Annotated in this window: 53 protein-coding genes (1 of these 53 running past the window's edge); 15 read left to right on the forward strand and 38 right to left on the reverse strand. The window is 33.1% G+C overall.

Annotated features, from left to right (window positions below):
* Window positions 1-364 precede the first annotated feature (364 nt).
* Together ACHRVX_RS21820 and ACHRVX_RS21825 are read right to left on the reverse strand one after the other, a co-directional pair.
* The gene (locus ACHRVX_RS21820; protein ID WP_395336260.1) at window positions 365-1600 is read right to left on the reverse strand and encodes an ABC transporter permease; all 1236 of its coding nucleotides are present in this window, start codon (window positions 1598-1600) and stop codon (window positions 365-367) included.
* A 110-nt stretch (window positions 1601-1710) separates the two neighbouring features.
* A complete protein-coding gene (locus ACHRVX_RS21825) occupies window positions 1711-2205 on the reverse strand; it encodes a YkgJ family cysteine cluster protein (RefSeq protein ID WP_395336262.1) in 495 nt (164 codons plus the stop codon).
* Between the two features lie 74 nt (window positions 2206-2279).
* On the opposite strand from ACHRVX_RS21825, the gene ACHRVX_RS21830 reads away from it, so the two are divergent.
* Entirely contained in the window at window positions 2280-2987 is a 708-nt protein-coding gene (locus ACHRVX_RS21830; RefSeq protein WP_395336264.1) for a class I SAM-dependent methyltransferase, read from the forward strand.
* Window positions 2988-3082: 95 nt separating this feature from the next.
* On the opposite strand, the gene ACHRVX_RS21835 is transcribed toward ACHRVX_RS21830, so the two are convergent.
* The 8 genes from ACHRVX_RS21835 to ACHRVX_RS21870 form a co-directional block, all read right to left on the reverse strand.
* The gene (locus ACHRVX_RS21835) at window positions 3083-3715 is read right to left on the reverse strand and encodes a 7-carboxy-7-deazaguanine synthase QueE (protein ID WP_395336266.1); all 633 of its coding nucleotides are present in this window, start codon (window positions 3713-3715) and stop codon (window positions 3083-3085) included.
* Between the two features lie 100 nt (window positions 3716-3815).
* Window positions 3816-5483 (reverse strand): tetratricopeptide repeat protein, encoded by a 1668-nt coding sequence (locus ACHRVX_RS21840; protein WP_395336268.1) that lies wholly within the window; start codon window positions 5481-5483, stop codon window positions 3816-3818.
* Window positions 5484-5499: 16 nt separating this feature from the next.
* Window positions 5500-6423 (reverse strand): PstS family phosphate ABC transporter substrate-binding protein, encoded by a 924-nt coding sequence (locus ACHRVX_RS21845; protein WP_395336270.1) that lies wholly within the window; start codon window positions 6421-6423, stop codon window positions 5500-5502.
* A gap of 2 nt (window positions 6424-6425) precedes the next feature.
* On the reverse strand, window positions 6426-6656 hold the full coding sequence (locus tag ACHRVX_RS21850; RefSeq protein ID WP_194617802.1) for a hypothetical protein: 231 nt from the start codon (window positions 6654-6656) through the stop codon (window positions 6426-6428).
* The gene (locus ACHRVX_RS21855; RefSeq protein ID WP_395336272.1) at window positions 6656-7456 is read right to left on the reverse strand and encodes an energy transducer TonB; all 801 of its coding nucleotides are present in this window, start codon (window positions 7454-7456) and stop codon (window positions 6656-6658) included. Before ACHRVX_RS21855 ends, ACHRVX_RS21850 begins: the two co-directional genes overlap by 1 nt.
* 40 nt (window positions 7457-7496) lie before the next feature.
* On the reverse strand, window positions 7497-8054 hold the full coding sequence (locus tag ACHRVX_RS21860) for an ExbD/TolR family protein (protein WP_395336274.1): 558 nt from the start codon (window positions 8052-8054) through the stop codon (window positions 7497-7499).
* Window positions 8055-8072: 18 nt separating this feature from the next.
* The gene (locus ACHRVX_RS21865) at window positions 8073-8699 is read right to left on the reverse strand and encodes an ExbD/TolR family protein (protein ID WP_395336276.1); all 627 of its coding nucleotides are present in this window, start codon (window positions 8697-8699) and stop codon (window positions 8073-8075) included.
* 56 nt (window positions 8700-8755) lie between these two features.
* On the reverse strand, window positions 8756-9580 hold the full coding sequence (locus ACHRVX_RS21870; protein WP_395336278.1) for a MotA/TolQ/ExbB proton channel family protein: 825 nt from the start codon (window positions 9578-9580) through the stop codon (window positions 8756-8758).
* A gap of 379 nt (window positions 9581-9959) precedes the next feature.
* Here ACHRVX_RS21870 and ACHRVX_RS21875 point away from each other — a divergent pair, with 379 nt between their 5' ends.
* Window positions 9960-11468, forward strand: a complete 1509-nt coding sequence (locus ACHRVX_RS21875; RefSeq protein ID WP_395336280.1) for a helicase HerA-like domain-containing protein — start codon at window positions 9960-9962, stop codon at window positions 11466-11468.
* Window positions 11469-11581: 113 nt separating this feature from the next.
* Here the strand turns inward: ACHRVX_RS21875 and ACHRVX_RS21880 are convergent, their stop codons facing one another.
* On the reverse strand, window positions 11582-12922 hold the full coding sequence (locus ACHRVX_RS21880; RefSeq protein ID WP_395336283.1) for an FAD-dependent oxidoreductase: 1341 nt from the start codon (window positions 12920-12922) through the stop codon (window positions 11582-11584).
* A 413-nt stretch (window positions 12923-13335) separates the two neighbouring features.
* Here ACHRVX_RS21880 and ACHRVX_RS21885 point away from each other — a divergent pair, with 413 nt between their 5' ends.
* From ACHRVX_RS21885 to ACHRVX_RS21905, 5 genes are all read left to right on the forward strand, one after another.
* Window positions 13336-13929, forward strand: coding sequence for a GNAT family N-acetyltransferase (locus ACHRVX_RS21885; protein ID WP_395336285.1), 594 nt, complete (start codon window positions 13336-13338; stop codon window positions 13927-13929).
* 83 nt (window positions 13930-14012) lie between these two features.
* A complete protein-coding gene (locus ACHRVX_RS21890; RefSeq protein WP_395336288.1) occupies window positions 14013-14819 on the forward strand; it encodes a helix-turn-helix domain-containing protein in 807 nt (268 codons plus the stop codon).
* Window positions 14820-14897: 78 nt separating this feature from the next.
* Window positions 14898-16406 carry a serine hydrolase gene (locus tag ACHRVX_RS21895; protein ID WP_395336290.1) on the forward strand — a complete coding sequence of 503 codons (1509 nt, stop codon included), beginning with the start codon at window positions 14898-14900 and terminating at the stop codon, window positions 16404-16406.
* 1 nt (window position 16407) lies between these two features.
* Complete coding sequence (locus tag ACHRVX_RS21900) at window positions 16408-16908, forward strand: nuclear transport factor 2 family protein (protein WP_395336292.1); 501 nt, start codon at window positions 16408-16410, stop codon at window positions 16906-16908.
* Between the two features lie 353 nt (window positions 16909-17261).
* Window positions 17262-17717 (forward strand): hypothetical protein, encoded by a 456-nt coding sequence (locus tag ACHRVX_RS21905; protein ID WP_395336295.1) that lies wholly within the window; start codon window positions 17262-17264, stop codon window positions 17715-17717.
* 319 nt (window positions 17718-18036) lie between these two features.
* Here the strand turns inward: ACHRVX_RS21905 and ACHRVX_RS21910 are convergent, their stop codons facing one another.
* The gene (locus tag ACHRVX_RS21910) at window positions 18037-20427 is read right to left on the reverse strand and encodes a penicillin acylase family protein (protein ID WP_395336297.1); all 2391 of its coding nucleotides are present in this window, start codon (window positions 20425-20427) and stop codon (window positions 18037-18039) included.
* 116 nt (window positions 20428-20543) lie between these two features.
* Between ACHRVX_RS21910 and ACHRVX_RS21915 the strand changes: the two genes are divergently transcribed.
* Together ACHRVX_RS21915 and ACHRVX_RS21920 are read left to right on the forward strand one after the other, a co-directional pair.
* Window positions 20544-22100 (forward strand): hypothetical protein, encoded by a 1557-nt coding sequence (locus tag ACHRVX_RS21915; protein ID WP_395336299.1) that lies wholly within the window; start codon window positions 20544-20546, stop codon window positions 22098-22100.
* Between the two features lie 361 nt (window positions 22101-22461).
* A complete protein-coding gene (locus ACHRVX_RS21920; RefSeq protein ID WP_395336301.1) occupies window positions 22462-24273 on the forward strand; it encodes a hypothetical protein in 1812 nt (603 codons plus the stop codon).
* Between the two features lie 54 nt (window positions 24274-24327).
* Here the strand turns inward: ACHRVX_RS21920 and ACHRVX_RS21925 are convergent, their stop codons facing one another.
* The 20 genes from ACHRVX_RS21925 to ACHRVX_RS22020 form a co-directional block, all read right to left on the reverse strand.
* A complete protein-coding gene (locus ACHRVX_RS21925; RefSeq protein WP_395336303.1) occupies window positions 24328-24780 on the reverse strand; it encodes a YMGG-like glycine zipper-containing protein in 453 nt (150 codons plus the stop codon).
* A 220-nt stretch (window positions 24781-25000) separates the two neighbouring features.
* On the reverse strand, window positions 25001-26278 hold the full coding sequence (gene kynU / locus ACHRVX_RS21930; RefSeq protein WP_395336305.1) for a kynureninase: 1278 nt from the start codon (window positions 26276-26278) through the stop codon (window positions 25001-25003).
* Window positions 26279-26442: 164 nt separating this feature from the next.
* Entirely contained in the window at window positions 26443-27492 is a 1050-nt protein-coding gene (queA, locus tag ACHRVX_RS21935) for a tRNA preQ1(34) S-adenosylmethionine ribosyltransferase-isomerase QueA (protein WP_213300092.1), read from the reverse strand.
* 342 nt (window positions 27493-27834) lie between these two features.
* Window positions 27835-29058 carry a 3-phosphoshikimate 1-carboxyvinyltransferase gene (aroA, locus tag ACHRVX_RS21940; RefSeq protein WP_395336307.1) on the reverse strand — a complete coding sequence of 408 codons (1224 nt, stop codon included), beginning with the start codon at window positions 29056-29058 and terminating at the stop codon, window positions 27835-27837.
* 134 nt (window positions 29059-29192) lie between these two features.
* Window positions 29193-29519, reverse strand: coding sequence for a nucleotide pyrophosphohydrolase (locus ACHRVX_RS21945; protein ID WP_012022600.1), 327 nt, complete (start codon window positions 29517-29519; stop codon window positions 29193-29195).
* 43 nt (window positions 29520-29562) lie between these two features.
* Window positions 29563-31581, reverse strand: a complete 2019-nt coding sequence (locus tag ACHRVX_RS21950) for a transglutaminase domain-containing protein (protein ID WP_395336309.1) — start codon at window positions 31579-31581, stop codon at window positions 29563-29565.
* A 14-nt stretch (window positions 31582-31595) separates the two neighbouring features.
* Window positions 31596-33503 (reverse strand): DUF3857 domain-containing protein, encoded by a 1908-nt coding sequence (locus ACHRVX_RS21955; RefSeq protein WP_395336311.1) that lies wholly within the window; start codon window positions 33501-33503, stop codon window positions 31596-31598.
* Window positions 33504-33567: 64 nt separating this feature from the next.
* Window positions 33568-34020 (reverse strand): D-aminoacyl-tRNA deacylase, encoded by a 453-nt coding sequence (gene dtd / locus ACHRVX_RS21960; RefSeq protein ID WP_395336313.1) that lies wholly within the window; start codon window positions 34018-34020, stop codon window positions 33568-33570.
* Between the two features lie 135 nt (window positions 34021-34155).
* Window positions 34156-35133 (reverse strand): ribosome small subunit-dependent GTPase A, encoded by a 978-nt coding sequence (rsgA, locus tag ACHRVX_RS21965; protein WP_395336315.1) that lies wholly within the window; start codon window positions 35131-35133, stop codon window positions 34156-34158.
* Between the two features lie 279 nt (window positions 35134-35412).
* Window positions 35413-36495 (reverse strand): chorismate mutase, encoded by a 1083-nt coding sequence (locus tag ACHRVX_RS21970; protein ID WP_394776890.1) that lies wholly within the window; start codon window positions 36493-36495, stop codon window positions 35413-35415.
* 13 nt (window positions 36496-36508) lie between these two features.
* Window positions 36509-37366: a prephenate dehydrogenase gene (locus ACHRVX_RS21975; RefSeq protein WP_395336318.1), complete on the reverse strand. Its 858-nt coding sequence runs from the start codon at window positions 37364-37366 to the stop codon at window positions 36509-36511.
* 189 nt (window positions 37367-37555) lie between these two features.
* Window positions 37556-38701, reverse strand: coding sequence for a pyridoxal phosphate-dependent aminotransferase (locus ACHRVX_RS21980; RefSeq protein WP_395336320.1), 1146 nt, complete (start codon window positions 38699-38701; stop codon window positions 37556-37558).
* Between the two features lie 112 nt (window positions 38702-38813).
* Window positions 38814-39653, reverse strand: a complete 840-nt coding sequence (locus tag ACHRVX_RS21985) for a prephenate dehydratase (RefSeq protein ID WP_395336323.1) — start codon at window positions 39651-39653, stop codon at window positions 38814-38816.
* A 362-nt stretch (window positions 39654-40015) separates the two neighbouring features.
* Entirely contained in the window at window positions 40016-40315 is a 300-nt protein-coding gene (locus ACHRVX_RS21990) for a type II toxin-antitoxin system RelE/ParE family toxin (RefSeq protein WP_395336325.1), read from the reverse strand.
* Window positions 40315-40521 (reverse strand): addiction module protein, encoded by a 207-nt coding sequence (locus ACHRVX_RS21995; RefSeq protein WP_230715475.1) that lies wholly within the window; start codon window positions 40519-40521, stop codon window positions 40315-40317. The genes ACHRVX_RS21990 and ACHRVX_RS21995 overlap by 1 nt, the downstream gene beginning before the upstream one ends.
* 200 nt (window positions 40522-40721) lie before the next feature.
* Window positions 40722-41894 carry a DUF1501 domain-containing protein gene (locus ACHRVX_RS22000; RefSeq protein WP_395336328.1) on the reverse strand — a complete coding sequence of 391 codons (1173 nt, stop codon included), beginning with the start codon at window positions 41892-41894 and terminating at the stop codon, window positions 40722-40724.
* Window positions 41895-41906: 12 nt separating this feature from the next.
* Window positions 41907-43304 (reverse strand): DUF1800 domain-containing protein, encoded by a 1398-nt coding sequence (locus ACHRVX_RS22005; RefSeq protein ID WP_395336331.1) that lies wholly within the window; start codon window positions 43302-43304, stop codon window positions 41907-41909.
* Window positions 43305-43731: 427 nt separating this feature from the next.
* On the reverse strand, window positions 43732-46131 hold the full coding sequence (locus ACHRVX_RS22010; protein WP_395336334.1) for a ribonucleoside-diphosphate reductase subunit alpha: 2400 nt from the start codon (window positions 46129-46131) through the stop codon (window positions 43732-43734).
* Between the two features lie 262 nt (window positions 46132-46393).
* Window positions 46394-47371 carry a ribonucleotide-diphosphate reductase subunit beta gene (locus ACHRVX_RS22015; RefSeq protein ID WP_395336336.1) on the reverse strand — a complete coding sequence of 326 codons (978 nt, stop codon included), beginning with the start codon at window positions 47369-47371 and terminating at the stop codon, window positions 46394-46396.
* A 328-nt stretch (window positions 47372-47699) separates the two neighbouring features.
* On the reverse strand, window positions 47700-48275 hold the full coding sequence (locus ACHRVX_RS22020; protein ID WP_395336338.1) for a DUF3109 family protein: 576 nt from the start codon (window positions 48273-48275) through the stop codon (window positions 47700-47702).
* 440 nt (window positions 48276-48715) lie between these two features.
* Between ACHRVX_RS22020 and ACHRVX_RS22025 the strand changes: the two genes are divergently transcribed.
* The 3 genes from ACHRVX_RS22025 (at window position 48716) to ACHRVX_RS22035 (ending at window position 50207) form a co-directional block, all read left to right on the forward strand.
* Window positions 48716-49294, forward strand: a complete 579-nt coding sequence (locus ACHRVX_RS22025) for a MarC family protein (RefSeq protein ID WP_395336340.1) — start codon at window positions 48716-48718, stop codon at window positions 49292-49294.
* A gap of 105 nt (window positions 49295-49399) precedes the next feature.
* Window positions 49400-49600: a hypothetical protein gene (locus ACHRVX_RS22030; RefSeq protein ID WP_017496183.1), complete on the forward strand. Its 201-nt coding sequence runs from the start codon at window positions 49400-49402 to the stop codon at window positions 49598-49600.
* Window position 49601: 1 nt separating this feature from the next.
* The gene (locus ACHRVX_RS22035) at window positions 49602-50207 is read left to right on the forward strand and encodes an FAD-dependent oxidoreductase (RefSeq protein ID WP_395336342.1); all 606 of its coding nucleotides are present in this window, start codon (window positions 49602-49604) and stop codon (window positions 50205-50207) included.
* A gap of 198 nt (window positions 50208-50405) precedes the next feature.
* Here the strand turns inward: ACHRVX_RS22035 and ACHRVX_RS22040 are convergent, their stop codons facing one another.
* The 5 genes from ACHRVX_RS22040 to ACHRVX_RS22060 form a co-directional block, all read right to left on the reverse strand.
* The gene (locus tag ACHRVX_RS22040) at window positions 50406-50717 is read right to left on the reverse strand and encodes a hypothetical protein (RefSeq protein WP_395336344.1); all 312 of its coding nucleotides are present in this window, start codon (window positions 50715-50717) and stop codon (window positions 50406-50408) included.
* 76 nt (window positions 50718-50793) lie between these two features.
* Window positions 50794-51159: a nuclear transport factor 2 family protein gene (locus tag ACHRVX_RS22045; protein WP_395336346.1), complete on the reverse strand. Its 366-nt coding sequence runs from the start codon at window positions 51157-51159 to the stop codon at window positions 50794-50796.
* A 19-nt stretch (window positions 51160-51178) separates the two neighbouring features.
* On the reverse strand, window positions 51179-52756 hold the full coding sequence (locus ACHRVX_RS22050) for a S41 family peptidase (protein WP_395336349.1): 1578 nt from the start codon (window positions 52754-52756) through the stop codon (window positions 51179-51181).
* Window positions 52757-53188, reverse strand: coding sequence for a deoxycytidylate deaminase (locus ACHRVX_RS22055; protein ID WP_395336351.1), 432 nt, complete (start codon window positions 53186-53188; stop codon window positions 52757-52759).
* A gap of 5 nt (window positions 53189-53193) precedes the next feature.
* Window positions 53194-53787: a HupE/UreJ family protein gene (locus tag ACHRVX_RS22060; RefSeq protein WP_395336353.1), complete on the reverse strand. Its 594-nt coding sequence runs from the start codon at window positions 53785-53787 to the stop codon at window positions 53194-53196.
* 160 nt (window positions 53788-53947) lie between these two features.
* Here ACHRVX_RS22060 and ACHRVX_RS22065 point away from each other — a divergent pair, with 160 nt between their 5' ends.
* Window positions 53948-54379: a TerB family tellurite resistance protein gene (locus ACHRVX_RS22065; RefSeq protein ID WP_394776909.1), complete on the forward strand. Its 432-nt coding sequence runs from the start codon at window positions 53948-53950 to the stop codon at window positions 54377-54379.
* Window positions 54380-54562: 183 nt separating this feature from the next.
* Here the strand turns inward: ACHRVX_RS22065 and fbp are convergent, their stop codons facing one another.
* Window positions 54563-55567, reverse strand: a complete 1005-nt coding sequence (fbp, locus tag ACHRVX_RS22070) for a class 1 fructose-bisphosphatase (protein WP_395336355.1) — start codon at window positions 55565-55567, stop codon at window positions 54563-54565.
* A 259-nt stretch (window positions 55568-55826) separates the two neighbouring features.
* Here fbp and ACHRVX_RS22075 point away from each other — a divergent pair, with 259 nt between their 5' ends.
* Window positions 55827-56300 carry a GNAT family N-acetyltransferase gene (locus ACHRVX_RS22075; RefSeq protein WP_395336358.1) on the forward strand — a complete coding sequence of 158 codons (474 nt, stop codon included), beginning with the start codon at window positions 55827-55829 and terminating at the stop codon, window positions 56298-56300.
* A gap of 228 nt (window positions 56301-56528) precedes the next feature.
* Window positions 56529-57671, forward strand: partial view of an aspartate kinase gene (locus ACHRVX_RS22080; protein ID WP_395336360.1) — the 5' portion only. It continues 117 nt past the right edge of the window; 1143 of the gene's 1260 nt are visible here — the first part of the coding sequence; it begins with the start codon at window positions 56529-56531; its stop codon lies off the right edge, out of view.

Here is a 57671-nt window from a genome sequence, read left to right on the forward strand (position 1 = left end):
CTTTTCATAGGAATTTTCAGCATAGCAATCTGCTTTTCGCAATCTTATCCTTCTAAGATGTATCTGTTTTATGGACTTCGCAGATTTAAGTACTGTTATATGCTGACTCATAAAATTGATTTGACGACTTTATTGGATGCTTGCACGCTTTCTAAATAAAAGAGTGGTTTGTCTATTTCGCGCAAAGACGCAAAAGACGCAAAGTTTTGCTTATACAAATGTAGTTCTTATAAAAGCTAGTGGCATAGACCTCAAATTCCAATTTTTCAAAATTCCAACAATAAAAATGCATTTCGATTATCTTTATATATGTTAGAATAAAAACCAGTCAATTGAACAGACAGGTTTATGAATTGATGAATTACTATTCGAAACGAATGGCTTTGACCGGGGAAATTTTTGTTATTATATAGGAAGGAATTAACAACACTACAAAACACACGGTAACAGTAAGTAAATTTAGCAAGAGAATGTAGCCCCAATTTAAATAAACCGGCGCCTGATTAACGTAGTAATTTTCAGGATTTAAATGAACGACTCCAAATTGTTGCTGAACGAGCAATATTGCAATACCAATTAAATTACCCCAAAACAATCCTCGTATGATAAGATAGAAAGCGTTGTACAAAAATATTTTGCGAACTGTCCAGTTATTTGCTCCTAATGCTTTTAGAATTCCTATCATTTGCGTACGTTCTAAAATAAGAACCAATAATGCTACTACCATATTTATTGTAGCTACTAAAATCATAACTGCAAGAATCACGACGATGTTAAAATCAAACAACTGTAGCCAATCAAAAATATAACTGTATTTTTCGACAATAGTTTTGGTATCTAAACTTGATGATGTTTGATCATAGATCTGACTACCTGTAATTTTGATATTGTCAAATTCTTTTACAAAAACCTCAAAAGCACCAACCTGATCCTGACTCCATTTATTGATTCTCTGAATATGACGAATATCTCCTATTATATATGTTGCATCGAATTCCTGAAAACCTGAATTGAAAATACCTGAAATTATGAATCGGCGGCTATTTGGCATTTTACCTTGTTCTTCTTTAATGAAAAAGGTATTAAAATTATCTCCTACTTTTAAATTTAGTCGATCAGCAAGAAGTCTTGAAATTAAAACTTCTTCATTTAATCCTTTAGAAAAATCAGGCACTTTACCTTCAACAATATATTCCTTTATATTATTCCAGTCATAATCTCCCCCAACTCCTTTGAAAACAATTCCTTCAAAAGCATTTTCGGTTCTAATAATTCCTGCTTTACTTGCGATTGCCTGAATATGACTTACCTCCGGAACTGATTTGAAATTTGGGTAAAAATCCTGTTTCTTTGAAATTGGAACTAAAGTTACTTCAGAATTGTTATTATCGAAATTTGAAATAATGATCTGACCGTTAAAAGCTGAAACCTTATCTCGGATTTTTTGTTGTAATCCAATTCCCGTAGCAACGGAAACTATCATCATAACAATACCAATGGCTATGGCCGAAATGGCAATTTTTATTATTGGCGCTGATATACTGCTTTTATAATCTTTGGCAGTAATAAGTCTTCTGGCTATGAAATATTCTAAACTCAAATTTCAGTTGTCTTTATTAATTATTCTAATGGAATTTATCTGAATCAAAAATACATTTAAAAAAATAAAAATGAATTGCTTCTAAAAGCAATTGAATAAAATTTTAAGTTCTAAAGAGGCAATTTCTTTTTCATTTCTTCTACTATATTATAAGCAGCAGGACAAATGGCAACATTTTTTAAGGTGAGATCCGTAATTTGATTGAATTTTTTACGATCAGTATGCGGAAATTCCCTGCAAGCTTTTGGGCGAACGTCATAAATCATGCAATAATTCTCATTATCTAAAAAAGTACATGGAACACTTTTAAGAACATAATCCTTGTCTTCATCAATTTTAAGATATTGTTCGATGAATTGCTGTGGTTTTTGCCTGAAAGATTTTGAAATTCTTTCGATATCTGCCAATGTAAATAACGGCCCGGTTGTTTTACAGCAATTGGCACATTTTAAACAATCTGTTTTTTTAAATTCTGCATTATGCAGATCCTGCATCACATAATCTAAATTCTTAGGTTGTTTCTTTTTCAGCTTATCAAAATACTTTTTGTTTTCGATATGCTTATCTTTGGCTAACTTATTTAAGTTATTTAAAATTTGTTTCAAGTTTACTTTTTAAAGTTGATCTGCAAAATTAAACAACTTTAAACTTGAAACCTTAAACTTTGAAATAAAATACGATGAAAGATCTATTTGGAAAAGCGATGTTCGATTTTCAAACCAATAATTCGCCAGAAGATATCATTACAGAAACCACAATTTCTGAAGAAGACGAAATGAGTGTTGATTATTTATTTCGTTCTTATAATGAAATGCCTTTACTTGAGCAAAAAGCATTACAATTAGCCACGGGAAAAACACTGGACGTTGGTTGCGGAGCCGGAAGTCATAGCTTATCATTACAAAATGATCGTAATTTAGATGTTACCTCAATTGATATTTCAGAAAAAGCTATTAAAACTTGTCAACTTCGTGGTGTGAAAAATGCTAAAGTTGAAAATATTCTGGATTTTGAAGGCGAAAAATTCGACACTATTATTTTATTAATGAATGGTGTTGGTATTTTTGGCAAATTAGATAACTGTAATAAATTTTTATCTAAGCTAAAATCACTTTTAAATCCTGGTGGTCAAATATTATTAGACAGTTCTGATATTATTTATATGTTTGACGAGGATGAAGATGGCGGAAAATGGATTCCGTCGAACAATGACTATTATGGCGAACTAGTTTTTAACATCTCTTATAAAGGAGAAAAAGAAGAACCATTTGATTGGTTGTATTTAGACTATAACACACTCCATAACGCTGCTACTGCAAACGGATTAAAATGTGAACTAATTTTAGAAGGTGAACATTACGATTATTTAGCAAAACTTTCAATTTAAATAAACCAGAAGCAATAAGTTTCGTTTCTTTTTTACACAATTGTATATTTAGTAAACAAAAATCTCTTCAACTGAAGAGATTTTTTGTTTACTACTTAAGGAATATTCAAGTATTTATGAGTCTGTAGCGAAACTCTCCACTTTGGATTATTCATTACGTACTCTACAATCAAAGGAGTCATCTCTTCCTTTTTACTCCATTCCGGTTGAAGAAATAAAATTGCATTATCATTTACTAACTCAGCCTGTTCTTCTGCAAAAATAAAATCGTGCTTATTGTAAATAATCACTTTTAGCTCATGAGCATTATCATACACGGTTTGTGTTGGTAATTTGTTTTTTTTCGGCGAAAGACAAATCCAATCCCAAGTACCTGATAATGGATATGCACCTGAAGTTTCTATGTGAACTTTTAAATTTCTGTTTTTCAACTCTTGTGTGAGCAAAGTCATATCCCACGTTAATGGTTCTCCTCCAGTTATCACGACGGTATCTGCAGAACTTGCGGCATTATTTACAATTAAATCAACACTTGTTGGCGGATGCAGTTCTGCATTCCAACTTTCCTTCACATCGCACCAGTGACAACCTACGTCACAACCGCCAATTCTTATAAAGTAAGCAGCTGTTCCCGTATGAAAACCTTCTCCTTGGATGGTATAAAATTCCTCCATCAAAGGCAACATTGCTCCTTTATTTACTTCTAATTGTATTTCTTTTGATAACATTATTTTATTTTAAAGTGCAAAGATAGTCAATTAAATACGGAACAAAAAAAACCGATAGTTCAAAGAACAATCGGTTTTATATTTAATATGAAATCTTAAATTATTTTAAAGCTTTCACAGATTGAGCTGCGTAACTATTCGCAGGATCTAAAGCTAACGTTTTATTAAAATATTCAATTGCTTTTGCTTTATCAGTATTTGCATAAGCAGCACCAATTGCATTGTACGATTCAATAACTTTTTTAACAGTCGCAGGTTTTGCTAATTCTTCAGCACCTTTAGCTGTAGTTTTAGTCAAATACTCATTATAGTTTTTTATAATCAAATCATCTTTGTCCAATAAACTGTTGACTCTTCCTTTGTATAAATACGCTTCATCATAAGTAGGAGAAGCCGTTAAAACTTTATCAAAAGTAGCATCTGCTTTTTGCAACGCAGCTGCATCACGAGTTTCTGCCGTTTTACTTGCATTACCATAATAAACTGAAATACCATAATAAACTAAATCATCAAGGTAATTTTTAGATTCTGCATTACCAGCACCAAGCTCAAAGATGGAAGCTGCCTGAATATATTGTTTTTTTCCAAACAATGCTTTTCCAAAATCAGCAAGTTCTTCAACTACTAAAGGCTCTAGTTCAATTGCTTTTTTGATATCAGCAACACCTGCATCAAAGGCAGCCTGATCTACAACTCCTTCTGCATTAGTTCCTTTTTTTATTTTAGATAAACCTAAATATAAGTAATCTCTTCCAATTACTTTATTTGAAGGCACTTTCATGAAATCTTCGATAGATTTAATTGCTACATCAACATTTCCGTTTTCGTAAGCAGCATATCCCAAATATCTGAAAATTCTTGGATTTACTTTATCTTCAGCAATCATTTTGTTTGCTACAGTTTCAAGAGTTTTATAATCTTTTACTAAGATTAAGAAATCTGCATGACGCATTTTAGAATCTAAAGAGTAATCTGTAAGACTTAAATATTTTTCGTAGTTTGTAATTGCATTTTGCATATTAACTTTAGCAGTAGAAGTTTTATTTCTTCCCCATTTGTAATATGTTTCGGCTAATTCTCTGTAAACAGGACCATAATTAGCATTTAAAGCAATAACCTCATTAAAAGCTTTAATAGCTTCCTCATATGATTTAGCTCCTTTTAATAAAACTCCTAATTGCATTTTAGCTCTTAAAAGTGTAGGATCAGCAGTAAATGCATCACGATAAGCTTTGTAAGCATCATTTTGATTGTTTGCTCCGTAATATGCGTCACCAATTGTTAATAAAGCTGTCGCATTTTGAGGCTCTATTAATAAAGCACGTTTTAAAGTAGCAATTGCGTTTGTATAATCAGGGCTAGTTGAGTTGATATAAGCTCTACCAATATAAATGAATTCCTCAACATCTTTACGTTTCATGTCCTTAGTAGCTAAACCAAAGTTAGCCTGAGCTGCTGCTGCATTTTTAGCATCAAGATCTAATTGACCTAATCCAATATAGTTTAAGTTTTTCTTGTCTGATGCTTGTAATCCATTTGCGTAATAAATTTTAGCAGAGTCAACAATAGCCTGATTTAAATATACATTTCCTAAAACAAAATTAGCCTCTCCGTCAGATGGTTTTGCTTTGATGATTGATTTAAGCAAAGATTTTGCTTTTTGAAATTGTTCAGCATCAATTGCTTTTTTTGCTTCTTTGATATCTTGCGCTTTTGCAACAGAAGCTGTAGCAACTAAGGCAAGACTAAAAATTTTAAATTTATTCATCTTTATTGTAATTAATTTATTCTTTATCGTTTATAATTTGACTTCTAATTTTAAGCTTTCGTCCTGGTGTCCTAACAGGCAGTAATCCCGACTTTAAAACTATACGTTGTCCGATGTCTCCTGAAATGAATGAAGCAAACCCCATTCCTAAACCGGTATAACCCTGACAATTTATAATAAACAAATCACGTGCCAAAGGATATTTCTTCTCACCAAGATCATTTTGTGTTGGACTGTAATATCCGTCACCACTTAGACCTTTTACACTCATAACGTTTATTTTCTTAACAACGTCAAGCATATTTGGAGATGGCTGATATAACCAATTTACTCCAACTACACCAATCATACCCTCATTCTCTGACACGAATTTAATAACTTCGTCGTTCGTTTTAAAAGAAAAAACATTTTTTGATGGAATATTTTTCACTTTAGCCAATTCTTTCATGTATCGCACGGTACTTGAATTTGGATTATCAAAAACAAGTCCTTTAATTCCAGAATCTGACTTACCTTGCAGAAAATCAATTACGGATTTCAACGCAATTAATGTATCATTATTGCTTTTATTAGTAACAAAAGCAATTGCATCTGAAGCAAAAGGTGTAACTCTAGGATTAATCTTGCTTTTTTCGAATCTGGTTTTCTCTTCCTGCGTTAAATCTCTGGTGGTAACAACAACTTTTGCTTTTTGATTTAACAAATCGTTTATAAGTTCAGCTTCAGATTTTGGTTTTAGCGAGATCTTAGCATCATAGTAAGTTCCTTCAAAAACAGCCACCATATCCTCTACAATAGGCTTTATTGTTTCATCAACAGTAACATCGATTGATCCTTTTAAAATTGTTTCATTCTCAGCTTCATTTTTACTTTTTTGGTTACACATGGCAAACAAAAAAACAAAAACTACCAAACCTACAATTTTACCATATTTGAACATAATTATTCTGCGTTTGAATTGATTAATCTTAAAAAACGGATTCCTGAATATACAATCAATAATCCGCCAAAAGCATATCTGTATTTAGGTTCCATGTCTAATGGAAGTTTCTTCCAAAACATAATCATTAAACCCAGTACAAGATATATTAAAAAAAACATTATTCCTAAAACAAGAAGAAATCGCTCTTTGAGCGATTTCTTCTGAATATTATTAAGCTTATCTTTTAACATTATTCTGCAGATTGAATAGTAATAGGAAGAGAGTAAAGAACCCTAACCTTTTTACCATTTTGCTCGCCGGGAGTCCATTTTGGACATTTTTTAAGAACACGAATTGCTTCTGCTCCTGTACCGTAACCGATATCCCTTAAAACTTTAATGTCGGTTAATGAACCGTCTTTTTCAACTACAAAAGTAACATAAACTTTACCTTTTAAACCTTCTTCTTCCGGAGTCTTGTAATTGTTTCCTACGAATTTGTAGAATTTTTCAATACCTCCAGGGAAATCTGGTTTTACTTCGATACCTGCAGTATTATAAACATTGTTATCTTCCTGAATGATCTCAGTAACTGGTCCTTTACCAACTGGTTCATCAACAGTTAAAACTGCATCAGGATCTCCTTTGATAGTTTCGTTACCCACTTTTTTATCCTTAAGATCCACAATTTTTGGTGGGTCTTCAGTAATTTCATTTGCTTTAGCAACCACTGGTTTCACAAACTTAACCTGATCCACTTTTGGTGGTGGTGGTGGTGGTGGTGGTTGATTTGGCTTAATTTCCTCTTTTTTAGGAGGTAATTTTACTGTAGCGATTTTAATATCGTTGTTTACCACTTCTTCTTCAGAATGTGGTAATAAGCTTGCAATAAGAGGAGCTGCAACAGCAACGCTAAAAATAAGCGAACCTATGACAAGAGCCTTTACAGTAGTCTTACCGTTCGATTTTCTTAACTCATATGCACCATATATCTTATTACGCCCTTCGAATACGATATCAAGCCACTGATTTTTAATTATATCTAATTTCATTTTTCTTGAGTATTAGGGATTTAACAAAATAAGATTACTCTTATTTTTTATCTACCAATTTTGTTTCTTCTGGTGAAAACTCAGGAACAATAGCATATGTCTCAACTCCGCTAATAGCCATCTCATCCAAAATATCAACCAAATTACGATAATTTGATTTTTTAGTTGGCTTTATAATAACTATTATTCCATTTTTAGGTTTCCCTTTAGCTGCAGAATATTCTAAAACTGATTTTTTCCTTTTAAGCAATTCTCTACGAATTCCGTCTTTTCCATAGGCAATATCTTGTGGTCCAGCAATTGGACTTTCTAATAATCCCATGTAGTAAATCATCTTATTATCTCCTGCTAACATTACTGTCATCGTACGATTCTCATCTACTTTAGTCTTATCTACTTTTGTCGAATCTGGATCTTTATCTGGCAGCGACAAATCCATCGATTGAGGTTTTGACAACGATGTGGTTAACATAAAGAATGTGATCAATAAGAATGCTAAATCCACCATTGCCGTTAAATCGACTTTAGAATTTTGTTTTTTACTTCTTACCTTACCACCTTTTCCGCCACCACCGTCGCCGGTATTTAATTCAGCCATTTTAGTGTATATTTTTAATTAAAAGTCTTTTCCTCTCGTACCTGTAACTAAGTTAAAGGAATTGATTTTCTGATCCTGTAAAATATCCATTATCTTTCTAATTTGTGGATATTCCTCTTTAGCATCACCTTTTATCGCAATTTGCAATTCTTTATTATCAATATCAATTGCAGCTCTTCTTGAAACTAAAAGCCAGTCTTTTAATTGATTATCTAATGAATCCATTGGGATTCCGGGTTGATTTGCTTTAGTTCTATCTGCTGCTTTCATTCCAATGATCTGCTTTAAATTTGCTAAAGGAACACCGAAGTCATCCATTAAAGCGAATTTAGTTTTATCATCTTCTGAAAAAGTCACACCTAATTTTGCACCCATACCTTCAAGAGTTCTTTTACGAATCTCTCTTCCTTTGATGTCAAAAAACACTTTGCTTTTCCCATCTGCACCTTTTCCTATTGTAATAATTGCTAAATCCGTATCAGGCAATTTAGTTTGAGCAACAGATGAAGGCATATCTACAGGAAGTGCTTCTGGCACTTTAGCAGTAGCGGTCAAAATAAAGAACGTAAGCAAAAGGAACGCAACATCACACATGGCAGTCATATCTGTCGATGTTGACTTTTTTTTCATTTTTATTTTAGCCATTATCTTTTATTTTATTTTGATATAATTAATTGTAATTATTAATAATCAAAAATTAATTATTGTTTCAAACTTCCTCTGAATCTTCTGTAAGTATTTACAATTGTAGTACCAGCCTCATCGATAGAGTAAGTTAAATCATCAATTTTAGCAGTAAAGAAGTTATAAGAAACGATCGCTAAGATTGAAGTAGAGATACCTGTTGCAGTGTTGATAAGTGCCTCAGAAATACCTGTTGCAAGTGCAGCCTGGTCTGGAGTTCCAGCAGAAGCTAATGCACCAAACGCTTTAATCATCCCTGATACAGTTCCTAATAATCCTCCTAAAGTTCCTAATGATACTAAAGTAGAGATAATAGTCATATTTTTTTCTAACATTGGCATTTCTAATGAAGTTGCCTCTTCGATTTCTTTGTGGATTACTTCTGCAGCTTCCTCACTATTGAAACCTTCTTTTTTAACGTCTTGGTATTTAACTAAAGCAGATTTAATTGCATTTGCAACTGAACCTTGTTGTTTGTCACATGAAGCGATTGCAGCCTCGATGTTTCCTTCTTTAATATTCGCTTGTACATTTTTCATAAATGTATCTAAGTTAGCTTTTCCAGCTGCCTTACCGATAACAATAAATCTTTCAATAGAAAAAACAACAACCATTAAAAACATACCTAATAATACTGGTACAATAAATCCTCCTTTATATACTTGTCCTAAAGTATTGATAGGGTGACCTGTTTCTGGGTTACCTCCCTCGAAGTTAGAAGCATCCCCCATGATTACTTTCCAAATAAACACCCCAACCAAAATACACGCTACAATAATGATTCCAGTAATCATTCCTCCTCCATTTGAAGTGCTTTCTTTTTTAACTTTAACGTTTGCCATTTTTTTTAATTTTAATAGTTTTAAATAATTTTTATTTTTTAGTTATATTTAACTTGTAGAGGAGCAAATTTATACGTTTAGTTTAAATAAAAAAACTTTTTTTAATTTAATTGAAGGAAATTTAACGTCAATTTAAAAAATATCTCATTAAATTGCCCCCGTCATTTTTTAGATAAGACAAAAAACGAGCCGATTAATGGGAAAATTACAACGTTTTAGTAAATATTCAAACATTCCTTTGATATCTTCTTAAAAAGTTGCGAAATTATTTTTTATATATATTTGAATCAAAAATAGCTTTTTCCTACTAAAAAAAACGAGCCAAAAATGTTAAAAAACCAAGCAATACTCTTATAATCATCTAAATTACAAATAAAACATGAATAAAAAGGATAATTTCATTCAGGATATCAACAATGGTTATATGTCTAAAGGAGATAGCATAATTCTGGGAGGTGCTATTCTTGATGGAGAAGCAATTGCCGAAGCACATGTCAAAATCCCACTAAAAACGTTAAATCGTCACGGACTTATAGCCGGAGCGACCGGGACAGGAAAAACAAAAACGATACAGGTTTTTTCTGAGCAGTTATCAAATGCAGGAATTCCTGTTTTAATGATGGATATAAAAGGTGATTTTAGCGGAATTGCTAAAGAAGGCAAGGAAGAAGGCTTTATTACCGAGCGTCACTCTAAAATAAATATCCCTTATAATGTTGCTTCATTTCCTGTTGAATTAATGTCTCTTTCCAAACAAAATGGTGTTCGATTAAGAGCAACAGTTTCTGAATTTGGACCGGTTTTATTTTCCAGAATCTTAGATTTAAATGATACGCAGTCTGGTGTTGTTGCAGTAATTTTTAAATATTGCGATGACAATAAAATGCCATTGCTGGATTTAAAAGATATTAAGAAAGTCATTAATTATATTACCGAGGAAGGCAAAGAGGAAATATCTGCCAATTATGGCAAAATTTCCACGGCAACAACTGGAACTATTCTTAGAAAAATAATAGAATTAGAACAACAAGGCGGTGATATTTTCTTTGGAGAATTATCTTTTGAAATTGATGATTTAATGCGAATAGATGAAAACGGAAAAGGGTATGTAAATATCATCCGCCTGACGGATATTCAGGACAAACCAAAATTATTCTCGACTTTTATGTTGAGTTTATTAGCCGAAATCTACCAGCAAATGCCTGAAAAAGGAGATGTTTCACAACCAGAATTAGTCATATTTATTGACGAAGCCCATTTGATTTTTAATGAAGCCAGCAAAGCACTTCTGGAACAAATAGAAACAATTGTAAAGCTGATTCGTTCTAAAGGTGTTGGTATTTACTTTGTCACCCAAAATCCAATGGATGTTCCAAGTGGTGTTTTGGCGCAATTAGGTTTAAAAATTCAGCATGCGTTAAGAGCTTTTACCGCAAATGATCGTCAGGCAATTAAAAAAACAGCAGACAATTACCCCACTTCTCCCTATTATAAAACAGATGAATTACTGACTAGTTTAGGAATTGGAGAAGCGCTTGTTACTGCGCTGAACGAAAAAGGAATCCCTACTCCACTTGTGGCTACAATGATGCGCGCGCCAATGAGCCGAATGGACGTTTTGACTGCGGATGAAATCGAAGCAATTAACAGCAAATCGAAGCTTGTAAAAAAATATATTGAAGAAATTGACCGTGAAAGCGCTTATGAAATCCTGACTAAAAAAATAGCAGACAGTGAGCAAGCAAGCTCACAACAAGCTCCAGCAAAAGCATCAAAAGCTGAACCAAGCACAACTAGTGTTGTCACTAAATCAGTTTTGAAAGTAGTAACAAGTGCCACTTTTATTCGAGGTGTTTTTGGCGTTCTATCTAAAATGTTCAAGAAGTAAATTCAATTACGATATCAAAACTCACTTACAATATCAATGTCAAAAATCAATTACAATTTTAAATTGCAAATACTATTGATTTTTGACATTGATATTGATTTTTGATATTGCGATTATTTTTGTAACAATTCCAGAATTTTATTATCAACTTCGGTAGAGTTCCAGATATTTTCAATATTGTCCAGTTTTAGAATTTCTTCCATGATTCTGTTTTGAAAATCGCCAATTGCCAAAGCTTCAGCATAAGGACGATCACTAAAAGTCACACGGCTGTAAAGCGGAATCCATTTATCAGGATATTTATCAGAGAATGCTTTTTCTATTTTCTTTTGTAACAAGAATTTTTCATCGGCAGTTTTGGTACTCATTTCCATGAAATTTCGGTATGAAAGTTCAGCAATAGCATCTGCGTTTGGTTTACGTGAAATTTCATATTCAGAAAAAATCTTCTTCCAATCGTTGCCGTATTTTTCTATCATTTCATTTAAAACTGTAATGTCCTCAAAACCAGCATTCATACCTTGTCCGTAAAATGGCACAATAGCATGACAGGCATCTCCAATCAAAGCAATTTTATTTTCATATGTCCATGGAAAACATTTCATCGTAACTAAAGTACTTGTTGGATTTTTAAAGAAATCTTCTGCCAGTTTTGGAATCACCTCAATAGAATCCGGAAAGTTTTTCTCAAAAAAGTCTTCTACCATTTTACGATCTGTAAGTGACGCAAACGAATTCTCACCTTCAAAAGGCATGAATAAAGTACACGTAAAACTTCCGTCTAAATTGGGTAAAGCGATCAACATATATTCGCCGCGAGGCCAAATGTGAAACGAATTTTTGTCGAGTTTATGAGTTGCATCCACATTTGCCGGAATATTCAATTCCTTATAACCCATATTCAAAAATTCCTGCGAATAATTAAACATGCTTTGGCGTTGCATTCTGTGTCGGATTCTTGAAAAAGCGCCATCAGCACCAAAAACCATATCGTATTTTATCTCTTCCCACTCCCCTCTTTCGGTTTCACCAATATGCAAAGTCGCATCGCTAAGCGTGACATCCCAAATTTTTTGTTCAAACAAAAATTCAGCTCCTGCTTCTTCTGCAAGATCAATCATTTTCCGGTTTAAAGCCCCTCTTGAAATAGAATAAATCGATTCGCCTTCTTGTCCGTAATTCTGAAAATTCAGTTTATCGACCAAATGAATCGCTCTTTTGTCCATTGGAATCGCAATTTCACGAACCGAATCGCCTACGCCAACGCCATCAAGCGCTTTCCAGCCACGGTTGGACATTGCAAGATTTATAGAACGACCAGAAAAATTAATTTTACGAATATCAGGGCTTCGATCATAAACATGAACGGTATGGCCTTCTTTTTTGAGATAAATTGCTAAAAGTGATCCTACCAATCCAGAACCTACAATCGCAATTTTTAGTGGAGTTTGCATCAAGAAATAATCTAAATATAAGATCGTAAAAATAAGTAATAATTATACAAGAGCTTAAAAATAAAGGAAATATTTATGATAATAAGGGCATGACCCGCCGAAAAAAGCGGGTCGGGCTATTCACTATATTCCCAATTAACAAAAACTACGGCTAAAAAGCCTTGTTTTTATAAATCGGGAGATGCCGTTTCTATCCCTCATGCAACACCTGTTTTCATAACAAAATTTCGTTTTTATGGATTTATTAGAAATACAGAAAAGTCTATTTTCGCTTGACGAGAAAGAATCTGCCCATGGATCTGACGGATTAAACAGATTTACGCAGGTTGTTAACTTAAAAAATCAGTAAAAAATCCGTTTAATCCGTAAAATCAGCGGCCAATAAACCGAACTACTTCCCTCAAATAAACACCATGAAAAGCGAACTATTACAATCTAACATTCTTTTAGAAAACGAAAAAGTTTTATTAATCCCTTTTGAAAATGAAAGAAACATTGAACTAAAAGAAATTATTTTCGACGATGAAATTTGGAAATACATGGGAATGTATATTAGAAATGACGCTGAGTTTGAAAATTATATCAAAAGCACCTTAAAACAAAAAGCAGACGGAATATGTTATCCGTTTTTAATAATTGATAAAGCCACAAACAAAGTCGCCGGAAGTACGCGTTATGGATATTTAAATCACGTAAGCCAAAAATGCGAAATTGGCTGGACTTGGTACGGAAAAGATTTTCAGGGAACTGGTTTAAACAAAGCCTGTAAATTTGAATTATTAAATTTTGGTTTTGAAAACATTCAGTTCAAAAGAATACAATTTAGTGCTGATCTTGAAAATAAAAAATCGCAAAGAGCCATTGAAAAACTAGGTGCAATGAAAGAAGGTGTTTTTAGAAATAACTATGTTGATTCTGAAGGCAAAAGTAAAGATGATGTTTATTACAGCATAATTTCGGAGGAATGGAATGTTACCAAAAAAGAGTATTTTTCTGAATTTATCTAATCATTACAAAGGAAAAGTGAAATTTTTAGCTTAGATTTCCAAATCTAAAACGCCGTAAATCCACTTTAAAAATAATAACTCAAATGCAACTATATTCAGAATATTATGTAAGTGAAAGTTGCGAACGGTTTGTCAATAAAATTTGGTGTCTGGATAACAGCATCGGCGAAAGCCTGATCGAAAATAAACTTGTTCTACCTAACGGTTGTTTTAATCTGGCAATTGTTAGCGGAAATTCGATACAAGTTCATACAAGTAAACAAAAATATGAAATGAACGAAGGATTTTACTTTTGTTCACAAATGAGTAATAAGGTTTTGGTTAATATCCAGCCTAAAACAAAAGTTACCATTATTCAACTTCATGCATGGACACTTTCAATGTTTCCTAAATATGATTTAAGCAATTTTACCGATGCTATCATTAAAGTCGATACAAACGAATTGCCTTTTCAAACTAAAATCAATACCGATTTAAACAGTGAAATTTCGACACTCTTAAATACAATTAATTCTTATTTTGAAGCATTAAATGTTTCGCATCCCAATAAAAACATAGTCGAAAAAATCTGTGAACAAATCAAAATCCAAAATGAAGAAATCACAGTTTCGGAAATTGGAAAGAACTTAGAAGTTTCTCAACGATTATTGCAGATTAAATTTAAAATAGCGACCGGACTTACAATTAAAAAATACATTCAAATTCTGAAATTCAGAAAATCAGTCGATCAAATGGTGAATTCTAATTTGGATAAACTTAGTTTGACGGATGTTGCGCTTTATAACAAATACTTTGATCAGTCACATTTCATCAAAAAGTTTAAAGATGTGACCAAAACAACCCCAAAAATGTTCAATTCAGACTTGTATTTTCTTTCTAAAAAAAGATAAAATTTCGCATTTGTACAATTTTAAGCGCAATTTTTATTCTAATATTGCAAAATCATCAATCAATCAAATCAATCAAAAATGACAATCATCAAATCATTTTTCCAGCTAAAAACGTTTTTAGTTGGAATACTCCTTTTCCAATTTCATATTGGCTTTTCTCAGGAAGAAAAAAACTCGGCTTTGTACAAAACTATTATGTCGAGAGACAGTCTTTTGTTTAATGTTGGTTTTAATACCTGCGATGTATCACAGTTCGAAAATTTATTAAGCAACAATTTTGAATTTTACCACGACAAAGACAGTATTCAGGACAAAGCTTTATTTTTAAAAAACATCAGAAAAGGTTTGTGCGGTTCTACCAAAACCTATCAAGCCAGAAGAGATTTAGTTGAAGGCAGCACAGAAATTTATCCGTTATCTAAAAAAGGTGTTTTGTATGGCGCTTTGCAAATTGGGATTCACCAATTTTTTGAGCCAACGTCTGAAGGGAAAGACAAATTTGGAAGTACAGCTAGATTTACTCACGTTTGGATATTAGAAAATGGTGTTTGGAAATTACGACGATCTTTTAGTTACGATCATCAGGATACGAATACAGCCGGGACTAAATCCAGTATTTTTGATAATGACCAGGAAATTGAAAAATGGCTAAAACAAAATAATGTTCCTACTTTAGGAATTGGCGTAATCAACAACGGAAAACTACAAGAAATCAAAGTTTTTGGTGAGCTTAAAAAAGGAGTTTCCGCTGCATATAACACGATATGGAATGTTGCTTCGCTGACTAAACCTGTAATGGCGATTATAGCTTTGAAACTGGCAAGCGAAGGAAAACTAAATTTAGACGAACCTTTGTACAAGTATTGGACAGATCCGGATATTGCAAATTATCCTAACACGAAACTGCTGACAGCAAGAATCATTTTGAGTCATCAAACGGGTTTCCCGAATTGGAGATTTATGAATGAATCCGGTAAACTGGACTTTAAATTTAAACCGGGAACAAAATACCAATATTCGGGAGAAGGATTTGAATACTTGCGAAAAGCACTTGAAAACAAATTCCATAAAACATTAGATCAGCTCGCAAATGAATTGATCTTTCAGCCGCTAAAAATGACTGATTCCCAACTTATCTGGAATGACAAGTTAGATCTATCAAGATATGCAATTGGCTACAATAACAAAGGAAATGCATACGAACCTACTAAAAATAAAACAGCAAATGCCGCAGATGATTTACTAACTACAATTGGGGATTACGGAACGTTTTTGTGCAGCGTAATGAATAGCGAGGGATTGACTAAAAAGATATTTGACGACATGATATCACATCAGGTTGAAACCAAAAAAAATAAATATTTCGGACTTGGTTTCGAAATCTACGACTTAGGAAATAACAATTATGCTTTATCCCACGGAGGAGCAGACAAAGGCGTTCAGACCATCTTTCTATTATTACCAAAAACAAAACAAGGCTTGATTATTTTTACCAATGTTGATGATGGATACAAAGTTTACGAAAAAATAGTGAACCATTATTTGGGTGAAAACGGAAAAAAAATTATTGAAATAGAAACAAAATAAAATGGAAAATAACAAAAAAGAAATTATGATTCCTATGGTAAATATAATAGTCCTTTTTATTCTGTTTTTAAGCAGGCAAGCTGTTGCACAAACGAGTAACGAGGTTATAAAAATGGATGTTTTAAAGACCGAAATCATCAAAATGGACAGTTTGCTTTTTGATGTTGCTTTTAATCAATGCGATGCATCTCAATTCAAAAAAATAATAGCCGATGATGTTGAGTTTTACGATGACCGTTTTGGTTTGAATATTTCGAAAGAAAATGAAATAAAATCATTGAACGCAAAATGTTCGAGACCGGAAAAACTAACCCGAAAATTAAATTCCTGCACAATTGATAAATTAGGCGATTTTGGAGCCGTACAAATAGGCGAACATACTTTTTATATTGATGGAAAACCGGAAGGAACCGGAAAATTTATTCATATCTGGGAGCGAAAAAATAATGACTGGAAATTAAAACGAATCGTTAGTTATGAGCACAGACCTATTAAAAAGTAATCTTTTGTCTATATAATCTTCCTTCTTTTAAAATAAAAATAATGGAATGATCTTGAAACTTAATTGAAAGTAAGTCGTCTAACTAAAAGACAACGACATAATCTCATAAGACTATTAAAGTTTCAATCATCAAATCAAAAAAATAAACGCCCAAGGCGGTAATCTTTATCTTACCAACTCCGATAGTTCTGGTTCACGCCAAAACTATCGGAGTTTTTTATCTTAAAAAATGTTTTTCCCATTCTATATTTAGTATAAAAAAACTATTTTAGCGGTGCCCAAAAAAACAATTACAAATCCCAAATCAATCTGATTTACAATCGTTAAAAATTGTAAATAATATCTAAATACCTATGAAAAAATTAAAGAAGCAATCTCTTTTAGTTTTATTACTATTCGTTTTTATTCCCAGTATTTGTATTTCTCAAACTACTTCTACTCTGGTTCCAGTTACGGTTCCAATGCCTACTCAGCAAAACAAAATTATAATTGACAAAATTGTCGAAGCAACACATTATAAAAATTACGTTATTGATTTTTGTTTAGAGACTATTAACGAAGCAGCACAAAAAGAAAACTGGAACGACAAGAAAACGGTAGAAATTACTGAAAGTATTAATTATAAAAACTTTAGAGATGCCGTTTACAATTTATTTGCGTTTTACAACGAAATAGAATTAGAAAATTTACTAAAAACATACAAACAAGATACTGCTTATCAAACCACAAACGTCATGATTACTAATGATGCACTTGGATATAATCTTGAGATATTTGCAAATGATATTGTTCGAGGGAAGTATAAGTGAGAAAGGTTCTGAGTGGCTAAGTTGCTAAGCTTCTAAGTTTTAAAAAAATATTCAAAGTTGGAAAGGCTCAAAGCTGCAAAGGTTTTTATTCTTTACAGAAAATAGCCTTCAATGATTGTTATCCCTGTTCCTCGGGATTAGAAAAATGCGCAGACCAACTTAGACAAAGATTGCAAAAGCCTATAATTCTGTACATAAAGCTTCGTGTTCCTTATGACAAAGTCACAAAAGGTTAAAACCTTCGAATCTTTGCGAAAAAACTTTGCGTTCTTTGCGGTAAACAACACAAGCCAAACTTTAAAACCTGAAACTAAAAAAACTATTCCTCTTTCGGTTTGAAAACCAATTTGGTTGACGTTTTTACAATCTCTTCTTTATTCAATTTCATTTTTCTGAATTTTCCTGCGTTGTACATTTCTGCCTGATCGCTGTAATGTTTACTGAAAGGATTTCCGGATTGTCCGGTTGGTAAAATGCTCCAGCTGTTTTCTATATCTGAAAAATCAACGATCCTTCTGGTTGAAGGTCCGCCTTTTATGTAATATTTCCCTTCATTTGTAAGTCCGAAGAATTGATTGTTGATTACTTCATTAGATCCCGGAGCGGCAAAAGGCCCAACATCAAAAAGTTTACGCAAAGCGGCAATTTTCCCTAACGGATGTTCGTGTTCTACCGTGTGTACTTTCTCCCATTTCCAATCTGTAATTTCATTTCCTAATTGTTTCTGAAGCGCTATTACTGATTCATGAAATGATTTTGATACAATTTCACTTCTCGTTTCTTTTACATTTTTTGTTTTAATATTATCCCACCAAACTGAATTTTCATTTTCAATTTGTCTGGCAATAATTTGTTTTCCTACGGATAATCCCAGAAACAAATTAAAATTATCCTCGCCCATTTCATCTTCAAAAGTATTTTTTAAATATAAATAAACCCATTTGTTGTAAATCGTTGGCGCAACATCTTCAAGATTATTTGTTCCTTTCCAGGATTTCAAAACTGTAATTACTTCTTTTTCTTTTGACGAAAGTGACGCAATATTTATATTCGAAATTAAACTCTGAACCACGCCCGGAGAAACTGGCGATGTATTATCAAAAATCATTTTACTAATTGCTTCTTTATCCCAATCTGATTTTGCATCCATTAAAGTTGAAATTCTTTTCGCGCGATCTTCCGGCAAATAATATCCAGGATATAAATAACCATCAATTGCTTCCGGCTGGTTATTTGCTGAATAAACATAACCCCACTTTGGATTTTCGGCAGATGGATTTTTAGAAAAATCAAGATATTCTTTAATATCATCTTTACCGCTCGCACCATCAAGAATAAAAAACGAATTTACTCCCTTATCATGTTTATAAAGCGTTCCTGTCGCCCACCAAGCCACATTCCCTTTTGCATCGCCATACATTACATTTAATCCCGGCGCGGCAACTAATTGAACTGCTTTCCTGAAATCGTCTTTGCTTTTAGCATGCGAAAGTCCGTAAACAGCATCTAAAATCTGAATCGGCTGTTGGGTATAAATCCACGACATTGCAACGGGATTTTTTTTCTCCAAACGTTCTAATAAATCATTCATAATAGGTCCGTGTCGGCTTGATTTTACCGTAAGTACAACATCCGATGTATCTTTTACTTTTATCGTTTTTTTTCTGATTTCGTAATTTGCAAAACCCGTTGGCGTTTGATATTGGTTTGCATCTCCGGCTTTATTTTTTTCCTGATAAAAATCAATATCATCATTTTCGAACATCGTTAATCCATAGGCATAATCACGATTGTGTGCCAATAAGGGATAAGGAGTTCCAGCCAGATAACAACCGTATAATTCAAAATCCGGCGTAATTAAATGCGCTTCGTACCAGGTTGCGGGCTGAGAAAAACCAATATGCGGATCATTGGCAAAAATCACTTTTCCGCTTTTGGTTTTCTTTGGTCCTGCCACCCAACTATTACTTCCCACAAAAGGCGGAATTGGCGAATTATCCAATAATGCCGCTACAGATTTTGCAATCGTAGTATACTCTTCAATGTTTTCTTTTGAACTTTTGATTTGCGTGGTATTAAATTCGCCTTCAATTCCTAAATCCTTCAAATATGCAATACCATATTTAGTACGAATATCCGTTAATAAAGGATCTGTTTTCTGAGCCATGGCAAAACTAAAAGACATATACCCAAAAATATTGTAAACGTCTTTTATCGTGAATTTTTCTTTTTTAACTCCAACTAAAGTAAACTCAACTGGCGTTGTTCCTTCTTCTAAATATTGATTAATTCCATCCAGATAAGCCAACGTCATTTTATAACTCTGACTATTTTTATCCAGTTTTGCAATGGCTTTCGCCGAAGCTTCTTCAATACCAATTCCAGAGAAAAACTTATCATTTTTAAGCGCTACAGACCCAAAGATTTCAGATAATTTTCCCGGAGCAATTCTGCGAAGCAATTCCATTTGCCATAATCTTTCCTGCGCATGAACATAACCTAAAGCTGTCATTGCATCTTTTTCGGAATTTGCGTAAATATGAGGAACTCCAAAATCATCAAAATAAACTGTGGTTTCCTTATCAAAGTTCTTCAATTCTATCTGACCTTCATATTTGGGTTTCAAATGAAAAATGTAGGCACATAATCCGATTCCAAGAACAACAATCAGGACAAATAAAACCAGCAGAATTTTTTTAATTTTTCTCATATTCAAAAAAAGTATAATGATAAACGGTTTGGTAATAATGTAACTTAAAAAACTAATCCTATAAAAAACATTACTTTTAAAAGTCTAAATTTATGTATTTAAAACCAATACGATAAATGTCAATCTATAAAAAAATAGCAATCGGTGTAATTTCAGTCTTTCTTTTTGTGATTTTAGTCAATATTGGTCTCAATTATTGGATAAAAAAACAATTACCCATAATTATAAACGATAAAAACAAAACGGCGTATAATATTCATTACGAGAAAATCGAAGTTTCGCTTCTTTCCCGAAACATTAATGCTACCACATTATTAGTTAGTCCAAAAAATGAACCAAAAGATAGTAAAAATGGGCTATTCGCTAAAATTGAATCTATTACAATTAAGCATTTTAATATTTGGGATTTGGCATTTCACGATATTATTGAGGCCGAAAGCATTATCATCAATAAACCTCGTGTAATTTTATATAAAAAAGGAGAAAAACTTTTGAATAATAGCAAAAGTATTAAAAATGAAATCATTGAACCTTTTCGAAAAATTGTTGCTGTCTCTAATATTTATCTAAATGAAGGAACTGTGGATGTAGTTTCATTAGACAACAACAAACCTATTTTAAGTGTCAAAAAAATTATATTGAAACTTGAAGGTATTTTGATTACAGATGCTACTCTGAAAGAAAAAATTCCAATGCAATTCGAAAAATATGTTTTGGTATTTGATAGTTTATATTACAAACCCAGCGCATTTTATCATATGAATATTGGTAAAATAAGCACCGAAAATAACTTTTTAAAAGTTAAAAACTTCTCTTATCTGCCTGATTTTGGACGAAAAGAATTTGTAAAAAGACTGGAAAAAGAAAAAGATATTTATACCATCAAATTTGATTCTGCACACATTGAAAAAATGGATTGGGGTTTTAAAAATGACAAGTTTTTCTTTAAGGCAAATTCACTTATCGTTAATCATGCTGATGCTAATGTTTATCGAAATAAAATCCCGAAAGATGATTTGAGCAAAAAATATCTGTACAATCACTTATTACGAAAAATTAAATTTCCGCTTCAAATTGATACTATTCAAATTCTAAAATCAAAATTAGTTTATGAGGAGGAAATTGATTTCTCAAAAGGACCCGGTATTTTAAATTTTGACCGTTTTAATATGTATGTTACAAATATAAAAAGTGGTTTTGGCTTAAAAAAAATGGCTGATGTAAAAATAAAAGTCAATTGCCTTTTTATGAAAACATCTCCTTTAAATGTCGACTGGAGTTTTAATGTTCTGGATCAAAAAGATAGTTTTCATATTCAGGGCGTAATTTCAAATTTTGATGTTAGGGCCATGGGACAATTCAGCCAGCCGTATATGAATGCCTCTTTCACCGGAACTTTTAATAAATATCGTTTTAATTTTTATGGAAATGATAATATTTCAAAAGGAAATGCTTCGTTAGATTATGACGATTTAAAAGTAAAATTATACAAAAAGAAACATCCTGAAAAAGAAGCTAAACTTAAATCAGCGATTGTTAACTTACTGGTCAAAAACGACTCAAAAGACAAAGCAAAAAACGCAGATGTTGAATTAGAACGTATTCAGGAGAAATCATTCTATAACTTTTTATGGCGAAGCATTGCAGAGTCTTTGAAGAAGATTTTGATTTAGGATTTTTTTTTCAGGATTTTTTTTCGCCACGAATTTCAAGAATTAGCACAAATTATTTTTACTAGTGCTGTGTAGTCCTGTGTTACAATTGTAAATACTTCAATTTATTTTCTACCAATATTTAACTCCTAACGGAGTATAGTTGCAATAATAATATACCTCGTAGAGGTTAAATGTTGGTAAATAAATATACCAACAAAGTCTTATTGTCCCGTCAGGGACTAAACTTTTTCTCGAAATAAAATTCGTGAAATTCGTGAAATTCGTGGCAACCACATTACCAACATTTACAAACCTGACAATTATCAGTTTTTTTGATAATTTATTTTCCAACATTTGTCTTTATTTAATTTAAAAACAAATGACAAAAAAGCCTTTACATACTTTTCATATTCCTGTTATGGGGCTCGCATATACAATCGACAGCCCAATAAGAGTGGCGCAATATGGAATTTCATCTGTTGTTTCTATAGCCGATGATGACTTAATTGAAAAGATGCGTAATTTTTACAGCACAAAATTCAATTTACAATACGAAGAAATAACCCAGAAATTTCATGATTACCGGGCACAAAGAATCACTTCATATCTTAATCTGGTTGACAAAATTGTAAAACAAAAGTTCGATAATTTTAAAAACGAACTTATAGAAAGCAAAACAGCAGTAGAAAACTATATTGCGATGTTGCCTAATACTTCGGATATTAAAAAAGGTTTTCAAAATCTATTAGATGATGGAATCTCTTTTACCGAAAACATTCAAAATTATATCGAGTCGCATCTTTCTCCGGGATTAATTGATGTGAATATCATGACAAAACTGGATAAAGATAATTTTGATAAAAATGAACAACTACCTATTGAATTCAATGATGCCCATGCTGCATTAAGAGGTTTTGCAAATAGTAATCTTGAATCTTCTGTTGTACTTTCTGCGGGAATGAATCCTAGATTGTTCAGTTATTTTGAGAATTTTTCAGATTTTTTTCCGAATCTAAATAACGAACTAAAAAAGAAAATTACTTTAAAAGTAAGTGACTTTAGATCTGCCATGATTCAGGGAAATTTCCTTGCTAAAAAAGGACTTTGGGTTTCTGAATACAGAATTGAATCCGGATTAAATTGCGGCGGACATGCTTTCGCCACTGACGGACTTTTATTAGGCCCTATATTAGAAGAGTTTAAAGAAAAAAAAGATCAGCTTATTCAATCTGCACATGAGTTGATGACTAAAGTATTACAGCAAAAACAATTTTACACACCAGAAATCCCTCTGCCTCTCAAAATAACAGTGCAAGGCGGTGTAGGAACTGCTGAAGAACATGAATTTTTATTAGAAAACTATAAAGTTGATTCCGTAGGTTGGGGAACCCCTTTTTTATTGGTTCCGGAAGCAACATCTGTAGATAAGGCAACCCGCGAATTATTAATAAATGCAAAGGAAGAAGATTTATATTTAAGTCATATCTCACCTTTAGGAGTTCCATTTAATACTTTGAGAGGAACTACAAATGAAATTCTAAGACAAAAAAGGATAGATCAAAATAAAGCAGGAAGTTCTTGTCCAAAGAAATTCCTTGCTTTAAGCAAAGAATACGATCCACAAGGAATTTGCAGTGCTTCGAAAAAATTTCAGGATCATAAGCTGGAAGAATTAGAAAACGTAAAAGAAACAATGTCTGTGAAAGCTTTTGAAAAGGCAAAATTTGACATTACCGAAAAATCATGCTTATGCGTAGGTTTAGCAAATGCATCGTATTTAGAGAATGATATTAAAATAAAGGGACAAGCTCAAGGTGTAATAATCTGTCCCGGACCAAATATGGCTTATTTTGACCAAGAAGTTTCCTTATCTGATATGGTGGGTCATATTTATGGAAATAAGTCGGTTTTAAGGACAGAAAACAGACCAAATTTATTTGTGAAAGAATTAAAAATGTATGTTGATTATTTCAGGAATGAAATTGAAAATATTTCTGGAGAGATTACTAATTCTCAACTTAAAAAATGGAATACTTTTAAAACTAATATTTTTGAAGGAATTGAATATTATGAGAAGCTACTTTCATCCTCTTTATATTTCAGAAATGACTTAAATAGGATTAAAGAAGATTTCAATTTTTATAAATCAGAATTATCAGCAATTAAGATTCCAACTTTAGAATTAGCTTAAAATAAAAAACCCCGATTTAGATTTAAATCGGGGTTTTTATTATATACAGTTGATCTATTCTTTTTTCTTTTTGCTATCAATAACAGCACCGGTACCTGTCCCTAAAGCAGCACCTGCTAAACCGCCAATAATAGCACCTTCACCTTTTCTTTTACTAACAATTGCTCCAGTAGCAGCACCAACTCCAGCACCAATTACGGCACCTTTAGCAGTAGCACTCCATCCCTTTTTCTTTTTAGTAGTTGTTGTAGTTGAAGTCGCAGTTCCATTTTCTGCTTGTTGATGTACTACCACAACTTTTTGAGATTCTACTTTTTGTTGTTCTACCTGTTGCTGTTCTTTAAGGTTTGCCATTTCTGTTTTCATTGAATCAATAACTCTTTGTTTATTAATTTCAACTTTCATTGAATCAATGCTAGCTTGTTTTGCTTTATTGACATCTTCTTTTCCTTGATTCTGACAAGAAACGATTGATAAAGCAACTAATATTATACATAAGCTTTTCATGATTGTGGTTTTAAAAATTTATACTCTACAAATTAAAGAAGATTTATATTAATGACGTTACATGATTCAGTCGAAAAATTATAGAATTTGAAGATTGCAATTGAAATCATGCGTATAAAACGTATTGCTATCGTAAAAGGATTTAAAACTTATTTTTATTTGGTAAAAGTTTCTTCAGCCGCTCTTCCAATAACTATCAGGATTAAGAGATTAATAACTTTTATTTTCCTAGAATTCCTTTTTTCAGGATTTGTCCAAAATTATACATGTCTTCATAAGAACAATATAACGGAACTGGTGCCAAACGAATAACATTAGGTTCACGCCAATCTGTAATAACACCGTTTTTCATTAAATAATCAAATAAACTACGACCTTCTCCGTGCAAAAATACTGATAGTTGTGAGGCTCTTTCTTCTGGGTTTGAAGGCGTAATAATTTCGAAATTGCCTTTTACTTCCTGATCTATTTCATGTAAAATAAATTCTAAATAAGATGTAATTTTATCTCTTTTAGCAATTAAAGCATCCATCCCAACCTCAGCAAACATTTCAACAGAAGCCAAATAAGGCGCTAAAGAAAGTACCGGCAAATTGCTTATTTGCCATCCATCAGCTCCGTGAACCGGATCGAAGTTTGGTTCCATCTTAAAACGACGTTCTTTATTATGTCCCCACCAACCTGCAAATCTTGGCAAGTCAGGATCATTATGATGTTTTTCATGAACAAAACAACCGGAAGCATTTCCAGGTCCTGAATTCATGTATTTATAACTGCACCATGCAGCAAAATCTACCTTCCAATCATGAAGCTCCAATTTGATATTTCCGGCAGCATGTGCCAGATCCCATCCTACTTTTGCGCCTGCTTTTTGTCCGGCTTCTGTAATGATTTTAATATCAAAAACTTGTCCGGTATAATAATTTACTCCGCCAATTAAAACCAAAGCCAGTTCATCACCTACTTCTTCAATTTTTGCCAGAACATCTTCCAGACGAATATTATGTTCACCTTCACGACGTTTGATTTCAACAATTGCATCTTCTGTTTTATATCCATGAAAATGCACCTGACTCTGAAACATATATTGATCTGAAGGAAAAGCTTTTTCCTCACAAATAATCTTATAACGCTTTCCTTTTGGCTGATAAAACGAAACCATCAATAAATGTAAATTTACTGTGAGAGTATTCATTACCGTAACTTCTGATGGCAAAGCTCCAACAATTTTACTTAAAGGTTCTGCAAATCTTTCCTGATAATCCCACCACGGTTTTTCAGCATAAAAATGACCTTCAACAGCAAGGTCTGCCCAATCATTCATTACTTCATCAATATATGCTTTGGTGCGTTTCGGCTGTAATCCCAAAGAGTTTCCTGTAAAATAAATCACTCGTTTGTCATTTACTTTCGGGAATATAAACTGCTCCTGATATTTATTTAAGGTATCTTCTGCGTCAAGCTGTTTCGCGAATTCGCGTGTATTTTGAAAAGTCATTTTTTTTGTTTTGAATCGTAAAAATAAACAATTGTTTCAAGTTTCAAGTTTCAGGTTTCAAGTTTAACGTTCAGAAAAACTTGAAACCTGAAACTTGAAACACTTTAAAAACAAAAAACCCATCATTACTGACAGGTTTTCTTATTTGAATCTATATTTTTAGATTAGATGATTAACATCGCGTCTCCGTAAGAATAGAATTTGTATTCTTCTTTGATTGCTTCTTCGTATGCTCTTTTCATCAAATCATGTCCACAAAATGCAGAAATCATCATTAATAATGTTGATTTTGGTGTGTGGAAATTTGTAATCATACAGTTTGCAATACTAAAATCATGAGGAGGAAAAATAAATTTATTCGTCCATCCTTCAAAAGGATTTAAAGTGTTTTGAGATGAAACTGAACTTTCGATAGCACGCATTGAAGTTGTTCCAACAGCGCAGATACGTTTTTTAGCAATTTTAGCTGCATTTACAATATCACAAGCTTCTTGTTTGATAATCAATTCCTCAGAATCCATTTTATGTTTTGATAAATCTTCAACCTCAACTGGATTAAAAGTTCCTAAACCAACGTGTAATGTTACTTCAGCAAAGTTAATTCCTTTGATTTCTAATTTTTTCAAAAGGTGTTTTGAAAAGTGTAAACCTGCAGTTGGTGCAGCTACAGCTCCTTCTTCTTTTGCATAAATAGTTTGGTATCTTTCAGCATCTTCCGCTGTTACTTCTCTACTGATATATTTAGGAATTGGAGTTTCTCCAAGTTCTGTTAATTTATTTCTGAATTCTTCGTAAGAACCGTCATATAAAAAACGTAAAGTTCTACCACGAGAAGTCGTGTTGTCGATTACCTCAGCAACTAAAGAGTCATCGTCACCAAAATAAAGTTTGTTACCAATTCTGATTTTACGAGCCGGATCAACTAAAACGTCCCAAAGACGTTGCTCTGAATTTAATTCTCTTAATAAGAAAACTTCAATTCTTGCTCCTGTTTTTTCTTTGTTTCCATACAAACGTGCAGGGAAAACTTTTGTATTGTTAAGAATCAAAACATCTCCGTCATCAAAATAATTGATAACATCTTTAAACATTTTGTGCTCTATAGTTTGTTTTTGACGATCGATTACCATTAAACGAGATTCGTCTCTGTTTTCTGCCGGGAATTCTGCTAAAAGTTCTTTCGGTAAATTAAATTGAAAATGTGATAATTTCATTTGAGAAAGTTATGAGTTATAGATTTCAATCAGGATTATTTGAAGACCTGATTTTTAATCGTGTGCAAATATACGATTGTGAGATAGGCGTTGTCAAGTGTTTTGATGTTTATTTTCAAAAGTCGTTGATTTAGTGGCGTTTTGACAACATAAAAAAATGGTTTTTCATCATAAAAGTGATATAAGTTCATTTAATATGGAATTCTTTGAAAATTGCTGTTATTTTATTTGGCTAAAGCCGAGAAGTTTGCGCATAAAAATAGCCTCAAGTTAAAACTGGAGGCTATTCAAATTATGATAATTTATTTTAAATGAACTTATATCACTTAATATGGTGGAAAATTACAATTCTGAAATTTGAAAATCTAAAGCTTTCAGGTCATTCCAGAAATCAGGATATGATTTAGAAACTACCTCAGCATTTTCAATAATAATTGGCACTTTTAGTGCTAAAGGCGCAAATGCCATTGCCATACGGTGATCATTATAAGTGGCAATTTTTACATTATGATTGATATTTCCTGAAGGTGTTAGGGTTAAACTATCATTTGTAACCGAAATATTAGCTCCTAATTTTGTCAATTCGATTCTAAGTGCTTCAAGTCTGTCGGTTTCCTTGATTTTCAAAGTATGCAGACCCGTCAAATGACAACCAATTCCTAAACCTAAACACGTTACAACAATTGTCTGTGCAATATCCGGTGTATTATTTAGTTCAAAATTTATCGTTCCAAATTTAAAATTCTCTTGTTTTACCAATGTCATTTTATTATCCTGAAAAGTAGTCTGAACGCCTAATTTTTCATAAAGAGATACTAATTCAGAATCTCCTTGTAAACTATTTTCTTTATAACTGCTTAAAGTTATTGAAGCTGTATCTGCTAAAGCCACTAAACTAAAAAAGTAAGATGCAGAACTCCAGTCAGATTCTACAACCATTTCTTTTGAAGCCACTTCAGCTTTTGGATATACTTTGATTACATTTCCTTCAAAACTAGTCTGAATATCTAAATCTTTCAGCAAAGCCAATGTCATTTTGATATACGGAATTGAAGTAATATCACCTTCTAAAGTCAGCTCTAGACCATTTTCTAATTTTGAAGCTACTAATAAAAGTGCCGAAATATATTGACTGCTTACATTTGCTGCCAAAGTAACTTTTGAAGCGGTTACTTTTTTTCCTTTGATTTTGATTGGCGGATAACCTTCTTCTTTTTCATAAGAGATTTCAACTCCCAATTGCCCCAAAGCTTCGACTAAAATTTTTATCGGACGTTCCTGCATTCTGCTTGAACCTGTCATAACAACGTCGCGACCTTCGTTTACGGCAAAATAAGCCGTTAAAAAACGCATTGCCGTCCCTGCATGATGTATGTCTACAATTTCGTCATTACCTGATAAAGCTTTTTGCATGACCTCACTATCATCAGAATTTGAAGTATTGGCAAGTGTAATATTTGGAAATAATGCTTTTAGTAACAATAAACGATTTGTTTCGCTTTTTGATCCTGTTACTGCAATTTGTCCTTGTAAATTATGTTGAGTTGTTTGAAGTAGTAAATTCATTTTTTTAATTGTAAATTGTGAATTATGAATTATGAATAATTAGAAACGTAATTCAGCCACGCAATTTACCACTCCCAACTCATAATTCAAAATTCAAAACTCATAATTCAAAACGGATGAGTGATATTTCACAATTATTTCAATTTATCGTTGTTTTTATGACGATCCTTATCGCGAACTGATTTCAAATCCATTTTTTTATCAAAAGCAGCTTGTAAATCTATTCCGGTTTGGTTGGCAAGACATAAAACTACAAAGACAACATCGGCTAATTCCTCGCCTAAATCTTTGTTTTTATCACTTTCTTTTTCTGACTGTTCACCATATCTGCGAGCAATAATTCTGGCAACCTCCCCTACTTCTTCGGTAAGTTGTGCCATATTGGTTAATTCGTTAAAATAGCGAACTCCGTGTTCTTTGATCCAGGTATCTACATCAAGTTGTGCATTTTTCAAGTCCATAGGTTATATTTTACGACAAAATTAGTTCTTATCTTTAATAGAACTATATTCTTTTTAAAACAATTTTTTCAGTTTCTTTTGCAATCATGCTTTTATAGTATTCTTTAAGCATTTCATATTGCTCTGTAGAAACTATTCCTTCATTAATTTGATGCTGAACACTTAGTTGCAATAAATTACCATTTGTCCCTATGTTAAATTTAAATACACCTAAATTATCCTGCATATTGATAACTGCCGACGCGGGCAATGTTTCAACCATAAATCCTTCAGGAATCTGAAGTGTTATATTGTACTTATCTGTAAAAGGAAATCCAAAATCAACCGGATATTCTCTAACTTCCTGTTTAAAAGGATTTTTTTCATTTGTAAAGAACAACATCGGGTTTACATATATTTTCCCGCCTATTACTTCACACAAATTATTTCCTGTAAACGTATATGTTTCTATCGTAGGCAACAACAATTCTTTTTCATTTTCTCTAGTATAATCGCTTATTTCGATTTTGCTATTTTGGTTTTCGAGTTTTTCCAAATATTCTTCTTCTTTAACTCCATAAATATTACCTCTGGTAATTAATGCATTATAATCTGTACATTGCCTTCTTGTTTTCCCAGTAACTTTTCCTTCCGTATCAATACTATAATTCATAAAAACAATATCATTCGAAGCTTTTTTGGGCATTAAATCCACTTCTTCAGAACTGCCATCTTTTCTAATCAATCTTCCTGACCAGTTTAAAGCTCTTAATGGTAAAATATTTGGAGTTGAAAACTTATCTGAAGCATCCAATAAGATATTTCCGTTTGGAGTTTCAACCGCAGCAATTACGTAGTTAAAAGCATTTCTGTTTGGGAAAATCGCGATTCCGTTAGAGCGAGTGCTTACTAAAACCGGATTTGCCGTTAAGCCCGCATAACGCAACATTGCCGTTAGCATTAAATTAATATCGGCTATATTTCCTGTTTTTTCCTTGTATGCTTTTTTAACGCCATTATCACAGCTATATCCTGTGTAATCATTCCATTTCACATTAGTTTTTACATGATTTAAAATGGCAAGTATTTTTTCATCACTTGTATTTTTCTCTTCAAGTATTTTTTTTAAATCTTCTTCAAAGTAACCCGTTTTGTTTAATTCAGGACCAAACTCATCGTACTCGTAAATTGTTTTCACTACTGAATTCCAATCTGTAGAGTACGACCTTACAGGTTGATTAGGAGATTTAACCATCGACAATTCATGCTGGACACTTGAAGTATAATTATCAATATTGTTCACAAAAGCTTCATCTTTTATTGCAGGAAAATCTACTGCTATATAAGTCATTTGCGTCTCTATGTAATCTAATTTATCTGTAGAAAATGTGGTTTGGGTATTTCCCCAACCACCTCCGGATCTTTCTTTATTTGAGAAAATTATTGATTTCGGATTTTTCTGAGTGTTAACTTTAGGAAAAACATACCCTTTTTGTCTTGAATTAAAGACATAATATTCTGGAACATAAGTTGAAAACTCAGAATAATTTACTGGAATACTGGTCTGAAAATCCCAATCTCTAATCATTCTGTCGCTGGGACTTCTAACCATATAACTAAATTCGATAACAGAACCTTCCTTCACATTAGGCATTGTTATTTTTTTTTGCCCTCTATATTTATTTACGATTTCATCAAAAGAACCGTCGCTCTTTAATTTTGTTTTTTCGATTTTACCATTTACCAAATTATAAGTAACAGCGTCAGAAAAACTTACTTTCTCTTTAATACCATTTGCATTATAATACCAGACGTTTTGATTTGCCCAGCTATAACCTTCTTTTTTATAAATTTTAATTCTGGTTTCAACTTCTGTTACAGTAATAAAACCATCATTTACATCATATTCAATTTTGGTTTTTCCTTTTTTGTACAAAATTGCAGCTGCTGCAGATGAATCTTTAGGATGTACTTTTTGCTCTAATTCCGCAATAGATACTTTTCCTAATTTAAATTCCTGAGCTGTGACTTTTGAAATAAAAAGCAACAGTATTGACAGACTTAAAAGTTTAATAAATTTCATGTGCTTGGTTATTTTTAATTCTTGGTTAGTATGATTTTGGCATTATCATTTCTTGAAACCCGCTCCATAAAAAGGCGATATTCATCATATTCCTTGTTAGAATATTTCCCTTTATTTAAAAGCATCGATCTTTTATAAGTCAGTTTATTATTTTCTTTTTTGATTATTTCGGTTTTATATTCTCCGAATTTTCCTTTCAACTCAAAATTTGCAGGTAAAAATTCGATTGTAAATCCCGTTGGTAAATTAATTTCGATTTCATCTGAATCTAAATAACCACGCTGAATTTGAAATGGACTTTTTCTATTTCGGATTCTTTTTACATTAGCCGAACTCTGATTAAAAGCATCGACGGTAAAAATCATTTTATTGGCTGAAATTGTCGCATAATTAGACGCGCTTATCTGGATATCCTCAGTAAAACGGATATTTTCCTTATTGTTAGTAAAGGCAATTTTCCCTAATTTAAGATTATTGATATTATCCCAATATTCTTTGTAATGCGATTCCTTTTCTGTTGGTTGTAAACTTTCTATTATTGCTTTTGAAGTATATTGAGAGCCTTCTGATATTATTGACACAGTACCCGTAAAATGACCATTTTCATCTATTGTATAAGTTCCTTTATCTTGTTGCGTATTTCCACGATCTTCATATAATTTAGTTCTTACAATTTCTCCGCCTTCCGGTTTAATAATCAAAACATCGCGATCATCTGTAAAAGTTCCCTGATACCCAAAAGGAGCATCCTGGCTTGTACATTCTAACCACGTATAATGATTTCCATTGGGGATAGATAAAATCATGTGATTTCCCTGCATCGACACAAAATCAGATTCGATGTTCGTTTTATAACTATCACCGTATAAAACTGTATTGTATGAGGGAACATCAACAACTTGCAAAAGTGCTTTTGTATAATTTGTCAGGGCTTTACAATCGCCATATCCTAAACGATCAACATCTGTGGCTAACATGGGTTTCCATCCGCCAATCCCAACCTGAATGCTGACATAACGTGATTTTTTTTGCACAAAGTCGTAGACTAATTGCGCTTTTTTGACAGGATCTTTTTCATCTCCTACAATGGCTTTGATTTTTGTCTTGGTTTCTTCTGATAAATCTGTAGTTCCTGCTAATATTTTTTCTGAATACCATTTTCCAAAATCAATCCAATTTGTAGCAGTCCCATCAACCCCTTCAAGATGAAAACGTTCTAAGCCCATCATTACTTTAGGAAAAAGATCTTTATATGACGGGCTGTAATCTTCTTTTTTTTGAGCTAAAATATTCGTGGCAATATATGAAAGTTGCGTATTTGTATCTGTTGCTTTTTTAATATTAAAACCTGAGAATTGAAATTCTTTCTTTTTAAAACCTAAATCAGATGGATAAATAATATTTAAAACAGATTTCTCAATACTTGTATTAAATCCTCTTAAAGGCATCCAATTAGGAAGAAAAGCAGTTGATGAAGTTTCTACTTCGCTGGTAAATTCAACTGTAAATGGATATGAAATTGCAGTATAATCTAAATAAATAATTCGGCTGTCAGAGAAAAGCGTGCTTCCGCCAACAACACTTTGGTCTTTAAAATCCTTTCTCTTGATTCTTTTAATTTCTTTTCCAAAAGCATCATAAACAATGGCTTCAATATTTTTAACCGATGTTGATTTGTCATAATACTCATAGGCTTGAGTGGCATCAAAACCTTTTTCGTTTAAAACCGTGACAATGCGATGATTTTTGGTATTTAGGCTTCGTTGTGATAAAATTGAAATATCAGTCTGATCAAAACGAACGATAGCATTTGCATTTTCTTTAATACTATCTGAAATTGCAGTAACGGCCAATTCGCTCTTTTGAGCAGAAGAAATAAGGGTAATAGAGAAAAAAAGGAGCGCAAAAAAATGCTTTTTCATTAGTAAGTAATTTCGTCAAATATATATTATTTTTAGAAATTCTTAACATTTGTCTAATAAAATTTTAATCTCTGTTTTTGCTGTCTATTAAAATTGTTACAGGTCCGTCATTCAGCAAATTAACTTTCATATCTGCGCCAAAAATTCCAGTTTGGATTTTCTTACCAAAGTCCTTTTCCAGACCATTAACAAAATTCTCATACATGGGGATTGCAAATTCCGGTTTGGAAGCTTTTAAGTACGAGGGACGGTTTCCTTTTTTTACAGCAGCATGAAGTGTAAATTGGCTTACTACAATTATATCGCCATCAATATCCTGAACAGAACAATTCATCACGTGGTTTTCATCACCAAAAATTCTCATTTTAATGATTTTTCCAACTAACCAATCAATATCTTCCTGAGTATCTAAATCTTCGATTCCTACCAAAATCAATAAACCTTTTTGAATATCAGCAACTTTTTGATTATCAATCGTTACTGATGCTTCCGAAACCCTTTGAAGAACTACTTTCATGTTAATGGTTAATTATGAATTGTAAATTGTTAATTATTCTGAAGATTATTGTTTGAGAAATTATTTTGGCAATTAAATTTGATCAGGCAAGCTTTGTAATCAATAATTAACAATTAACCATCAACAATTATTCAATTACTTTCTCAGTTCATCACTTGCTTTCCTGTCTTCATCATAATTATCTGTACGATAATTTTCATCGTCACCTTCTAATATTTTCAAGTAACTATTGTAACGTGACCAGGCGATCTCGTCTCTTTCTAAAGCTGCTTTTACAGCGCAATGAGGCTCTTCCTTATGTAAACAATTGTTAAACTTACATTGATCTTTTAATTTAAAAAATTCAGGAAAATATCCGCTGATTTCTTCTTTTTCCATATCTACAATCCCGAAACCTTTAATTCCCGGCGTATCTATAATTTTGGCATTAAAAGACAAATCATACATTTCGGCAAACGTAGTTGTATGCTGACCTTGTTTACTCGCTTCAGAAATGGTTTTTGTTTTAAGATGTAATGACGGTTCCATGGCATTTACCAAAGTTGATTTCCCAACACCTGAATGTCCGGAAAACATACTTACTTTACCAATCATCATTTCTTTTAATTCGTCAATACCTTTCATTTCGGTCGAAGAGACACGAAGACATTTGTAACCAATTTGCTGATAGACATATTGCATATACAATTGATCATCAAGAGTAGGTTCATCAAAAGTATCAATTTTATTAAAAACCAAAATCGTTTCAATATTATACGCTTCGGCAGTTACCAGAAAACGATCTATAAAGTTGAAGGTTGTTGGCGGATTATTAATCGTAATCAATAAAAAGACTCGATCAATATTCGAGGCGATAATATGCATTTGATGCGATAAATTAACCGATTTACGAACGATGTAATTCTTTCTTTCGTGAATATTAAAAATGGTTCCGGTTAAAGCATCCGAAGTTTCTTCGAGTTCATAATCGACAATATCACCTACAGCTATAGGATTCGTACTTTTAATACCTTTCATCCTAAACTTCCCCTTCATACGGCATTCTATAAAATCGCCTTTTTCTGATTTTACGGTGTACCAACTTCCTGTAGATTTATATACGAGTCCTGTCATTCTTTTATTTTAGATTGTTGATTTTAGATTTCAGATTTGAAAACTAAATCTTTGCAAAGATAAATGAATAATTTGAACCAGATAAGTTATATAAGGGAATAAAAATATGCTTGAATATTAGCTTTTGCTTAAAAATTGTTTGTAAAATGAAAAATCTCCAAGTTTCATTGAAACATGGAGATTTTCTAGGGAATTACAACAAGTGCTATAAGAAAATCTAAATTCAGTAGTAGCAAAAAACTTAAATTTACTTATATCACTGTATGTTTTAAAAGAATATTATGAGTTGATTACCTTTTCCTGGTGACCAATACTTTCCTGGTGAATTGCTTTAAACATTTTCAAAACAAACTCTTCAGTAAGACCTTTTTTCTCTCCTTCAAGGATCATTTTCCCTAAGATTTCATTCCAACGGTTGTTTTGAAGAATCGCTACGTTTGCATCTTTTTTCACCTGACCAATTTCGTCAGCTACCTTCATACGCTTTCCTAACAACTCTAATAAGTTAGCATCAAGAACGTCGATGTTAGCTCTTAATTTTGTCATTTTTTGAGTGTACTGATCTGTAGTATCATCCGTTTTTCTGATAGTCAAATCTTTAATGATTTGTTTCAAAGCATCTGGAGTAACTTGTTGAGCAGCATCAGACCAGGCGTTGTCCGGATCGTAATGCGTTTCGATAATCATACCGTCGTAGTTCAAATCTAAAGCCTCTTGAGTTACTTCAAAAATCATTTTACGATCTCCTGTAATGTGAGATGGGTCGATGATTAATGGTAAATCAGGGAATTTATTTTGCAATTCGATAGCAATCTGCCATTCCGGAATATTTCTGTATTTTGTTTTTTCGTAAGTAGAGAAACCTCTGTGAATAACTCCTAACTTTTCGATTCCGGCCATGTGTAAACGCTCAACACCACCTAACCATAAAGCTAAATCTGGGTTTACAGGGTTTTTAACCAAAACGATTTTATCAGTTCCTTTTAAAGTATCAGCAATTTCCTGAACTGCAAATGGGTTTGCAGTTGTACGTGCACCAACCCATAAAACGTCGATATCATGCTCTAAAGCCAGTTTACAATGCGCTGCAGTTGCAACTTCAGTCCCCATTAATAAACCAGTTTCTTTTTTAGCTTTTTGCAACCATTTTAAACCAATTTCTCCAACACCTTCAAATCCTCCCGGACGTGTTCTTGGTTTCCAGATTCCAGCTCTGAACACACTAACTTTTGAATCTTTCAATTCATGCGCAATTTTCAATACCTGATCTTCTGTTTCTGCACTACATGGTCCTGCTATCACAAGTGGGTGATTTAAATTGAAATCATCTAACCACTTTCTCATTTGTTTGTTATTTTCCATCTTAATTTTTAATTTATTTTTTTATTGTTAATCCGTTTAATATCTCTTTAATCTTATTTGTGCTTTCCATTTCTTCAAAAATGGCATTATAATTTTCATCTTTCAACAAATCCCTAAACCGACTGAGATTTGATATATATTCTTCTAATGTTTCAATAACATGTTCCTTGTTTTGCTTAAAAATCGGTGTCCACATTGCGGGTGAACTTTTAGCTAAACGAACCGTACTTTCAAATCCACTTCCCGCCATATCAAAAATATCCTGTTCGTCCTTTTCTTTATTCATTACCGTTTTACCCAGCATAAACGAACTAATGTGCGACAAATGTGAAACGTAAGCAATATGTTTGTCGTGTGAAGTTGGATCCATATATCGAATCCTCATTCCTATTTCTGAGAAAAGTTTTAATGCTTTTTCCTGCAATTTAAAAGTGGTTTTTTCCACCTCACAAATGATGTTTGTCTTTCCCTGAAACAAACCTCTTATCGCTGCCGAAGGTCCAGAAAATTCCGTTCCTGCAATAGGATGCGTGGCGATAAAATTTCTTCTTTTTGGGTGACTTGCAACAGCATCACAAATTGGTTTTTTAGTCGAACCCACTTCAAAAACAATTGTTTTATCTCCAACTAAATCCAACACTTTAGGTAAAACCATCAGCGCCACATCTACAGGAACCGAAACAATTACGAAGTCAGCCTCAGCCAAATCCTCAAAGCTTCCCGCCTGATCGATAACGCCTAAATCAATTGCTTCCTGCAAATGTTTCTCGTTATTATCTATTCCAAAAATAGTAGCATCAGGATGTTGGTCTTTGATGTCCAGCACCATCGAACCTCCTATTAACCCTATTCCTATTACGTATACTTTCATATTTATTTTTATTAGAAGCTAATCCTGCTATCCGTTTCAATCTTTTCTGCCAAACCCCGGCACAAAAGGATTTCCTCTACTATCAGGGCTAGGGCTTCTCGTTTTTTCAAGAACTTTTTTTACAAACTATGTCAAAATCTTGATTCTTTCTTCTTGATTCTTTCTTCTTTGATTCTAAAACCTTAACACTTAAAATCTATCTATCGCCTCTTGTACTTTCTCTTCTTTTACACATAATGAGAATCTAATATATCCTTCACCATTACTCCCGAAGATCGTTCCCGGTGTTATAAAAATGTGTTTCTCGTATAATATTTCGTCAATGAACTTTTCTGCTGATTCAATTCCTTCCGGAAGTTTCGCCCAAACAAAAAGCCCGACGCCTTCTTTATAAACTTCGCAGCCTAATTTTTCTGCTAATTTTTCTGTTAATTCTCTACGGCGTCTGTAAATTTTGTTTTGATCTTCGAACCAAGATTTATCACAATTCAAAGCTGCGATTGCTCCTTTTTGGATTCCGTAAAACATTCCGCTATCCATGTTGCTTTTTACTTTTAGAACTGCATCGATAATTTCAGGATTTCCTAAAACCATTCCCACTCTCCAGCCTGCCATGTTGAAGGTTTTACTTAATGAATTCAATTCCAGAGCGACATCTTTAGCACCTTCAATCTGCAATAAACTCATCGGATTATCATTCAAAACAAAACTATACGGATTATCATTAACCAATAATATGTTGTGTTTTTTAGCAAAAGCAACTAATTTTTCAAATAACGCTAAACTTCCTCTTGCTCCTGTTGGCATGTGCGGATATCCCAGCCACATAATTTTTACTTTCTCCATCTCTAATTTTTCCAAAGCTTCAAAATCCGGTTCCCAGGCATTTGCTTCTTTCAAATCGTAATAAACCGGAACTGCGCCTACCAAATTCGTTACCGAAGTATACGTTGGATAACCCGGATTCGGAATTAAAACGTGATCACCTTCATTTAAAAAAGCTAACGAAATGTGCATAATTCCTTCTTTCGAACCCATCAAAGGCAAAATCTCATTATTCGGATTTAATTCAACACCAAACTGATTCTGATAAAAATCTGCCATGCCTTTTCTCAATTCCGGTAATCCCTGATAGCTTTGATAACCATGCCCGTTTTCATCCAGAATCGCCGCAGCGACTGCTTCAATTACTGCTTTTGACGGACTCAAATCTGGGCTTCCAATTCCCATATTGATGATAGATTTTCCCTCAGACTGCAGCTGACGAACTTCTCTCAATTTTGATGAGAAGTAGTATTCTTCAACTGTATCTAATCTTTTTGCTGTTGTAATCATTTCTATTTTTTATTAAAAAAATGCTTTAGGCTTTAGGCCGCAAGCTTTATGCTTTTCACTTTTGACTTTTGACTTTTGACTTTATGACTTTATGACTTTCGACTTTCCAACTTTAAGACTGGCTCAAAGGTTTTGTGTTTTTATATTCTCCCAGAACTTTTAAATATTCTGCCATTATATTTAATAACGATTTGGCTTTTGCAAAATCTTCGTATTTCTCAAATGTTACATCTACAAAAAACGAATATTTCCAGGGTGTTTCAATTTTTGGAAGCGATTGAATTTTCGTTAAATTCAATTTACAATCGCTCATTACATTTAAAACTGCTGCCAGACTTCCTCTTTTGTGATCTAATTCAAATTTGATTGAAGCTCTGTTGATTTCGTTTTCCGGCAAAAATGAATTCTGCTTTTTGATAATTACAAAACGAGTCATATTGTTTTTTATCGTCTGAATTTCCGGCGCGATGATTTCCAAATCATACATTTCAGATGCCGTTTTACTTCCTATTGCTGCAATTCCGGTTAATTGTTTTTCCTGAATTCTTCTTGCCGTTTCAGCTGTATCTTTATCTTCAACCAATTTGATGTTTGGATATTGTTTCAAAAAATCCATGCATTGTAATAATGCCATTGGGTGCGAATGAACTTCTTTTATATCTTCAATTTTCTGACCTTTTAAAGTCATTAAATTTTGGTGAATGCTTAAATAATGCTCTCCAATAATGTGTAAATTATTCTTGTCAATCAAAGCATAATTCGGAATTATTGGTCCCGCGATAGAATTTTCAATTGCCATAACTGCCTGATCTGATTTTCCTGAAAGCAGACTGTCAACCAACTCTTCAAATGACAAACATTCATCAATTTCCACATTTTCAGAGAAATACTCTTTCACAACCTGATGATGAAAAGAACCTTTTATACCTTGTATTGCAATTTTCGTTGTCATATATTCAAAAAAAAATCCTGATTTTCATCAGGATTGTATATTAGTTTTATTTGTCGTTTTAATTTTCTCAAATAACCATAGCACAATCCTTACTTCTACTAAAGAAGAAATAAAAAGAGTTGCTAAAATAAAAACGGTTATTAGACATTTTGTTTGTGTTTTTCAATAAATTCTCTGCGAATGTATAAATTATTTTCAGTGCACCAAAAAAAATATTGCATTTTATGAAACAAAAAAGGATTTCTTAACAAATTTAGCAGGTTTTGTATGATAATATAAAAATACGAGCTTAAAATGGGATATTTACAATGTGTTTTTCTAAGGCGCTAAGGTTTGGAGTTGCTAAGATGCTAAGATTTCATCTACAAGTTTAATCTCTTCGACCAGTTTTTAGGAGAACGCGATGTATGAAATACGCCTATTACAACAATTTCATCTTTCTCAAACCGATAGTGAATCCCATAAGGAAATCTTGAAATAAATCTAATTTTCACATTTTTGTATTTCTTTTGAAAAGCATTCGGGTTTCTTGAGATTTCATCTAGTCCCGCTTCCAAGCAAAGTTCAAAATCATACGAAAGCCCAATTCTTTGTTCTTCATACCAAATAACAACATCTTCAACATCAAATAACGCTTCTTTAACAAACCTAATTCTATGCATTATCTAATCGATCTTAAATGAGCCTTAACCTCATCCCAAGTATATAACTCAGTTTTCCCCTCTTCTAAATTTTGAATACGAATATCTAATTCTCTCTTCACATCATCAGAAACTTCTAAATTCTCTTTAGAAACACTATCCCATAGTTGTTCAGCCAAAACAATTTTTTCTGCATCACTATATTTAGATAAATTTTTGATTTCCATATTTTCAGTATTACTAATATTATCAATGTTACAAATTTAATCAAAATTACGATGCATTGGGTTTAATAAAAACGAGCATTTTTTTTCGCCACGAATTCACGAATTAGCACAAATTCACTGCCGATTAAAATTCAATTTCTCTAATTCTACATCAGCATTTAAACATTATAAAAATTCGTGAAAATTGGTGAAATTCGTGGCTAGCTATAAAACAATCCAGAAACTGGCGCATTCCTAATCCCAATTTTAGAATAATCAAAATTCATTTTCTCTTTCAATAAAGAAGCATACACACTTCTGAAATCAATTTCATATTTTAAATCACCATTATCTAAATCAGCTAAGTTTGGATTATTCCCTAAAATTGTTCCTTTATTATTTCCGCCAATGATAAACATTGGAGCTGCGGTTCCATGATCGGTTCCGTTGCCGTTGTCTTTTACTCGTCGTCCAAATTCCGAGAATACAACAATAGTAACGTTTTGAAGTAATTGAGCCTGTTTCAAATCCTGATAAAAACTAAATAACGCATCATTCAAATCCGTTAATTTTTTCTCGTGAATGGCGAGTTGATTATCATGCGTATCGAATCCTCCGAGTGAAGTGTAATATACTTTTGAGTTCAGGTTTCCTTTGATTAATCGTCCAATCCATTCCAGATTTTTAGACAAATCTGTTTTGGGATAACTAGTTTCCGATTTTGATTTTGCCAATGCTTTCTGGATTTCATCGGATCCTTCTGTTACGGAATTTGCAATTTTTCGAACAAAATCTAATTGCGGATTATCTGATAAGGTTACATTTTCTTCTTTACTTCCTTTTATCTTAAATCGATTCGGGTCTTTAACGGTTATCGAATTGGGCTCCATTCCTTTTAATGCCAGATTATCGATCGAATCCAGATTTATTCCAGCCGTTGCCTGATGTCCGTTGCATTGCAAATCGAGATAACGTCCCAACCAGCCTTCGTTGATATACTTATTCGAATCAGCTGCAGTTTGCCAAATTTCCTGACTACGAAAATGAGATCGAATAGGTTCCGGATATCCAACATTCTGAATCACGGTTAAATCTCCGTTTTGCTGCATTTGAGCAAAATCTTTTAACGAGGGATGAAATGCCATTCCTTTATTTTTTCCAATAACTACATCTTTATTTAAAGCGATTTTAGTCCTTAAATCATAATATAACGGATTGTCATACGGAATAAAAGTATTCAATCCGTCGTTTCCTCCATTTAACTGAACAAAGACGATACACTGCTCTCCGATTACCAAATTATTTTGTGTGCCAAAAGCGTGTAAAAAATCAGGAAGCACGAGCAATCCGCCAGTAAAAGTTCCTGTAAGCGTTAGAAAATTCCTTCTGTTCATAACTGTAGCTTTCTAAATTAATTGATATTCGGGTAGTTTCGTGATATAATCAAAGAGTCGTATTACGGCAAAGTTGGCGTGTTCTTCTTTTGGGTCAAAATCGTATTTCAGTAAATTTTCCATGTCTTTTTGCATCGAATCATTCACTTTAAATAATAATCGGTTCGATAACTCGGTAATTATCATTTTATTATTTCCGTTAGGATCAAAATCTATTTTTACATCGATTTTCTCCAATTCTGTCTTTGGTTTATCCGTATCCGAAGTCATGGTATTCAGCACTTTTCTGGTAATGCTTCTTCCGCTGCAAAGCAAATCTGAGGTATTGTTGCGCTGCAAATAAATCTGCGAAGTCAGCCAGGAATTTCCGCCATCCCAACCTTTTACATTCACCTGATTGTACAAATCCATTCCTTGCTGCTTTAGAAAGAACATAACGATACTGTCATCAATATCATCAATATCCAATTCATCCAAAAGCTGTAGAATATAAACTAACGGATCTTTGATTTTAGTCCCCGAAGTTTCTTTCTTATATTCTTCGGTAAATATTTTAGTCAGTAACGGTTCCATTTCAAACTTTATTTTTCTGAAATAATCCCCATAATACCTCACTACTTTTTCTGAAGGATTATCATAAATAAACCATTTGAGAATTTTTCTGGTTATTAAATATGGGATTTCTTTTTGTTCGAAAATAATATCAACAAGATCATCGGCTTTCCAATTTCCTGTTTTCCCGAAATAAGTTTTATCGCTATTATCTTCTATATTTTTTCTGTAAACTGCGCCGTCATCTCCATAATTTAATCCTGCCAGAGCTCTTGCGCCTTCTTTGATATCACTTTCAGAATAATTCCCGATGCCAATTGTGAATAATTCCAGTAATTCCCGACTTAGATTTTCGTTGTATTTGCCTTTTTTATTATCGACATTGTCCAGGTATTTCACCATTGCATTCGATTTTAAAATTTGTTTGGTGAGTTCTTTGAAATTTCCAAAAGCGTGTTCACGTAAAATCATATTGTGCTGGTAAATCCAGTAATTGACTTTTACTTTTTGAGTTGTCGAAACGAAATGATTGTGCCAGAAACAAACCATTTTTTCGCGTAACGGAAATTCATCGTTTCGCATTTTGGCAATCCACCATTTTTTTAGCTCAACGGCAGAATAAATCTCTTTTTTTTGGATTTTTTTCTTTTCTTCTGAATCCGCGGTTTTTATGGATTCGCGTAATTCCTTAAGTTCAAGAAGTGTTTTAGGATCGTCGTTTAAAAAAGCCGGAAGTTGTGTATCGAATTTTGAATCATAGGAATGTTTTAGAAATTTTTCTAATCCTAGTTTCTCAATTGTATCGGATTCTTTTCCGGAAAAACCCAATCGTAACGTCCAAAGATTGCTTTTTTTCATAACGCAGGAATTTGTTTAGCAATAAGACTCGACTTTTTCTCAAAGGTTTAAATTGAGAAAGGATCTGAGGTTCTTAGATACTAAGGTGCTGAGTTTTAAAAATCTTTGGTATTAATTAGAACGGGGAATTTTGGTAGATATTGTAATCTGACTAAGATTGTCGACTTTGATTGCGTAGAACGGATTGAAATCCATCCTTAAAATATCATTTGTTCCTTCGGAACGTAATTCACAAAGTTCCGGTAATTAAATAGCCCTGATTGAAGTGGAAATCCTTTTTTATTTTTTCTTTAAAAATAAGAAAGATTGTAACGAAAAGCGGGAAATAGCTCCCAAAAAAAAGCAGCTATCATTACAATAACTGCTTTCTATTATTTAAAAGAATAAAATCTTTCCTCTTTATTCTATCTTCTTTTTTCTAAAAAAATTAAGATCCACACATTTCACAATCTTCAGGATCTCCGGCTTGTGCTTTTAGCAACATCGCTTTGTATTCCTCAACACTGATAGATTCTGTTTCCGGAACCAAAACTGCTGCCGGTGCATCTTCTTCTTTTTTATCGTTGTTTAATGTGAATTTAATCGCATCAACCGCAGATTTTGTTCTTAGGTAATACATTCCTGTTTTTAAACCTGATTGCCAAGCATAAAAGTGCATTGACGTTAGTTTAGAATAGTTCGCATCCTGCATGAACAAGTTCAATGATTGTGATTGGTCAATAAAATAACCTCTCTGACGTGACATATCGATAATGTCTTTCATCGACATTTCCCAAACGGTTTTGTATAATTCTTTAAGGTCTTGCGGAATCACATCAATATTTTGAACTGATCCGTTATGACGCATGATTTCTTGTTTTAATGTTTCGTTCCATAAACCTCTGTCTACTAAATCGTGAAGTAAGTGTTTGTTTACTACGATAAATTCTCCAGACAATACACGACGTGTGTAAATGTTTGATGTGTAAGGTTCGAAAGCTTCGTTGTTTCCAAGAATTTGTGAAGTCGAAGCAGTTGGCATTGGCGCTACTAATAATGAGTTACGAACTCCATGTTCCATTACTTCTTTTCTTAATGAAGCCCAGTCCCAACGTCCTGATAATTCTTCATCTTTCATTCCCCACATATTGTATTGGAATTCTCCTTTTGACATTGGAGAACCTTCAAATGTAGAATATGGACCTTCTTCTTTTGCCATTTCCATAGAAGCGGTTACTGCTGCGAAATATAATGTTTCGAAAATTTCCTGATTTAATACTTTTGCTTCATCACTTGTAAACGGCATACGCAGCATGATAAAAGCATCTGCTAAACCTTGAACTCCTAATCCTACCGGACGGTGACGTAAGTTTGAATTTTCAGCTTCTTTTACCGGATAGTAGTTTCTGTCGATTACTTTGTTCAGGTTACGAGTTACACGTTTTGTAACACTATAAAGTGCTTCGTGATCGAATTTTCCGTTCTCAATAAACATTGGTAACGAAATAGAAGCTAAATTACAAACTGCAATTTCATCTTTAGAAGTATACTCCATAATCTCAGTACACAAGTTTGATGAACGAATTGTTCCTAAGTTCTTGTGATTTGATTTACGGTTTGCTGCATCTTTGTACAACATATAAGGCGTTCCTGTTTCGATTTGCGATTCAAGGATTTTCTCCCATAATTCACGTGCACGAATGGTTTTTCTACCTTTTCCTCTAAATTCATAATCAAGGTACATTGCTTCGAATTCTTCTCCGTAAACATCGTATAATCCAGGACATTCGTTAGGACACATTAAAGTCCATGATGCATCTTCCTGAACACGTTTCATGAATAAATCAGATGTCCACATAGCGAAGAATAAATCTCTTGCACGCATTTCTTCTTTTCCTGTATTTTTCTTTAAATCTAAGAAATCGAAGATATCCGCATGCCATGTTTCGATATAAATCGCAAAACTTCCTTTACGTTTTCCGCCACCTTGGTCTACGTAACGCGCCGTGTCGTTGAAAACTCTCAACATCGGAACAATTCCGTTTGAAGTTCCGTTTGTACCACGAATATAAGATCCTGTTGCACGAACGTTATGAATAGAAAGACCAATTCCTCCCGCTGATTGTGAGATTTTAGCCGTTTGTTTTAATGTATCATAAATACCATCAATACTATCATCCTGCATTGCCAAAAGGAAACAAGAAGACATTTGTGGTTTTGGAGTTCCTGCATTAAACAACGTTGGCGTTGCATGCGTAAAGAACTTTTTAGACATTAAGTCATACGTTTCAATTACTGATTTTAAATCGTCAAGGTGAATACCTACCGAAACACGCATCAACATATGTTGTGGTCTTTCGACGATTTTTCCGTTTATTTTTAACAAATATGAACGCTCTAAAGTTTTAAAACCAAAGTAATCGTAATTGAAATCTCTTGTATAAATGATATGAGAATCCAAGAACTCTGAGTTTTCCTGAATTACTTTGAATACTTCATCCGAAAGTAATGGCGCTTCCTGACCATTTCTTGGATTTACATATAAGTACATATCTTTCATCGTTTCTGAAAACGATTTTTTTGTATTTGAATGTAGGTTTGAAATTGCCACACGCGCTGCTAATTGTGCATAATCAGGATGCGCAATTGTCATAGAAGCTGCCGTTTCTGCCGCAAGATTATCAAGTTCAGAAGTTGAAACCCCATCATACAATCCTTCGATAACACGCATGGCTACCTTAACAGGATCTACAAGCTCATTCAAGCCGTAACACAATTTTTTGATTCTTTCTGTAATCTTATCAAACATTACGGGCTCTTTGTGGCCATCTCTTTTTACTACATACATAAGCTTACTTTTTTAGTTTATTGAAAAAATGAAAGTCACTAGAAAACGAATTCACAGACTTAAACATTGTGTATTTTTTAATTATTTTTTAAGAATTATAGCATTCTCAATAGCTGCCCTTTTCCAGTCTGAAATCAAACCGAAAATGCGTTAAAAATTATTGAATCTTCGATTTGGGAAAGGAGATTCTAAAAATGTTTTGTTATAAAATTTTAATCTTAATCAGTGTTTATTTAGGAAAAACACTAAAATATTTTGTTGTCTAAAAATCTGCATCAAATGAAATTTTCTGAGCATCACTATCTGTGTTCATCACACCGGATTTTTGATACTCGGCAACTCGTTTTTCAAAGAAATTGGTTTTTCCCTGAAGTGAGATCATATCCATGAAGTCAAACGGATTCGCTGATCCATACACACGCTCGCAACCTAACTCTACTAACAATCTGTCAGCAACAAATTCAAGGTATTGTGTCATTAAAACGGCATTCATACCTATTAAACTTACCGGAAGAGATTCTGTAACAAATTCTCTTTCGATATCTAAAGCATTAACTATAATTTCTTTAATTCTTTCTTTTGGCACTTTATTAATCAGGTGATGATTGTGTAAGTGTACTGCAAAGTCACAGTGAACACCTTCGTCACGAGAAATCAATTCGTTTGAGAAAGTCAAACCTGGCATTAATCCACGTTTTTTTAACCAATAAATAGAACAGAAAGCTCCTGAAAAGAAAATTCCTTCAACCGCAGCAAAAGCAATTAGTCTTTCAGCAAACGAATCAGAGTCGATCCATTTTAAAGCCCAGTCTGCTTTTTTCTTAATTGCAGGAAAAACTTCTAATGCATTAAACAATTCTGCTTTCTCTGCTTCATCTTTAACGTAAGTGTCAATTAATAAAGAATACGTTTCGCTGTGAATGTTTTCCATCATGATTTGAAATCCGTAGAAAAACTTAGCTTCTGCATATTGAACTTCGTTAACAAAATTTTCAGCAAGATTTTCATTTACGATTCCGTCAGAAGCTGCAAAGAATGCTAATATGTGTTTAATAAAATATCTTTCGTCGTCACTCAGTTTATTATTCCAGTCTGTCAAGTCTTGGTGCAAATCGATTTCTTCAGCAGTCCAGAAACTAGCTTCCATTTTCTTATACCATTCCCAAATATCATGATGTTTGATAGGAAAAATAACGAAACGATTTTTATTTTCTTGTAATATTGGTTCGACTTGTGACATGGTAATTTTTGTTTAATTTTTGTACTGAATTTTTGCTAATTCAGTAGACTACAAAGATTGTCATTTATCGCTAAAAATGAAAGCCAAACTTATTCACAATTCGGCATAGTTTTTAACAACGGACAAAAATGAGATACTTTTCAGACAATTATTAATTATTTGTAAATGAGACATTTAATATAGTCTTCGACACCTAAAGTCCCCGTAGAATATAGAATTTTTGAAATAAAAAGCAAGAATTTTTTAATTGTTTTAAAAAGTTTCTTTTGAGTTAAAACTTTATTTTTTGAGTTAAAAAATGTCTTCAAAAAGAGGTAACTAAAGCGCCTTATTTTTTACTTATTTTAAGTTCCTCGGCTACTTTTTCAAGCTCTAAATACCAATCCTGACCAAAACGGCGAATCAGCGCTTCTTTTACAAATTTATAGACGGGAACTTCTAACTCTTTCCCTAAAGAACAGGCATCATCGCAAATATCCCATTTATCATAATTTACCGCCGCAAACTCTGTAAAGTCTTTTACACGGATTGGGTATAAATGACAAGAAACTGGTTTTTTCCAATCTACGATTCCCTGATTGTATGCTTGTTCGATTCCACAAAGTGCTGTTTTGCCATCAAAAATAACATAAGCACAATCCTTTTCATCGATTAACGGCGTTTCAAGATCGCCATCAGTTCCTTTAACCCAGGTTCCCTGAGCTTCAATTGCCGCAATTCCTTCTTTACGTAAAAAAGGTTTTACTTTAGGATAAATTTCCTCCATTATTCTGGTTTCTTCTTCACTTAATGGAGCGCCCGCATCTCCGTCAACACAACAAGCTCCTTTACAAGCTGACAAGTTGCACACAAATTCTTTTTCAAGAATATTTTCTGAAATAATGGTTTTCCCTAGTTGAAACATGATAATAAAGTACTGAAATTTATAAAGTGCAAAGATAGACAAAGAAAGCAGATGAAATGAGATTAAATTTTACTAAGCAGTTTGGTTAGATTTTAACGCAGAGATACGCAAAGTTTTTTCGCAAAGATTCGCAGAGTTAAATTCATTGGATGTCTTTTTTAAGTTCACAAAGCTTTGAAATTTAACTTTCGCAAAGCTTATCAAAAGCCTTTGTGTATCTCTGTGGTAAAACTCACAAGCCTAATAAAATCTAAAAATCACTTTGCGAAACTCTGTGAAAATCTTTGTGAATCTCCGTGGTAAAGCTATAAATTGTTACAAATATCACTTTTTAAACCTATTAAACGTGTTTTTATAACAAAAGTATCTGGTATTAAAAAAACGCCTACCTTTATTATCTACCTTTGCAAAAAATTTTAAACGCTTAAAATCAAAGTAATATGTTAGAAATTGACTTTAAAGAAATTGCTACTGTAGGAATGGTACTTTTTGCTGTAATTGATATTGTAGGCTCAATTCCTATAATTGTCAATTTAAGAGCTAAAGTTGGACACATCGAATCCGAAAAGGCTTCGATTGTTGCCGGTGCAATTATGATAGTCTTTCTGTTTGTTGGAGAAGGTTTTTTGAGCCTTATAGGCATTGATGTGCATTCGTTTGCGGTTGCGGGTTCATTCGTTTTATTTTTTCTTGCTTTAGAAATGATTTTAGGAATCAGAATCTATCGTGACGAGGAACCGGGATCAGCTTCTATTGTTCCTTTGGCGTTTCCGTTAATTGCCGGAGCAGGAACTATGACGACTTTACTTTCACTGCGATCTCAATTTCATACCATTAATATTATTATTGCTATTTTACTGAATATTATTCTTGTTTATATCGTTTTGAAATCGTCTAAAAAAATCGAGACTTTATTAGGAGAAAACGGACTTGGCGTTGTCCGCAAGACATTTGGAGTCATACTTTTAGCAATTGCTGTTAAATTATTCGCTGCTAATGTTAAAGGTTTGTTCGTCTAACTTTTATTTTTATAAATTTACCCCATAAAATTTTAAAAATATCACTTAAAGACATTTTTAGCTCTTCAGGTTTACTTTAGTATTTTAGACAAACAAACAACCATTATGAAAATTTTTACTTCAATCTTAGTGCTTCTGGCATTAGCTTTAATTGTTTTTAATATTACGTTGCTAGACTTCAAAAATCCTTTTCAGGGAGACAGTGTAGTTGCTTTTATTGGAATCGCAGCTTCATTTTGTGCCGTTTTAATTCTTTTGATTTTTAGAATTTCTAAAAGAATCGAAGAAAAAACAAACGGTCGATAATATGTTTGACGTTTTAATTATTGGCGGAGGCGTTTCAGGCATGTCTTGTGCTCTGGTTTTAGGCTCAGCCAAAAACAAAGCTTTTGTTACCGATAAAAAAATCGGAATTTTTACGCACCAAAAAAATTCTTCTTTACAGGAAGCAATTTTCTACAATGCTTATGGCATAACGCCAGGCAAATTAGGATCTGATTTACTTATAGAGAGCACGCAGGATTTAGCAATGTCTTATCCGCATATTGCTCAGATTGCTAATGAAAAGGTAATTAAAATTCAAGGATCTTATCCTGAATTTACGGTTACTACAAACAAAAACGCTTACAAAACAAAAAGTATAGTCGTAGGAATTGGTTCTGCAAATACTTTTGATATTGAGGGTTTAACACAATATATTGAACCTCACAAAAAAGCATTACCGGAAAAACAACGTATTCAGCTCAAAAACGACGATCATAAAGTAGCTAACGGTATTTATGTTATTGGAACTTTAGCGGGCTGGAGAAGCCAACTGGCAATTGCTGCCGGAAGTGGCGCTGCTGTTGCCACAGATATTCTTACTTTATGGAATAACGGTGTGCAAACTCATTCGCACGATAGTATTCGATAAAAACTCACTATAAAATTATTAAACCATATAAGCTACATAAGTTCATTTAATTTATGCGCGAAGCATTTATACGAACTTATATAACTTATATGGTTTGCTTTTTTTACCTAACCAAAAAAATCTTAGATCTGTTCTATAAGTCCCTAATCTATGCGCAACGCATTTATATTTACTTATATAGATTATGTGGTTCAATTTTTACTTTACCGAAACAATCTCTCTAACCGTCATATGTTTCTCTGTATCAGTTTTCCAGATTTCTCCTTTTAACGAAACTGCATCACCTTCTTTAAATCTCTTGTAGTTTTGAGGCCCTCCAACATTTACAATGCTAATTACAGCATAATAAACCTCGTTTTTATCTGTGTTGATTTTAGCGGTATAACCGTCTTTTCCGTTTTCGATAGATTCAACTTTTCCTGAGATCGTATTTTTATCTTTAATACCTGCACAAGAAATAACAAATGTCATTAACATTATTAGAAAACTTACTCTTTTTAGATTTTTCATATTTTATATTTTATGTAAAGCTCGCTCATTCTCAAGAAAGATCTATTACATTATATTTTAAAAAATTATTATTATTTTATTGTAAAGCGGCGCAACTTCCGGCAATTACTTTAAAATTTTCTTCAAATTGTTTCCAAACTCTTATATACCTGAAAGCACCATTTAAGATATTGCCCTCATAAGTTCCTTTTAGCATGACAGTCACCGCAACTACAGCCGTATCATCAATTATATTAATAAGCTGATCTGAAGCGTCTAAAACGTCGATTTTCATTTTACCTGAACGATAGGATTCTAAATCAAATTCCTTATTGATAGTTTGTGCGTCCGGCAAATTGAAAAGTAAATCATCGTGCAGCATTTTATCCAAAGTTGGAATATCAGCCATTTTAATTGCCGTTAACAGTTCGATTTCAGCATTTACAATATTTTCTATTTTCATTTGATTCAACAATTAAGGATTACTTTTTCGGATTCAAAACCGCTTTGATCATCGCGTCTTCTTTCAAAATAACATCGTAGTAATACAATTCACCATAAAGTTGTCGGGCAAATTCTGCCGTAATATAACGATTTACCAAAGCTTTGGTTTTATCTAGTTTAAGGTCTAAACCGGTCATTAAGATATAAGTTCTGAACTTTTTAAAATACACATCAGAGTTTTTCATCTTCGCCAGAAACTCATTAAAATGAAGCCCTTTAAAAGCATCTCTGTTTTTATCGAGTTCTTCAAAAACAAAATGTCCGACAATTCCGGTTTGCATTAAATAAGCAACATTTTCATTTCCGTGTTCGGCCTCAATTGGTACAAAAACATCCGGAACAATTCCGCCGCCGCCGTATACGATTTTCCCTTTTGGCGTTTTAAATTTTAAGGAATCTGCCACCTTAATGCTATCTTTTGCATACAGCTCACCAGATTTTACACGAGATTCTGATTCTTTAAAATATTCTTCATTTCCTTTTTTATACGGCTTTTGGATAGATCTTCCGGTGGGTGTATAATATCTTGCCACGGTTAATCTTACCGCAGATCCGTCATTGAAATCCATTTCGCGCTGCACTAATCCTTTACCAAAAGAACGGCGACCCACAATAGTTCCGCGGTCACTATCCTGAATTGCTCCAGCCAGTATTTCACTTGCAGATGCACTGTTTTCATTAATTAAAACATATACTTTCCCTGCTTCAAAACTTCCTGCTTTTGTCGCGAATGTTTTTTCTGTTGTACCGTTTTTATTTTTGGTAAAAACGATCAGTTGTTTGTCTTTCAAAAACTCATCGGCAATTGCGATCGCTTCTTCCATATAACCGCCGCCATTATCACGAAGATCGATTACAAGGGATTCAATTCCATTTTGTTTCAATCTTGTTAAACCGGTTTTGAATTCATTAAAAGTAGTTTCGGCAAAACGGTTGATTTTTATATATCCGGTTTTATTGTCGAGCAATAGTGATGCATCAACACTTTTTATAGGGATAATATCTCTTTTTACTTTAAAGGTAAGTTTCTTTTGTTCTGATTTTCTAAAAACAGTCAATTCAATTTCAGAACCTTTTAACCCTTTTAATTTCGAAAACAAACTATCCGAAGGCAATCTGCGTCCAAACAACCTTGTTTTTCCGGCAAATAAAATTCGGTCTCCTGATTTTAATCCGGCTTTCGCCGAAGGTCCGTTTTCAATAGGTTTTATAATCGCAACGGAATCTTTATACATATAAAAATTAATTCCGATTCCCACGAAATCTCCCTTCATACTTTCAGCCACTTCGGCTTGTTCTGTTGGCGGAATATAAACGGAATGCGGATCTAATTTTGATAAAATATTGTCTACGGTAAGGTTGACGATAGAATCTGTATTAATGCTGTCAACATATTCATTATTGATAAAATCAATGAGTTTGTTCAGCTTTGTTTTCGAGTAATTTTTAGCCAAAAGCTGTTCATCCACCGGAGCATTCATAACGCTTCCGAGAATAATTCCAAGGGCAAAAGTCCCTCCGACGATGATTGGCAAATATTTTGGGTTAAATTTCATTTACTCTTCTGAAACAGGAATATGTTCGACCTCTATACCGGCTTTTATTAAAAATTGAATTCCGGAATCATCGCGATATCCATTTTGATACACCACTCTTTTTATACCTGACTGATGTATTAATTTGCTGCATTCCTTGCAAGGAGAAAGTGTAATATATAAGGTAGCTCCTTCACACGATTGTGTTGATCTTGCCACTTTTAAAATCGCATTTGCCTCAGCATGCAAAACATCCCAGCGTGTTAATCCGTCTTCATCTTCACAGCAATTTTCAAATCCGGATGGAGTTCCATTGTATCCATCAGAAATAATCATCCTGTCTTTTACGATAATTGCGCCTACTTGTTTTCGCTTACAATACGAGAGTGCGCCCCATTCTTTGGCAATTCTCAAATAAGCTTTATCGTATTTCTTTAATTTTTTATCTTCCATTTATTTTATCTGTTCCAAATTGGGCTTTCAATAATCATAGGAACTACTACTCCTATAATAAAAGCCGACATTACAAGTGCCCAATCTCGTTTTGAAAAACGAAATACGGTTTGTACAATATATGAGATTATCAGAACCACAAAAACCACCACTAGCTGAGCTGCTTCGATCCCTAATGCAAACTCGCCTAAAGGTAGTAATTTTGAATTAGGTGATCCTCCTAAAATAGTTTTGAAATAATTGGAGAATCCAAGTCCGTGTATAATTCCAAAAAACAGGGTTACAAAAAACACTAAATTCAAACCATCGCTCTTAGAGGCTTTTCCTGCCGTAAAGAGATTGAAGATAGCGGTTATTAAAATCGTTATCGGAATTAAAAACTCTACAGTATTTACTTTTATGGCAATGATTCCATAAACCGAAAGCAATAAAGCTAAGGTATGGCCTATTGTAAAAACAGAAACCAAAAGCAAAATACGTTTCCAGTCTTTAAACAAATAAGGCGTTGTTAATGCGATTAAAAAAAGAACGTGATCGTAAGCGTGAATATCTAAAACGTGCTTTAATCCTATTTGAAAATAAATCCAAAATTCTGACATACTGGTACTACTATTAAATGATTAGGGGTTGTAAACTTACGATTTATTTTGAAAAATTAATGGTACGCAAGATTAAATCAATAAGTTAAATTTTATGAGAAATTTAAATTTGTTAAATTAAAATAAGATTTATCTTTGCCCTATAAAAAACTAATAGATTATGGCATTTTCAGAATTATTTGATAACGAATTCAAACAAAGAAACAGGGGTCATTTCTCTGCAATAGTTCGTGTAGCTTTTGCGGACGGCAAAGTAAGTCCAGAGGAAAAAGACTTTTTAGATAAATTAGCATCTACATTACAAATTTCAGAAGATGAATACACAGAAATTCTTTCAGATCCGTGGAAACATCCAATAAATCCTCCTTATTTATATACACAACGTTTAGAGCGTTTGTATGATTTAGCAAGAATGGTTCACGTTGACCACCATTTAGGAGATCAGCAGGAAGTTATGTTAACCCGTATGGGATTAGCTTTAGGTTTTACTCCCGGAAACGTAAACTATATTGTTAGAAAAGCATTATCTCTGGTAGACAAAAAAGTAGATCTTGATACTTTCCTTTTCGAAATGGAGAATATGAATAAATAGTTTTCAGTTTTCAGTCTCAGTCGCGGTTTTCAGTCGCAGTAGACAGTTACTAATTAATAAATATACCCGACAGATTTCAAAAATCTGTCGGGTATTCTATTTGTATGTCGATCTGAAACTGCAAACTGCAAACTGAGACTGAGACTGAGCACTGCGACTGAGACTGTAAACTGAGACTAAAACTTACTCAGCTGCCATAAATTCCTCTGCTTTTTCGACCATATTATAGCTTCCGCAGAAAAAAGGAACTCTTTCGTGTAATTCAGTTGGCTGGATTTCCATAATTCTTCCAAAACCATCTGTTGCTTTTCCTCCTGCTTGTTCTGCAATAAATGCCATTGGATTACATTCATATAATAAACGTAATTTTCCTTTTGGTGCTTTTGAACTTGTTGGATAGAGATAAATGCCGCCTTTGATCATGTTTCGATGAAAATCAGAAACGAGACTTCCTATATATCTTGATGTATAAGGTCTGTCCTCTTCTTCTCTCTGGCAATATTTAATGTAGTTTTTTACTCCCTGTGGAAAATGAACATAATTTCCTTCGTTTACCGAATATATATTTCCATTTTTTGGAAATTGCATATTTGGATGTGAAAGGTAGAATGTTCCGATGGCGGGATTCAGTGTAAAACCATTTACGCCATGACCTGTAGTATAAACCAACATAGTCGAAGTTCCATAAATTACATAACCTGCTGCTACCTGATTGATTCCCGGTTGTAAAAAATCCTCGCTTGTTACCGGAGTTCCTATTGGGGTAATTCGTCTAAAAACAGAAAAAATAGTCCCTAAAGAAACATTTACATCAATGTTTGAAGATCCGTCAAGCGGATCCATTAAGATCACGTACTTATTATTATGACAGTTGTCGCTCCCCTGAACTGTAATAAAATCGTCGTTTTCTTCTGAAGCAATACCACAGACAATCTCACGGTTTATTAACGTCTGGATAAATACTTCGTTTGCATACACATCTAATTTTTGCTGGTCTTCTCCCTGAATATTTTGTTCGCCGGCGGCGCCAATAATATCCACCAATCCGGCTTTGTTGACTTTATAGTTGACAACTTTTGCCGCCAGACGTATAGAGTTGATAATTCGGGAAAGCTCTCCCGACGAATACTGAAATGCTTTTTGGTTCTCAATAATAAACTCTCCTAGTGTTTTATTGCGTTCTTCCATTACTATATCGTTGTAGTTTTAATTTTAAGTCACAAATATCGTTTTTTTTGTGAGAATGATTTAAAAATTATTTCGTTAGTTTGCCACTATTGTATATTTGCTAATTAAAGACAACAAGTACCGAATAAAAGAATACTTTTTTAGCTAATAAACGCTTAATAATACGAATATATGAATTGCCCTTACAAAATGTTTTGTACCAGCAAAGACATTAATTAAGAAGCTGTTTTATAAAGATTAAAAATAAAATTTACAGAATATGAATATTAGAAAAGGAAATCCTGAAGATATGGAATCGGTTTTGGGATTAATACAGGATTTGGCCATATTCGAAAAAGAACCGGAAGCTGTTGTTATAACTGTTGATGATTTAGTGCGTGATGGTTTTGGTGAAAACCCGCTATTTCACGTTTTTGTTGCAGAGGTTGAGCAGGAAATTGTGGGCATCGCTCTTTATTATTACCGTTACTCTACCTGGAAAGGAAAAACAATACATCTAGAAGATTTAATTGTAAAGGATAAAATGCGAGGAACCGGTTTAGGATCTGCACTTTATACCGCAATTATGAAACAAGGGAAAAAAGATAATGTGCGACGAGTAGAATGGAATGTGCTGGACTGGAATACTCCGGCAGTAAAATTCTACGAAAATTCAGGAGCAAAAATCCTGGAGGAATGGAGAGTTGTTCAAATGGATGAAAACGGAATTAATTCGTATTTGGAAAAATTGTAAAAAGGAGTCTGCCACAGATTAAAATGATTTGCAAGATTTTTTTTTGCCACGAATTAACACGAATTAATTAGTGGAAATTCGTGAAATTAGTGTCGAACCGAGACAGACTGGGAATCTTTTTAATCATTGTAATCTGTGCAAAAAACGCACTGCAGTGCGCTCTACAATGCAATTGGAATTTGGAATTTAAAAAATTGGAATTTTATAAAAAATAGCAGCATATAAAAAATGAGAGTATTTAAATTTGGTGGCGCATCTGTTAAAGACGCTGATGGAATTAAAAACGTGTACGACGTTTTACAAAAAGTAGGTTATGAAGATGTAATTTTAGTCGTTTCGGCGATGGGAAAAACTACAAATGCTCTTGAAGTTGTTATCAAGAATTATTTTGATAAATCGACAGAGTTAAATTCATCTGTACAAGAAATAAAAAAATATCACAATCAAATATTACTAGATTTATTTGAAGATGAAAAACAGGAAGTTTTTACTGCTGTAAGCGCTCAGTTTTCAGAATTAGAATATTTCTTAGCACATAATAAATCGCCAAATTATAATTTTGTTTACGATCAGATTGTAAGTTTTGGAGAGTTAATTTCGACTACAATCTTAAGTCATTATATGAATTACAGAGGTATTCAGACACAATGGCTTGATGTTCGTAATTTTATTAAAACAAATGCAAATTACAGAGATGCCGAAGTAGACTGGGAAACTACCCAACAACTTATTGGCAAAAATGTAAAACGTAAAATATTAAATATCACACAAGGTTTTTTAGGTGCTGACGAAAATAATTTTACTACTACTTTAGGTCGTGAAGGATCTGATTATACGGCGGGAATTTTTGCTTATTGCTTAAATGCTGAAAGTGTTACGATCTGGAAAGATGTTCCGGGAGTGATGAACGCTGATCCGCGTTATTTTGAAAACGCAAGTTTGCTAAACCAGATTTCATATCGTGAAGCAATTGAATTGGCTTTTTATGGCGCAACAGTAATTCACCCAAAAACATTACAGCCTTTACAGAAAAAAGAAATTCCGTTATATGTAAAATCGTTTATCAACCCGTTATTAAAAGGAACCTGCGTTTCTAAAGGTGTTGATTTAGAACCACAATATCCGTGTTTTATTGTGAAGAGAAACCAACTTTTGATTTCTCTTTCATCAATAGATTTCTCCTTTATTATGGAAGAAAACATCAGCGAGATTTTCGGGCTTTTTCATCAGTTTAAACTAAAAGTAAACCTGATTCAAAACTCGGCAATTAGTTTTTCTGTTTGTGTAGAGGATAAATTTGAAAATTTCAACGAATTGAATTCTATTCTTTCTAAAAAATTCAAAGTAGATTATAATGAAAATGTAACTTTA

The organism is Flavobacterium sp. FlaQc-47, assembly GCF_044006475.1.
Classification (GTDB): Bacteria; Bacteroidota; Bacteroidia; order Flavobacteriales; family Flavobacteriaceae; genus Flavobacterium.

Coding starts and splice junctions, on each gene's coding strand:
- ACHRVX_RS21830 (WP_395336264.1), top strand. CDS start 2,280: ATGAAAGATCTATTTGGAAAAGCGATGTTCGATTTTCAAACCAATAAT.
- ACHRVX_RS21835 (WP_395336266.1), bottom strand. CDS start 3,715: ATGTTATCAAAAGAAATACAATTAGAAGTAAATAAAGGAGCAATGTTG.
- ACHRVX_RS21840 (WP_395336268.1), bottom strand. CDS start 5,483: ATGAATAAATTTAAAATTTTTAGTCTTGCCTTAGTTGCTACAGCTTCT.
- ACHRVX_RS21845 (WP_395336270.1), bottom strand. CDS start 6,423: ATGTTCAAATATGGTAAAATTGTAGGTTTGGTAGTTTTTGTTTTTTTG.
- ACHRVX_RS21850 (WP_194617802.1), bottom strand. CDS start 6,656: ATGTTAAAAGATAAGCTTAATAATATTCAGAAGAAATCGCTCAAAGAG.
- ACHRVX_RS21855 (WP_395336272.1), bottom strand. CDS start 7,456: ATGAAATTAGATATAATTAAAAATCAGTGGCTTGATATCGTATTCGAA.
- ACHRVX_RS21860 (WP_395336274.1), bottom strand. CDS start 8,054: ATGGCTGAATTAAATACCGGCGACGGTGGTGGCGGAAAAGGTGGTAAG.
- ACHRVX_RS21865 (WP_395336276.1), bottom strand. CDS start 8,699: ATGGCTAAAATAAAAATGAAAAAAAAGTCAACATCGACAGATATGACT.
- ACHRVX_RS21870 (WP_395336278.1), bottom strand. CDS start 9,580: ATGGCAAACGTTAAAGTTAAAAAAGAAAGCACTTCAAATGGAGGAGGA.
- ACHRVX_RS21875 (WP_395336280.1), top strand. CDS start 9,960: ATGAATAAAAAGGATAATTTCATTCAGGATATCAACAATGGTTATATG.
- ACHRVX_RS21880 (WP_395336283.1), bottom strand. CDS start 12,922: ATGCAAACTCCACTAAAAATTGCGATTGTAGGTTCTGGATTGGTAGGA.
- ACHRVX_RS21885 (WP_395336285.1), top strand. CDS start 13,336: ATGAAAAGCGAACTATTACAATCTAACATTCTTTTAGAAAACGAAAAA.
- ACHRVX_RS21890 (WP_395336288.1), top strand. CDS start 14,013: ATGCAACTATATTCAGAATATTATGTAAGTGAAAGTTGCGAACGGTTT.
- ACHRVX_RS21895 (WP_395336290.1), top strand. CDS start 14,898: ATGACAATCATCAAATCATTTTTCCAGCTAAAAACGTTTTTAGTTGGA.
- ACHRVX_RS21900 (WP_395336292.1), top strand. CDS start 16,408: ATGGAAAATAACAAAAAAGAAATTATGATTCCTATGGTAAATATAATA.
- ACHRVX_RS21905 (WP_395336295.1), top strand. CDS start 17,262: ATGAAAAAATTAAAGAAGCAATCTCTTTTAGTTTTATTACTATTCGTT.
- ACHRVX_RS21910 (WP_395336297.1), bottom strand. CDS start 20,427: ATGAGAAAAATTAAAAAAATTCTGCTGGTTTTATTTGTCCTGATTGTT.
- ACHRVX_RS21915 (WP_395336299.1), top strand. CDS start 20,544: ATGTCAATCTATAAAAAAATAGCAATCGGTGTAATTTCAGTCTTTCTT.
- ACHRVX_RS21920 (WP_395336301.1), top strand. CDS start 22,462: ATGACAAAAAAGCCTTTACATACTTTTCATATTCCTGTTATGGGGCTC.
- ACHRVX_RS21925 (WP_395336303.1), bottom strand. CDS start 24,780: ATGAAAAGCTTATGTATAATATTAGTTGCTTTATCAATCGTTTCTTGT.
- kynU (WP_395336305.1), bottom strand. CDS start 26,278: ATGACTTTTCAAAATACACGCGAATTCGCGAAACAGCTTGACGCAGAA.
- queA (WP_213300092.1), bottom strand. CDS start 27,492: ATGAAATTATCACATTTTCAATTTAATTTACCGAAAGAACTTTTAGCA.
- aroA (WP_395336307.1), bottom strand. CDS start 29,058: ATGAATTTACTACTTCAAACAACTCAACATAATTTACAAGGACAAATT.
- ACHRVX_RS21945 (WP_012022600.1), bottom strand. CDS start 29,519: ATGGACTTGAAAAATGCACAACTTGATGTAGATACCTGGATCAAAGAA.
- ACHRVX_RS21950 (WP_395336309.1), bottom strand. CDS start 31,581: ATGAAATTTATTAAACTTTTAAGTCTGTCAATACTGTTGCTTTTTATT.
- ACHRVX_RS21955 (WP_395336311.1), bottom strand. CDS start 33,503: ATGAAAAAGCATTTTTTTGCGCTCCTTTTTTTCTCTATTACCCTTATT.
- dtd (WP_395336313.1), bottom strand. CDS start 34,020: ATGAAAGTAGTTCTTCAAAGGGTTTCGGAAGCATCAGTAACGATTGAT.
- rsgA (WP_395336315.1), bottom strand. CDS start 35,133: ATGACAGGACTCGTATATAAATCTACAGGAAGTTGGTACACCGTAAAA.
- ACHRVX_RS21970 (WP_394776890.1), bottom strand. CDS start 36,495: ATGGAAAATAACAAACAAATGAGAAAGTGGTTAGATGATTTCAATTTA.
- ACHRVX_RS21975 (WP_395336318.1), bottom strand. CDS start 37,366: ATGAAAGTATACGTAATAGGAATAGGGTTAATAGGAGGTTCGATGGTG.
- ACHRVX_RS21980 (WP_395336320.1), bottom strand. CDS start 38,701: ATGATTACAACAGCAAAAAGATTAGATACAGTTGAAGAATACTACTTC.
- ACHRVX_RS21985 (WP_395336323.1), bottom strand. CDS start 39,653: ATGACAACGAAAATTGCAATACAAGGTATAAAAGGTTCTTTTCATCAT.
- ACHRVX_RS21990 (WP_395336325.1), bottom strand. CDS start 40,315: ATGCATAGAATTAGGTTTGTTAAAGAAGCGTTATTTGATGTTGAAGAT.
- ACHRVX_RS21995 (WP_230715475.1), bottom strand. CDS start 40,521: ATGGAAATCAAAAATTTATCTAAATATAGTGATGCAGAAAAAATTGTT.
- ACHRVX_RS22000 (WP_395336328.1), bottom strand. CDS start 41,894: ATGAACAGAAGGAATTTTCTAACGCTTACAGGAACTTTTACTGGCGGA.
- ACHRVX_RS22005 (WP_395336331.1), bottom strand. CDS start 43,304: ATGAAAAAAAGCAATCTTTGGACGTTACGATTGGGTTTTTCCGGAAAA.
- ACHRVX_RS22010 (WP_395336334.1), bottom strand. CDS start 46,131: ATGTATGTAGTAAAAAGAGATGGCCACAAAGAGCCCGTAATGTTTGAT.
- ACHRVX_RS22015 (WP_395336336.1), bottom strand. CDS start 47,371: ATGTCACAAGTCGAACCAATATTACAAGAAAATAAAAATCGTTTCGTT.
- ACHRVX_RS22020 (WP_395336338.1), bottom strand. CDS start 48,275: ATGTTTCAACTAGGGAAAACCATTATTTCAGAAAATATTCTTGAAAAA.
- ACHRVX_RS22025 (WP_395336340.1), top strand. CDS start 48,716: ATGTTAGAAATTGACTTTAAAGAAATTGCTACTGTAGGAATGGTACTT.
- ACHRVX_RS22030 (WP_017496183.1), top strand. CDS start 49,400: ATGAAAATTTTTACTTCAATCTTAGTGCTTCTGGCATTAGCTTTAATT.
- ACHRVX_RS22035 (WP_395336342.1), top strand. CDS start 49,602: ATGTTTGACGTTTTAATTATTGGCGGAGGCGTTTCAGGCATGTCTTGT.
- ACHRVX_RS22040 (WP_395336344.1), bottom strand. CDS start 50,717: ATGAAAAATCTAAAAAGAGTAAGTTTTCTAATAATGTTAATGACATTT.
- ACHRVX_RS22045 (WP_395336346.1), bottom strand. CDS start 51,159: ATGAAAATAGAAAATATTGTAAATGCTGAAATCGAACTGTTAACGGCA.
- ACHRVX_RS22050 (WP_395336349.1), bottom strand. CDS start 52,756: ATGAAATTTAACCCAAAATATTTGCCAATCATCGTCGGAGGGACTTTT.
- ACHRVX_RS22055 (WP_395336351.1), bottom strand. CDS start 53,188: ATGGAAGATAAAAAATTAAAGAAATACGATAAAGCTTATTTGAGAATT.
- ACHRVX_RS22060 (WP_395336353.1), bottom strand. CDS start 53,787: ATGTCAGAATTTTGGATTTATTTTCAAATAGGATTAAAGCACGTTTTA.
- ACHRVX_RS22065 (WP_394776909.1), top strand. CDS start 53,948: ATGGCATTTTCAGAATTATTTGATAACGAATTCAAACAAAGAAACAGG.
- fbp (WP_395336355.1), bottom strand. CDS start 55,567: ATGGAAGAACGCAATAAAACACTAGGAGAGTTTATTATTGAGAACCAA.
- ACHRVX_RS22075 (WP_395336358.1), top strand. CDS start 55,827: ATGAATATTAGAAAAGGAAATCCTGAAGATATGGAATCGGTTTTGGGA.